Source organism: Carboxylicivirga fragile, assembly GCF_050589805.1.
Lineage (GTDB): Bacteria > Bacteroidota > Bacteroidia > Bacteroidales > Marinilabiliaceae > Carboxylicivirga > Carboxylicivirga fragile.
In genome coordinates this window covers 115,343-173,013 of record NZ_JBNGOY010000002.1, presented here as the reverse complement: position 1 = coordinate 173,013, position 57,671 = coordinate 115,343, and the positions used below count along the sequence as shown (strand labels likewise).

57 protein-coding genes and 1 riboswitch (1 of these 58 cut by a window edge) are annotated in these 57,671 nt (G+C 38.1%); of the genes, 32 read left to right on the top strand and 25 right to left on the bottom strand.

The features are described 5' to 3' along the window. The 6 genes from ACRD7B_RS01750 to ACRD7B_RS01725 form a co-directional block, all read left to right on the top strand. Positions 1 to 652, top strand: partial view of a cytochrome c3 family protein gene (locus tag ACRD7B_RS01750; protein ID WP_430822730.1) — the 3' portion only. Its footprint begins 425 nt before the window's first position; the window shows 652 of its 1,077 coding nt (coding positions 426-1,077); the start codon falls outside the window, past its left edge; it ends in the stop codon at positions 650 to 652. A 66-nt stretch (positions 653 to 718) separates the two neighbouring features. After that, entirely contained in the window at positions 719 to 3,685 is a 2,967-nt protein-coding gene (locus tag ACRD7B_RS01745; protein WP_430822728.1) for a TAT-variant-translocated molybdopterin oxidoreductase, read from the top strand. Then, entirely contained in the window at positions 3,685 to 5,052 is a 1,368-nt protein-coding gene (nrfD, locus tag ACRD7B_RS01740) for an NrfD/PsrC family molybdoenzyme membrane anchor subunit (RefSeq protein ID WP_430822727.1), read from the top strand. Before ACRD7B_RS01745 ends, nrfD (ACRD7B_RS01740) begins: the two co-directional genes overlap by 1 nt. Positions 5,053 to 5,058: 6 nt before the next feature. Beyond that, positions 5,059 to 5,580: a DUF3341 domain-containing protein gene (locus tag ACRD7B_RS01735; RefSeq protein WP_430822725.1), complete on the top strand. Its 522-nt coding sequence runs from the start codon at positions 5,059 to 5,061 to the stop codon at positions 5,578 to 5,580. A gap of 9 nt (positions 5,581 to 5,589) precedes the next feature. Next, the gene (locus ACRD7B_RS01730) at positions 5,590 to 6,759 is read left to right on the top strand and encodes a hypothetical protein (RefSeq protein WP_430822724.1); all 1,170 of its coding nucleotides are present in this window, start codon (positions 5,590 to 5,592) and stop codon (positions 6,757 to 6,759) included. Positions 6,760 to 6,769: 10 nt separating this feature from the next. Beyond that, positions 6,770 to 7,324 (top strand): c-type cytochrome, encoded by a 555-nt coding sequence (locus ACRD7B_RS01725; RefSeq protein WP_430822723.1) that lies wholly within the window; start codon positions 6,770 to 6,772, stop codon positions 7,322 to 7,324. Positions 7,325 to 7,412: 88 nt separating this feature from the next. Here ACRD7B_RS01725 and ACRD7B_RS01720 read toward each other — a convergent pair whose 3' ends face one another. The 3 genes from ACRD7B_RS01720 to ACRD7B_RS01710 all read right to left on the bottom strand — a co-directional run bounded on the left by ACRD7B_RS01720 (position 7,413) and on the right by ACRD7B_RS01710 (position 9,382). Continuing rightward, positions 7,413 to 7,841: a hypothetical protein gene (locus ACRD7B_RS01720; RefSeq protein ID WP_430822722.1), complete on the bottom strand. Its 429-nt coding sequence runs from the start codon at positions 7,839 to 7,841 to the stop codon at positions 7,413 to 7,415. Positions 7,842 to 7,891: 50 nt separating this feature from the next. Beyond that, positions 7,892 to 8,632, bottom strand: a complete 741-nt coding sequence (locus tag ACRD7B_RS01715; protein ID WP_430822721.1) for a hypothetical protein — start codon at positions 8,630 to 8,632, stop codon at positions 7,892 to 7,894. Positions 8,633 to 8,764: 132 nt separating this feature from the next. Continuing rightward, the gene (locus ACRD7B_RS01710) at positions 8,765 to 9,382 is read right to left on the bottom strand and encodes an NUDIX hydrolase (RefSeq protein WP_430822720.1); all 618 of its coding nucleotides are present in this window, start codon (positions 9,380 to 9,382) and stop codon (positions 8,765 to 8,767) included. Between the two features lie 7 nt (positions 9,383 to 9,389). On the opposite strand from ACRD7B_RS01710, the gene pyrE reads away from it, so the two are divergent. Further along, complete coding sequence (gene pyrE / locus ACRD7B_RS01705) at positions 9,390 to 10,022, top strand: orotate phosphoribosyltransferase (protein WP_430822719.1); 633 nt, start codon at positions 9,390 to 9,392, stop codon at positions 10,020 to 10,022. A gap of 188 nt (positions 10,023 to 10,210) precedes the next feature. After that, positions 10,211 to 10,615 (top strand): SRPBCC family protein, encoded by a 405-nt coding sequence (locus ACRD7B_RS01700; protein WP_430822718.1) that lies wholly within the window; start codon positions 10,211 to 10,213, stop codon positions 10,613 to 10,615. 100 nt (positions 10,616 to 10,715) lie between these two features. On the opposite strand, the gene ACRD7B_RS01695 is transcribed toward ACRD7B_RS01700, so the two are convergent. Then, positions 10,716 to 11,462, bottom strand: coding sequence for a biotin--[acetyl-CoA-carboxylase] ligase (locus ACRD7B_RS01695; protein ID WP_430822717.1), 747 nt, complete (start codon positions 11,460 to 11,462; stop codon positions 10,716 to 10,718). Positions 11,463 to 11,679: 217 nt separating this feature from the next. Between ACRD7B_RS01695 and rsfS the strand changes: the two genes are divergently transcribed. From rsfS to ACRD7B_RS01640, 11 genes are all read left to right on the top strand, one after another. Continuing rightward, positions 11,680 to 12,051, top strand: a complete 372-nt coding sequence (gene rsfS / locus ACRD7B_RS01690) for a ribosome silencing factor (protein ID WP_430822716.1) — start codon at positions 11,680 to 11,682, stop codon at positions 12,049 to 12,051. Between the two features lie 18 nt (positions 12,052 to 12,069). Next, entirely contained in the window at positions 12,070 to 14,124 is a 2,055-nt protein-coding gene (gene ftsH, locus ACRD7B_RS01685) for an ATP-dependent zinc metalloprotease FtsH (RefSeq protein ID WP_430822715.1), read from the top strand. Between the two features lie 177 nt (positions 14,125 to 14,301). Continuing rightward, entirely contained in the window at positions 14,302 to 15,111 is an 810-nt protein-coding gene (locus ACRD7B_RS01680) for a phosphatidate cytidylyltransferase (RefSeq protein WP_430822714.1), read from the top strand. A gap of 13 nt (positions 15,112 to 15,124) precedes the next feature. Next, the gene (locus tag ACRD7B_RS01675) at positions 15,125 to 15,778 is read left to right on the top strand and encodes a phosphatidylserine decarboxylase family protein (RefSeq protein WP_430822713.1); all 654 of its coding nucleotides are present in this window, start codon (positions 15,125 to 15,127) and stop codon (positions 15,776 to 15,778) included. Between the two features lie 237 nt (positions 15,779 to 16,015). Further along, entirely contained in the window at positions 16,016 to 16,774 is a 759-nt protein-coding gene (locus ACRD7B_RS01670) for an SCO family protein (RefSeq protein ID WP_430822712.1), read from the top strand. Between the two features lie 21 nt (positions 16,775 to 16,795). Beyond that, positions 16,796 to 18,409: a cytochrome c oxidase subunit I gene (locus tag ACRD7B_RS01665; protein WP_430822711.1), complete on the top strand. Its 1,614-nt coding sequence runs from the start codon at positions 16,796 to 16,798 to the stop codon at positions 18,407 to 18,409. Positions 18,410 to 18,421: 12 nt separating this feature from the next. Beyond that, positions 18,422 to 19,042, top strand: a complete 621-nt coding sequence (locus ACRD7B_RS01660; RefSeq protein WP_430822710.1) for a cytochrome c oxidase subunit 3 family protein — start codon at positions 18,422 to 18,424, stop codon at positions 19,040 to 19,042. Positions 19,043 to 19,056: 14 nt separating this feature from the next. Beyond that, entirely contained in the window at positions 19,057 to 19,344 is a 288-nt protein-coding gene (locus ACRD7B_RS01655; protein ID WP_430822709.1) for a cytochrome C oxidase subunit IV family protein, read from the top strand. A gap of 3 nt (positions 19,345 to 19,347) precedes the next feature. Beyond that, positions 19,348 to 20,292, top strand: a complete 945-nt coding sequence (coxB, locus tag ACRD7B_RS01650; RefSeq protein WP_430822708.1) for a cytochrome c oxidase subunit II — start codon at positions 19,348 to 19,350, stop codon at positions 20,290 to 20,292. Further along, positions 20,292 to 21,155, top strand: a complete 864-nt coding sequence (locus ACRD7B_RS01645; protein WP_430822707.1) for a protoheme IX farnesyltransferase — start codon at positions 20,292 to 20,294, stop codon at positions 21,153 to 21,155. The genes coxB and ACRD7B_RS01645 overlap by 1 nt, the downstream gene beginning before the upstream one ends. A gap of 18 nt (positions 21,156 to 21,173) precedes the next feature. Continuing rightward, positions 21,174 to 21,485: a cation transporter gene (locus tag ACRD7B_RS01640; RefSeq protein ID WP_430822706.1), complete on the top strand. Its 312-nt coding sequence runs from the start codon at positions 21,174 to 21,176 to the stop codon at positions 21,483 to 21,485. Between the two features lie 76 nt (positions 21,486 to 21,561). On the opposite strand, the gene ACRD7B_RS01635 is transcribed toward ACRD7B_RS01640, so the two are convergent. Then, positions 21,562 to 22,776 (bottom strand): uracil-xanthine permease family protein, encoded by a 1,215-nt coding sequence (locus tag ACRD7B_RS01635; RefSeq protein ID WP_430822705.1) that lies wholly within the window; start codon positions 22,774 to 22,776, stop codon positions 21,562 to 21,564. A gap of 149 nt (positions 22,777 to 22,925) precedes the next feature. On the opposite strand from ACRD7B_RS01635, the gene ACRD7B_RS01630 reads away from it, so the two are divergent. The 7 genes from ACRD7B_RS01630 (at position 22,926) to ACRD7B_RS01600 (ending at position 31,510) form a co-directional block, all read left to right on the top strand. Then, positions 22,926 to 25,148: an amino acid permease gene (locus ACRD7B_RS01630; protein WP_430822704.1), complete on the top strand. Its 2,223-nt coding sequence runs from the start codon at positions 22,926 to 22,928 to the stop codon at positions 25,146 to 25,148. 136 nt (positions 25,149 to 25,284) lie between these two features. Continuing rightward, complete coding sequence (gene coaD / locus ACRD7B_RS01625) at positions 25,285 to 25,758, top strand: pantetheine-phosphate adenylyltransferase (RefSeq protein WP_430822703.1); 474 nt, start codon at positions 25,285 to 25,287, stop codon at positions 25,756 to 25,758. A 1-nt stretch (position 25,759) separates the two neighbouring features. Beyond that, entirely contained in the window at positions 25,760 to 27,220 is a 1,461-nt protein-coding gene (locus tag ACRD7B_RS01620; RefSeq protein ID WP_430822702.1) for a TlpA family protein disulfide reductase, read from the top strand. Beyond that, complete coding sequence (locus ACRD7B_RS01615) at positions 27,210 to 27,962, top strand: L,D-transpeptidase family protein (RefSeq protein ID WP_430822701.1); 753 nt, start codon at positions 27,210 to 27,212, stop codon at positions 27,960 to 27,962. Before ACRD7B_RS01620 ends, ACRD7B_RS01615 begins: the two co-directional genes overlap by 11 nt. Before the next feature lie 24 nt (positions 27,963 to 27,986). Next, positions 27,987 to 28,730, top strand: coding sequence for an ion transporter (locus ACRD7B_RS01610; protein WP_430822700.1), 744 nt, complete (start codon positions 27,987 to 27,989; stop codon positions 28,728 to 28,730). A gap of 81 nt (positions 28,731 to 28,811) precedes the next feature. Beyond that, the gene (locus tag ACRD7B_RS01605; protein WP_430822699.1) at positions 28,812 to 29,600 is read left to right on the top strand and encodes an HAEPLYID family protein; all 789 of its coding nucleotides are present in this window, start codon (positions 28,812 to 28,814) and stop codon (positions 29,598 to 29,600) included. 275 nt (positions 29,601 to 29,875) lie between these two features. Beyond that, the gene (locus ACRD7B_RS01600; protein ID WP_430822698.1) at positions 29,876 to 31,510 is read left to right on the top strand and encodes an ABC-F family ATP-binding cassette domain-containing protein; all 1,635 of its coding nucleotides are present in this window, start codon (positions 29,876 to 29,878) and stop codon (positions 31,508 to 31,510) included. An 89-nt stretch (positions 31,511 to 31,599) separates the two neighbouring features. Here ACRD7B_RS01600 and ACRD7B_RS01595 read toward each other — a convergent pair whose 3' ends face one another. Next, a complete protein-coding gene (locus tag ACRD7B_RS01595; RefSeq protein WP_430822697.1) occupies positions 31,600 to 33,735 on the bottom strand; it encodes a glycoside hydrolase family 97 protein in 2,136 nt (711 codons plus the stop codon). A gap of 386 nt (positions 33,736 to 34,121) precedes the next feature. Between ACRD7B_RS01595 and ACRD7B_RS01590 the strand changes: the two genes are divergently transcribed. Genes ACRD7B_RS01590 through ACRD7B_RS01575 form a run of 4 tightly spaced genes read left to right on the top strand, consistent with a single transcriptional unit; the run spans position 34,122 to position 37,653 of the window. Continuing rightward, entirely contained in the window at positions 34,122 to 34,874 is a 753-nt protein-coding gene (locus tag ACRD7B_RS01590; protein ID WP_430822696.1) for a polyphosphate polymerase domain-containing protein, read from the top strand. Between the two features lie 5 nt (positions 34,875 to 34,879). After that, positions 34,880 to 35,584 (top strand): DUF4956 domain-containing protein, encoded by a 705-nt coding sequence (locus ACRD7B_RS01585; RefSeq protein ID WP_430822695.1) that lies wholly within the window; start codon positions 34,880 to 34,882, stop codon positions 35,582 to 35,584. 7 nt (positions 35,585 to 35,591) lie between these two features. After that, the gene (locus ACRD7B_RS01580) at positions 35,592 to 36,242 is read left to right on the top strand and encodes a DUF2490 domain-containing protein (protein WP_430822694.1); all 651 of its coding nucleotides are present in this window, start codon (positions 35,592 to 35,594) and stop codon (positions 36,240 to 36,242) included. Between the two features lie 4 nt (positions 36,243 to 36,246). Beyond that, on the top strand, positions 36,247 to 37,653 hold the full coding sequence (locus ACRD7B_RS01575; protein ID WP_430822693.1) for a CotH kinase family protein: 1,407 nt from the start codon (positions 36,247 to 36,249) through the stop codon (positions 37,651 to 37,653). 122 nt (positions 37,654 to 37,775) lie between these two features. Here ACRD7B_RS01575 and ACRD7B_RS01570 read toward each other — a convergent pair whose 3' ends face one another. The 8 genes from ACRD7B_RS01570 to ACRD7B_RS01535 form a co-directional block, all read right to left on the bottom strand. Beyond that, complete coding sequence (locus ACRD7B_RS01570; protein ID WP_430822692.1) at positions 37,776 to 38,321, bottom strand: hypothetical protein; 546 nt, start codon at positions 38,319 to 38,321, stop codon at positions 37,776 to 37,778. Between the two features lie 331 nt (positions 38,322 to 38,652). Next, the gene (locus tag ACRD7B_RS01565; protein ID WP_430822691.1) at positions 38,653 to 39,708 is read right to left on the bottom strand and encodes a PorV/PorQ family protein; all 1,056 of its coding nucleotides are present in this window, start codon (positions 39,706 to 39,708) and stop codon (positions 38,653 to 38,655) included. A gap of 25 nt (positions 39,709 to 39,733) precedes the next feature. Beyond that, positions 39,734 to 40,492, bottom strand: coding sequence for a putative signal transducing protein (locus ACRD7B_RS01560; protein WP_430822690.1), 759 nt, complete (start codon positions 40,490 to 40,492; stop codon positions 39,734 to 39,736). Between the two features lie 28 nt (positions 40,493 to 40,520). Then, entirely contained in the window at positions 40,521 to 40,886 is a 366-nt protein-coding gene (locus tag ACRD7B_RS01555) for a PKD domain-containing protein (RefSeq protein WP_430822689.1), read from the bottom strand. Positions 40,887 to 40,978: 92 nt separating this feature from the next. After that, positions 40,979 to 41,344 (bottom strand): cupin domain-containing protein, encoded by a 366-nt coding sequence (locus ACRD7B_RS01550; RefSeq protein ID WP_430822688.1) that lies wholly within the window; start codon positions 41,342 to 41,344, stop codon positions 40,979 to 40,981. A gap of 5 nt (positions 41,345 to 41,349) precedes the next feature. Further along, positions 41,350 to 41,835 carry a Pycsar system effector family protein gene (locus ACRD7B_RS01545; RefSeq protein ID WP_489685653.1) on the bottom strand — a complete coding sequence of 162 codons (486 nt, stop codon included), beginning with the start codon at positions 41,833 to 41,835 and terminating at the stop codon, positions 41,350 to 41,352. Positions 41,836 to 42,251: 416 nt separating this feature from the next. Continuing rightward, positions 42,252 to 44,312, bottom strand: coding sequence for a TonB-dependent receptor (locus tag ACRD7B_RS01540; protein WP_430822686.1), 2,061 nt, complete (start codon positions 44,310 to 44,312; stop codon positions 42,252 to 42,254). 25 nt (positions 44,313 to 44,337) lie between these two features. Then, the gene (locus ACRD7B_RS01535) at positions 44,338 to 45,732 is read right to left on the bottom strand and encodes a PQQ-dependent sugar dehydrogenase (protein WP_430822685.1); all 1,395 of its coding nucleotides are present in this window, start codon (positions 45,730 to 45,732) and stop codon (positions 44,338 to 44,340) included. A gap of 301 nt (positions 45,733 to 46,033) precedes the next feature. On the opposite strand from ACRD7B_RS01535, the gene ACRD7B_RS01530 reads away from it, so the two are divergent. Next, positions 46,034 to 46,549: a tetratricopeptide repeat protein gene (locus tag ACRD7B_RS01530; RefSeq protein ID WP_430822684.1), complete on the top strand. Its 516-nt coding sequence runs from the start codon at positions 46,034 to 46,036 to the stop codon at positions 46,547 to 46,549. Positions 46,550 to 46,594: 45 nt separating this feature from the next. Here the strand turns inward: ACRD7B_RS01530 and ACRD7B_RS01525 are convergent, their stop codons facing one another. The 11 genes from ACRD7B_RS01525 to ACRD7B_RS01475 form a co-directional block, all read right to left on the bottom strand. Continuing rightward, entirely contained in the window at positions 46,595 to 47,524 is a 930-nt protein-coding gene (locus ACRD7B_RS01525; protein WP_430822683.1) for a molybdenum cofactor synthesis domain-containing protein, read from the bottom strand. 37 nt (positions 47,525 to 47,561) lie between these two features. Next, positions 47,562 to 48,011, bottom strand: a complete 450-nt coding sequence (gene moaC, locus ACRD7B_RS01520) for a cyclic pyranopterin monophosphate synthase MoaC (RefSeq protein ID WP_430822682.1) — start codon at positions 48,009 to 48,011, stop codon at positions 47,562 to 47,564. Between the two features lie 143 nt (positions 48,012 to 48,154). Next, positions 48,155 to 48,955 (bottom strand): GTP 3',8-cyclase MoaA, encoded by an 801-nt coding sequence (locus tag ACRD7B_RS01515; protein WP_430822681.1) that lies wholly within the window; start codon positions 48,953 to 48,955, stop codon positions 48,155 to 48,157. After that, positions 48,939 to 50,141: a molybdopterin molybdotransferase MoeA gene (locus tag ACRD7B_RS01510; RefSeq protein WP_430822680.1), complete on the bottom strand. Its 1,203-nt coding sequence runs from the start codon at positions 50,139 to 50,141 to the stop codon at positions 48,939 to 48,941. The genes ACRD7B_RS01515 and ACRD7B_RS01510 overlap by 17 nt, the downstream gene beginning before the upstream one ends. Further along, positions 50,111 to 50,641 (bottom strand): hypothetical protein, encoded by a 531-nt coding sequence (locus ACRD7B_RS01505; RefSeq protein ID WP_430822679.1) that lies wholly within the window; start codon positions 50,639 to 50,641, stop codon positions 50,111 to 50,113. Before ACRD7B_RS01505 ends, ACRD7B_RS01510 begins: the two co-directional genes overlap by 31 nt. 61 nt (positions 50,642 to 50,702) lie before the next feature. Continuing rightward, positions 50,703 to 50,832, bottom strand: a riboswitch (molybdenum cofactor riboswitch). A gap of 176 nt (positions 50,833 to 51,008) precedes the next feature. Next, a complete protein-coding gene (locus ACRD7B_RS01500; protein WP_430822678.1) occupies positions 51,009 to 51,629 on the bottom strand; it encodes a rhodanese-like domain-containing protein in 621 nt (206 codons plus the stop codon). Positions 51,630 to 51,705: 76 nt separating this feature from the next. Continuing rightward, positions 51,706 to 52,296 (bottom strand): YeeE/YedE thiosulfate transporter family protein, encoded by a 591-nt coding sequence (locus ACRD7B_RS01495; protein WP_430822677.1) that lies wholly within the window; start codon positions 52,294 to 52,296, stop codon positions 51,706 to 51,708. A 13-nt stretch (positions 52,297 to 52,309) separates the two neighbouring features. Then, on the bottom strand, positions 52,310 to 52,834 hold the full coding sequence (locus tag ACRD7B_RS01490) for a YeeE/YedE thiosulfate transporter family protein (RefSeq protein WP_430822676.1): 525 nt from the start codon (positions 52,832 to 52,834) through the stop codon (positions 52,310 to 52,312). A 114-nt stretch (positions 52,835 to 52,948) separates the two neighbouring features. Further along, a complete protein-coding gene (nrfD, locus tag ACRD7B_RS01485) occupies positions 52,949 to 53,890 on the bottom strand; it encodes an NrfD/PsrC family molybdoenzyme membrane anchor subunit (RefSeq protein WP_430822675.1) in 942 nt (313 codons plus the stop codon). 18 nt (positions 53,891 to 53,908) lie between these two features. Beyond that, positions 53,909 to 54,442, bottom strand: coding sequence for a 4Fe-4S dicluster domain-containing protein (locus tag ACRD7B_RS01480; protein ID WP_430822673.1), 534 nt, complete (start codon positions 54,440 to 54,442; stop codon positions 53,909 to 53,911). An 11-nt stretch (positions 54,443 to 54,453) separates the two neighbouring features. Continuing rightward, positions 54,454 to 56,688: a molybdopterin-containing oxidoreductase family protein gene (locus tag ACRD7B_RS01475; RefSeq protein ID WP_430822672.1), complete on the bottom strand. Its 2,235-nt coding sequence runs from the start codon at positions 56,686 to 56,688 to the stop codon at positions 54,454 to 54,456. A 188-nt stretch (positions 56,689 to 56,876) separates the two neighbouring features. Here ACRD7B_RS01475 and mobA point away from each other — a divergent pair, with 188 nt between their 5' ends. Beyond that, positions 56,877 to 57,440: a molybdenum cofactor guanylyltransferase gene (gene mobA, locus ACRD7B_RS01470; protein ID WP_430822671.1), complete on the top strand. Its 564-nt coding sequence runs from the start codon at positions 56,877 to 56,879 to the stop codon at positions 57,438 to 57,440. The last annotated feature ends 231 nt before the right edge of the window (positions 57,441 to 57,671 follow it).

Genomic DNA, 57,671 nt, shown 5'->3' with positions numbered 1-57,671 from the left:
TGATCTGTTCTTCACCAAAAAGATTCCTTATAAGGTGATTCATATCCTTATAATATTATTTGGTTTAAGTTATCAAGGAAAGGTAGTGGCACATCAAATGATTGATTTAGGTAGAAGTCATGAGTACATGCCTGATCAACCAATAAAATTCTCTCACCAAGTACATGCGGGTGACAACAAAATTGATTGCATGTACTGCCACTCTAATGCTGAGCATGGTAAGTCGGCTGGGATACCAAGTGCTGGTTTATGTATGAATTGCCACATGGTGGTGCGTAACGGTACAAATTCTGGGCAGTTCGAGATAGCCAAGGTGGTTGATGCCTATGAAAACAATAAGGACATTGAGTGGGTACGTATTCACAACTTGCCTGATCATGTTTACTTCAATCACTCGCAACATGTTAACGCCGGGCAATTGGATTGTGCAGAGTGCCATGGTAAGGTGGAAGAAATGCATATTCTTAAACAAGAAAATGACTTATCGATGGGTTGGTGCTTGGATTGTCATAAAACCACGAATGTTAATTTCTTGGGTAATGATTATTACAAAGTCTACGAGCAATTACACAAAGATATTGAAGCGGGTGTTCGTGACTCAATCAAAGCAGCTGACATTGGAGCCAATGATTGTATGAAATGCCACCACTAGAAGTGAATAATTTACATTGAATATATAAGAAGTAGTGAGAACTGCTTTTAAAAAAAATATAAACACATGAAACAATACTGGAAAAGCATTGAAGATCTAGTTCCTGCGGAAGAAATCGAGCAAGAGAAGAAGTCTTCTATGGTGCTTTCGGAAGGAAAGGAATCGTCGGGTAATTCGCGTCGTGATTTTCTGAAGTATTTCGGATTTGGTATCGCATCGGCCGCTGTTTTGGCAGGATGTGAACGTCCTGTAAAGAAAGCAATACCATTACTTATACAGCCAGAGGAAATTAAACCTGGCACAGCTAATTATTATGCATCTGCCTTTTACGATGGAACCGAAATGGTTCCGATCTTAGTGAAAGTGCGTGATGGTCGACCTATCAAGATTGAGGGAAATGATTTGTGTGAATTAACTGGAGGATCTACTTCTGCACGTATTCAAGCATCACTTCTTAATCTGTATGATGAGTCGAGGCCAGCACAACCAATGCATAATGATACTGCAATTACTTGGGAACAAGTAGATGCTGATATGCTGAAATTAATGGCAGAATGGGATGTAAGTAAAGAATTTGTTATTCTTACACCAACAGTTCTTAGTCCATCAACGCAAAAGTTAATTGCTGATTTTAAAGCGAAGTATTCTTTCGTGGTGCATGAAACTTTTGATGCGATATCTTATTCAGCAATTCGAGAAGCGTTCGAGAAATCATACGGAGAAGCGTTGATTCCATCATATCGCTTCGATAAGGCAAAACTAGTTATTGGTTTCAATGCCGATTTCTTAGGGACTTGGTTACAGCCAGTAGCTTTTAGTCGTCAGTATGCAATGGCACGTAAGTTAACAGGTGGACAACGCGAAATGATGCGCCATTTGCAGTTTGAGACAACTATGTCGCTTACTGGTTCAAATGCCGATGAACGTGTTCCTATAGCAGCTGCTGATGAGGCACATTATGTATCTGCCCTTTATGCAGCGTTGGCTAGTAAAGCGGGAGTGTCAGTACCTGTAGTTACCATTCCAGATGTCGTTAACAAAATAGCTGAAGAACTTTGGTCAAACAAAGGTGCTTCTTTGGTAGTTTCAGGAACCAATGATGTTGATATTCAATCTTTGATATGTGGTATCAATGAGTTGTTGCAAAATACTGGAACAACAGTCGTTGTGGATACACCAGTTCATTTGTTTAAAGGTGACGATAAGGCATATTCAGCATTGTTATCACGCATGGAAAAGGGTAAAGTAGGAGCTGCTATGTTCTGGAATACTAATCCACTGTATCATGCGCCAATGGGTGGACAAACAGAAAAAGCATTGGCTAGCGTTCCTGTTAAAATTGCGGTAAACTCGCAGCAGACCGAAACAGCACAGCTTTGTGATTATAGTCTACCAACTCCTCATTTTCTTGAGAGCTGGGATGATGCTGTTTTAATTGATGGTGTATATTCATTAACACAGCCTGCTATTCGTCCAATATTTAAAACACGACAAGCACAAGAGAATCTAATGGCTTGGGCAGGCTTTGATGGAAAATATTACGATTACATAAAATTATATTGGAAAGAGAATGTGTATAATATGTCTCTTTCGCAAGGCAAGCAATTCGAAACCTTCTGGAAAACGTCACTTCGCGATGGTTTAGTGGTTGATGAAAATATTCAGAAATCGAAAGTTGCTTTCTCAGGATCAGATTTCGGATCAATTGCTTCAGCTTATTCTGCTCCTAAATCGGGGAATGAATTAGAGTTACTGATGTATCAGAACGTGCCAATTGGCGATGGGACCTTAGCCAACAACCCTTGGTTGCAAGAATTACCAGATCCTGTGAGCCGTATTTGTTGGGATAACTATGTTGCTGTTTCCCCTGCATTGGCTGCACTTCGCGGTTGGACGCAAGGAGATTTACTTTCCATAAATGATGTTGAATTGCCTGTAGTGGTTCAACCAGGACAAGCTCGTAACTCATTGGCAATTGCTCTTGGTTATGGTCGTACAAATGCAGGTAGAGTTGCTACCGATTTGGGTAAAGATGTTTATCCTTTTGTAGCAATGAATAATGGCCATCGTCAATATTATCTCGAAGAGGTGAAGGCGGTAGCAACGGGAGGAACTTACGAACTCGCTGCAACTCAATCACACCATTCGATGGAAGGTAGAGCATTAGTGCGTGAGACCACTATTGCAGAATACCTTAAAAATCCGGCATCTGGTAATGAGATGCACGAGAAGTTTAACGAAATCAATACCAGTTTATATAGCGAGCACGAATACAATGGTCACCATTGGGGAATGGTAATTGACTTAAACTCATGTATTGGTTGTAATGCTTGTGTGGTAGCTTGTTCGGCAGAGAATAATGTGCCTGTTGTAGGACGAAACGAAGTACGTCGTTCGCACGAAATGCATTGGTTACGATTAGACCGTTACTATGCCGGTGATACAGATAATCCAGAGGTTGTTCGTCAACCGGTGATGTGTCAGCATTGCGACAGTGCACCTTGTGAAAATGTGTGTCCTGTAGCGGCAACAAACCACAGTTCGGAGGGAATCAACCAAATGGCTTATAACCGTTGTATTGGAACACGTTATTGCAATAATAACTGTCCGTACAAAGTGCGTCGTTTCAATTGGTACGATTACACAGGAGCAGATACAATTCCTAATAATACGGTTGATCCGGCAGGAATGACATTAGATTTAAAACGCATGGTTCTGAATCCAGATGTAACTGTTCGTGCAAAAGGAGTTATTGAGAAATGCTCAATGTGTGTTCAACGAATTCAAGATAAGAAGTTAACAGCTAAGCGCGATGGACGGGAGTTGGAAGATGGCGAAATCAAGACAGCCTGTCAGCAGACTTGCCCTGCCGATGCCATAACATTTGGTGATACAAACGATCCAAATAGCAAGGTATCAAAATTAATGGCAGATGCACGTCAGTATGGTTTGCTCGAAGAGTTACATACGTTGCCATCAGTTGTTTACTTGTCGAAAGTTAGAAATAAGGATAAAAATAAAACGCTAAGCTAATGTACGTATCGCCAGTAAGAGAGCCGCTCATTAGCGGAGAAAAAAGTTATAGTAAAGTTACCAAGGACATTTATGCGCCAATGGAAGGTAAGCCAGGTAAACTCTGGTATGCGGGATTAACTGCAGCACTAATTGCACTGATGTTTGGTGGTTATTCCATTTTCGTAACCGTATGGGATGGAATTGGTACCTGGGGACTAAACAGAACCATTGGATGGGGTTGGGGCATTACCAACTTTGTATGGTGGGTAGGTATCGGTCATGCTGGTACATTTATATCGGCTATTTTATTGTTGTTCCGTCAGAAGTGGCGTACATCAATTAACCGTAGTGCCGAGGCAATGACCATAATTGCAGTAATGTGTGCTGGTTTATTCCCGCTTATTCACATGGGGCGTTTGCCTTTGGGATTTTTCATTTTCCCTTATCCAAATACACGTGACGTATGGGTGAATTTTAACTCACCATTGCTTTGGGATGTATTTGCGATTTCAACGTACCTCACTGTTTCGGTATTATTCTGGTACATGGGATTGATTCCTGATATTGGTACCATACGTGATAAGCTGGTTCCAGGTATTAAAAAGAAGATTTATTCAGCCTTAAGTTTTGGTTGGACAGGTTCTGCTCGTCATTGGGCGCGCCACGAATCAATGAGTTTGATATTAGCCGGATTAGCTGCACCCTTAGTACTGTCGGTGCATACCATTGTAAGTTTTGACTTTGCCACCTCGGTGATACCCGGATGGCATACCACCATCTTTCCACCCTATTTTGTGTCGGGTGCGGTGTTCTCAGGCTTTGCCATGGTATTAACATTGATGATCATCACGCGTAAGGCCATTAATCTTGAAAGTTATATCACAAAAGCACACCTGGAGTCGATGAATAAAATTATCATTGCTACAGGTTCTATTGTAGGTATTGCCTATATCACCGAGTTATTCATTGCTTGGTATTCAGGTGTTGTTTACGAACAATATGCTTTTGTAAATAGAGCTTTTGGTCCGTATTGGTGGGCCTATTGGATTATGATGACTTGTAATGTGATTACGCCTCAGTTATTCTGGTTCAAGAAAATACGACGTAGTTTCGCTGCCACTTTCGTTATTTCCATTTTTGTGAATATTGGTATGTGGTTCGAACGTTTTGTAATTATTGTTACCTCTCTGCACCGCGACTTCTTACCATCAAGTTGGAGTATGTATACACCAACATGGGTTGAGGTTGGAATATACGTTGGAACATTTGGTTTATTCTTCACGCTATTCTTCTTATTTATTCGCTTTTTCCCGGTAATAGCTATTGCTGAGGTGAAAAGTGTATTGAAGACATCTGCAGAGAAATTTATTAAAAAAGGAAAATAAAGAGATATGGAAGAAAAAACATACGTTTCAGGATATTTTCCAGATGATAAGGATTTAATTGTGGCCATTAAGGAGCTGCAAGAAAAGAATGTTGATATCGCCGATGTGCGAACACCATTCCCCGTTCACGGTTTGGATAAAGTGCTTAAATACCGCCGTTCACGATTGCCACGTGCTGGCTTCGTAGCCGGAGTTATTGGTTGTGCTATCGGGTTTGGTTTTCAGGCATGGGTGTTTACTCAGGCATGGCCATTAAATTTTGGTGGTAAACCATTTATGTCAGTACCTTCATTTATCCCGGTTACTTTTGAATTAACGGTTCTATTTGCGGCTTTCGCATTGGTGTTCGGTTTTCTTATTAGTAGTAAGCTTGGGCCTGGTTCTGATAATATTATATACGATGAGGGAGTGACCGATGATCGTTTTCAGATTCTTTTGGAAGTGAAAAATGCTAATGGTGATGCTTTGCAGGAATCATTGCAGTCGGTAGGTGCTTTGGGAGTTCAATTACACGAAGTTAAATCATAATAGATAATCATGTATAAGTCTTTTGAATTTACTCAAAATATTAAAAAATTCTTAATAGCGCTCATGGTTATCGGTGCGTTATTAACGGTGGTTGGTGTGTTTATGAACCTTGATCATATGCACCGCATAATGGCCAATGTATTATTAAACGGATTTTATTTCACCGCCATAGCCATGGGAGCTGCTTTCTTTGTGGTTGTTCATATACTTGGTGAGTCGGGATGGCATACAGCTATTCAGAGAATCCCTGAGGCACTTGGGCAATATATACCGGTTGGAGGTGTAATTATGCTTTTGGTATTGCTTGGCATGGGTGATCTTTACCACTGGACACATCCTGACCCTGATGATACTATACTTTTAGGTAAGGTGCCATTCTTAAACCCTGTATTTTTCAGCATCAGAACGGTAGTTTACATCGTAGTCTGGACTTTATTAGTTAGAAAGTTGCGTAAAATGTCGTTGGCATCAGATAGTTCACCTGATGATATTAAATTATTTACACGTACACGTAATTGGTCAGGTATATTCATCGTTATTTTTGCAATTACTAGCTCTACTTCAGCCTGGGATTGGATTATGTCAATTGATTCGCACTGGTTCAGTACCTTATTTGGTTGGTATATTTTCGTTAGTTCGTTTGTAGCGGCTGTTGCGATGGTAATTATTTTATTATTCGTACTTCGTCGTATGGGTTACATGGATCATGTTAACGAAGAGCACATGCACGATTTAGGTAAGTATCTATTTGGCTTTAGTGTTTTTTGGGCTTACTTATGGGTTTCGCAATATTTGTTAATTTGGTATAGTAATATCCCTGAGGAGACCATTTATTTTGTGAAGCGACAAGAGGATTTCGGAATGATTTTCTGGGCTAATGTTATCATTAACTTCTTGGCACCCTTCTTAATTTTAATGGCACGAGGAACGAAGCGTAAGATGAATTGGTTGTTAGTGTCGGCTATTATTGTGTTCGTAGGTCACTGGATAGATATGTACGTTGCTATTTGGCCGGGAAGTGTTGGTCACGCAGATTTTGGTTTATTAGAAATTGGGATGACGCTTCTTGTATTGGGAGTTTTCTTATTCTCTTTCTTCCGCCATTTTGCTAAAGCGCCTGTAGTGCCTGAAAATCACCCTTATTTTAAAGAAAGTTTTGATTATGACAACATACGCTAAATCGATGAAGATGCAGATAAAAGTTATTGCCTTTGGCCTTGCCATGGTTGCGCTGTTGGCATCTTGTGATAAAAACAGAAATCATCCAGGATATAGCTATTTTCCTGATATGGAACAGTCACAAGCATATGAAACATATACAGATAATCCTGTTTTAGCTGAAGGTAGAACAAATCAGTTGCCTCCGGAAGGAACGGTTCCTCGTGAGATGATTCCTTTTGATTTTGAAAAAACGGATGTAAACCGCACATGGGCTGGTCAGGAATTGGATAATCCTTATGCCAATGATGCTTCTGAATTAGAGGAAGGAAAACGTTTGTATGATATTTATTGTATGAATTGTCATGGTGATTTGGGCGATGGAAAAGGATTTCTTTATACCTCAGGTAAATACCCTTATCCTCCAGCTACTTTATTATCGGACAAGATCAAGGATAATCCGGATGGTGAGATGTTCCACGTTATAAGTACAGGTTACGGGATGATGGGCTCGCATGCAGCTCAAATAATACCTGATGATCGTTGGAAGATTATAACATACATTCGTCATGAATTGCATAAGTAAAGTTGATAAAACAGTATAAAATAAAAGCCATCATTTCAACAGAAATGATGGCTTTTGTTATTTTAAAAATGGTATTTATTTTTTTAAGCTAAAAGGTTATCGATAAGGAAACGCCTTTCTGTTGACCGTGTTGGTAATAGCCCATGTTTACGTTTTCTAACTTTTTAGCGTATTCCTTCATTTTTTTATTTCCTACAGAACTCAAAATTATTCCAGTAACTGTTAATGGAATTCCTGTTGCTAATGCTACAACACCAAGAGCTCCAGAGCCATCGTTAGTGTTATATTGCGTTTGTCCATACGCATCGGTAGTTTCTTCCCAATCGGCACTCGAAACAAGAACTGCTCCAACAACTGTTAATCCACCGCCAACAATAGCAAGTGTTGAGCCAGTTTTCTTCATTTTAGTATAACTCGTTACTTTGTTTTCGAATTTTACGCGATCCTCATTACTTAATTGTGCCATTACTGATGTGGAAACTAGTAACAACAATGCAATGTTCAGTAGTGCTTTCATAAAAGTAGGTTTAGGTAGGGTAAATATTAATTGTGATATTGTAAATGCTCTTATAATTGTATGCCGTCGTTGCTAACGGGTGTAGTAATCGACTCTTTTTGAGTAAGATTATTAACCAAGTCATCATTAATAGGTTCCAATTCTTCTTCTTTTTTCTCTTCAGTTACTTGGGCTTTGTTTTTTTGATGCATGGCTATTGCATTCTGAATTTGAATACGACGGCCATTCTTAAAGGACATAATGAACGCATCTTTAAAGCCCATTTGTTTGATTTGATCTAGAAATGATTCAGCCTCCGTGTAGTCAATAAATTCACCTAGGGTAAATTGATTGATCCCTTCATAAGAATCTTGTTTTATGCCCAATAGATTATCTTCATATGGTTCAAGGTCAATGCCTGTATAGGCGCCTATTTGTATGGCAAAAATAATTCCATCGTAACCTTCTTTAGGTAATGCCCCTTTGTGTGTATTGTATACAATGTGACTAAGCGTGTCGTAAGGTGTCGTTTCAACTTTTGTAAGCGTATCCTTTTGTACAGTATTTTCCACTTCTGCCGAAGTCTTATCAATAGCTCCGTTTGAGTTTGGGAACTGTATTAGTCCCTTGAACATTAATATGGATAACAATGAAACAAAAAAGACAATTTGCAGATATAAACTTCGTCGTAAGGTCCCAATCTTTGCAGATTGCTTTTGAGATGAAGTACGCAGGCGTTGTACTTCTTTTTCCATGGCTTCTATTCTGAGCTGATTTTTTTGCTCATTAAATGAATTTTCTGAAAAGGACATTGTCAGGATCTTTTATGTTGCTATAAAAATAGCGGAAAAAACTATTGATTTAACGTCAATCATGGTTTTTTTACTGATAAATTGCAGTTTTTGTTCCACTAATTAACAATTTTTAGTGCTAAATAGTCTTTTTTAATGTGTATAACCTGCACTTTTAAATACTTCAATAATAGAAGGGTATGTGTTTTTGAAAATGGTATTTATTTGAGAGCGATCAAGCCATTTGGCTTCTGTAATTTGTTCTTCGACTTGGGGACTAAGTGTGTTTGATCCAGTATGACTCATTTTAAACCATACCGTTTCTTTCATGAAATGAATATTATTTTGTTGGTAAGTGTGAAAAGTAGAACAAATAGCTTGTTCTATTTTTAAGCCATCAATACCACATTCTTCTTCCACCTCTCGTAAAGCAGTTTCTTCGAATGACTCTCCTTTTTCAGTTTTACCTTTAGGTAAATCAAATACACCTAAGCGATGAATAATTAATAGCTCATTATGATTATTTTGCACCAAGCCTCCTGCTGCAGTAATAAATTTAAAGCATTTCTTAAGCGCTGCTAGTAACACATCTTTATTGCTGCCATAAATAAATCCTTTGTTTAAATATGGGTTGGATTCAAACTTGGTGATAAACTCATTAAGCTCATGATGCGATGTATATTTATGTATCGCATTAAAATCAATTGTAAGCTCTTGTTTTAGCGAGTCTGTTAAAAAAAGAATTCTATCCTTGAAAAAAACTTTATACATTTGCGGCATGGAAAAATTAGCGGAAATTGTAGCCAAACAGTTGTTGCAAATTAAGGCAATTAAATTGCAACCTGCAAACCCATTTACATGGGCTTCGGGATGGAAATCACCGATCTATTGTGATAACAGAAAGACACTTTCGTACCCGGAAGTACGTGATTTTATTAAATTGGAATTTGCACGAATTGTGCTTGAAAAATATCCTGATGTGGATGTTGTGGCAGGTGTTGCTACTGGTGCAATTGCGCAAGGTGCTTTAGTGGCCGATGCCATTAATAAACCAATGATTTATGTTCGTTCGGCCGCGAAAGGACATGGTTTAACAAATCTAATAGAAGGTGACCTAAAGCCTGGCCAGAAAGTAGTGGTTATTGAAGATTTAATTTCTACTGGTGGAAGCAGTTTGAAAGCTGTTGAGGCCATTCGAGAATCGGGTGCTGAAGTATTAGGCATGTTAGCCATTTTTACTTATGGATTTGGTGTGGCCAGTGAAGCGTTTGAAAAAGCAAATGTTGAATTAACAACTTTGAGTTCGTACCAGCAATTAATTCCATTTGCCAGCGAATCGGGTTATGTAACGGCTGAGGAAGTTGCAACGCTACAGGAGTGGAGAAAAGATCCTGCTTCTTGGAATAAGTAAAAAGCTACTCCGATTGCTATCGGTGGCTGTTAGTATCTAGCTGCCAGCTTAAAAATAAACTAAATCAGAGCAGGTTTTACTAATAGGCTTGCTCTTTTTTATAGCATTTTTGATTATAAACTAGTGTGAAAGTTTATAACAAATGATATCTAACCTCTAATAACTATTAGTCTAATCATCTATTATATATGACCAAATTTGAGAGCGATATAAAGAAAGCCAATTACTCGTCAGAGACTATTTTTAATTTTTTATCCGACTTCGATCATTTTGGCGAATTGATACCTAAGGATAAAATTAGCAATTGGGAATCAATGGGTGATAGCTGTCGGTTTACCATTGATCCTGTTGGGGAAGTTGGACTTCGAATTGTTGAGAAAGAAGCTAACTCAACCATTAAGTTAACTGGTGAAGGAAAAACACCTTTTAATTTCTTTTTGTGGATTCAATTGAAGGAAGTAGCAAGCGACGATACGCGTGTTAAGCTAACAATCAAAGCTGACATGAACCCAATGATTAAAATGATGGCAAGTAAGCCAATTAAAAAGTTTTTGGAAGTATTGGCAGATGGTATAGCGAACCATAAGTATTAAAAGTGAGCTGCCTGACTGTTACAGATGCTTAACTAAAGATTATAGTAATCCGGACTCTATTTTTTCTCGGACTCCGGACTTTATCTTCTCGGACTTCGAACTATATAATGAACTGAACCTCTTTAAACGCATACTCTCGCATCTGACCAGATGTGTCTTTTAAAGTAAGCAATCCCATTTCATCAACACCTTTGATGGATGCTTTAAATGTTTCTTGCTCGTCCTTAAAAAGATGCTTGCCTATGTTACGATAAAGAAGGGAGAAATAAGTGCTGTTTATGCTATCTAAATCTTCACTTTGCAGCTGCTTATATCTTATTTGAATGTGTTTTAGAATTGAATCCAGTACTTTATCTAAATCAAATTCGGTAAGGCTTATTGATTTTAATGAAACGGGGTTAGGCGCATCAGAGGTAAAGACAGTTTGATTCACATTTAGCCCAATACCTATTATGCAATAGTCTAATTGGGCACCCATAATTGAGTTTTCGATTAAAATACCAGCAATCTTTTTATCACCAATGTAAATGTCATTGGGCCATTTAACTGTTATTCCACAGATAAATTCAGAAAGAGCATCGATAATGGCAAGAGAGATTATTTTTGAGACATAGAATTGTTTGTGAGGCTCAAGAAAGTTTGGGCGTAATAATAAGCTAAAGGTTAAGTTTTTACCCTTTTCACTTTCCCACGAGTTATTGGCTTGTCCTTTCCCATCGTTTTGATTCCGACATATTACCACGGTTCCTTCACGAACATCTTTGGTGTCAATAAGTTTTTTTAATTCAGTATTTGTCGAAGGTAGTTCGTCGTAACGAATATAATTTGGCTCAAAGTATGATGTCATGTTTACAGTTTTTGTGCTAAAATGTCAGTATGCAAAAGTAAGATCTTTCAATTGACAAAAATAGATGATTATATCATTGTAAAAGTACTATCTTTGACTGAATAAAAATAGTGCCGACAATATAAGTGACTACCTCTGATGTTGTTGGAGATTAGTATTTCAAATTATATTCGAGTGGTTTAATTAAAAGTAAGTAAGCGAATTGAGTCAAAAAGGAATGAATAAGTTAAAATTAACTGCCAAACAATTAGTTGAAACCATTGTTGAAGGAATACAAGAGAAGAAAGGCACAGATATTGCTATATTGGATCTCACTGAATTAGATAATACCATTTGTCAGTATTTTGTTATTTGTAATGGCGACAGTAATACGCAAGTTGATGCAGTTGCCAATTCAGTTATTGATTACGTAAATAAAAACATTGGGGATAAGCCAAATCATTCGGAAGGTTTTAGTAATGCCGAATGGATACTATTGGATTATTTCGATGTAGTAGTCCATGTTTTTCAACGAGAGCAAAGAAGTTTTTACAATCTTGAAGGTCTTTGGGCAGACGCTAAACGCACCGAAATTAAAAATTTGTTTTAAAATTGACATTATAATCATATGATAAACGATAAACCGAATAATCAGGGTAACGACAAGGAAAAGTCGAAAATGCCTAAGTTCAATATGTATTGGGCCTATGGCTTGATAGCACTTGCCTTGATACTGGTTAGTAAAATGGATTTCGGTCAAGGGCCTCATAAAATATCGTATAGCGAATTCAAGGAAGAAATTCTTGAGAATGGGGACATTGATAATATTGTTGTTATACGTAATGAGGGAGTTGCAGAAGTAACAATATTTGAGAATAAATTAGATAATTATAAAGAGCTTTTCAAAGAAAACTTGACTAACTCTGGCCCTCCTGCATCAGGTCCTCATTTTGTTTTTAGTATTCCTTCAATCGATATGTTTGAGGAAGCCAGAATGAAAGCAGAAGAAGGCTTGAAGCAAAATATTCCAATTGAATACGAAACTAGAACCGATTTCTTCGGTGACTTCTTAACATTTATGTGGCCTTTACTTTTACTAGTAGCACTTTGGGTGTTTATCTTCCGAAGAATGGGAGCTCAAGGTGGTGGCGGTGGAGCTGGTAATATTTTTAATGTTGGCAAATCACGAGCTAAGGTCTTTGATAAGGAAGCTGACATTAATGTTAACTTTAAAGATGTTGCAGGTCTGGTTGAAGCGAAGCAAGAGTTAGAAGAGATTGTTGAGTTTTTGAAAAGACCTGAAAAATACACTGAATTAGGAGGTAAGATTCCCAAAGGAGCTTTGTTAGTTGGCCCTCCAGGAACAGGTAAAACCTTATTAGCAAAAGCTGTGGCTGGAGAAGCGAATGTTCCTTTCTTCAGTATGTCGGGTTCCGATTTTGTGGAGATGTTCGTTGGTGTTGGAGCCAGTCGGGTACGCGATTTATTTAAGAAAGCCAAGGAAAAGTCGCCATGTATTGTATTTATCGATGAGATTGATGCCATTGGCCGTGCTCGTGGAAAAAGTCCTAATATGGGCGCTAATGATGAGCGTGAGAACACACTGAATCAGTTGTTAACTGAGATGGATGGTTTTGGTACCAATAGTGGTGTAATTATATTAGCTGCTACCAACCGTGCTGATATTCTGGATCGTGCCTTGATGCGTGCTGGTCGTTTTGATCGCCAGATACATGTTGAGCTTCCCGATTTAAAAGAGCGTAAAGCTATTTTTGAAGTGCACCTTCGCCCATTACGTTTAAGCGACGATGTAGAAAGTAAATTTTTAGCAAAACAAACACCTGGTTTTTCAGGTGCTGATATTGCCAATGTGTGTAACGAAGCTGCATTAATTGCGGCTCGTAATAATAAAAAAATTGTTGAGAAGGAAGATTTCTTAAGTGCTGTTGACCGTATAGTTGGTGGTCTTGAAAAGAAGAATAAAATAATTTCGAAAGACGAACGTAAAGCCGTTGCTTATCACGAAGCTGGCCATGCTACAATTAGCTGGTTGCTTGAACATGCTCATCCATTGGTAAAAGTAACTATTGTTCCCCGAGGAAAAGCCCTAGGTGCTGCCTGGTATCTGCCTGAGGAGCGACAGTTGACAACTACTGAGCAAATTTTGGATGAAATGTGTTCAACACTTGGAGGACGTGCGGCTGAAGAAATTATGTTTGGAAAAATAAGTACGGGTGCATTAAATGATCTTGAAAAAGTTACCAAGCAAGCCTATGCAATTGTTACCTATTATGGTATGAGTGAAAAAATAGGTCATAAAAGTTATTTTGATTCATCAGGACAATCTGAATATTCTTTTGGAAAGCCTTATAGCGAAAAAACAGCTGAAATAATTGATGAAGAAGTTAGTCGCATCATTGATGAGCAGTATAAGAGAGCAAGGAAGATATTAACTGAAAATCATGAAAAACATTCTGCTCTTGCCGAAAAGCTTCTGGATAAAGAAGTCATCTTTAGCGAAGACTTAGAAAAGCTTTTTGGTAAAAGAAAAATATCTGCCCACGTTATTGAAGAAGACGATGACGAGGTGGAAGAAGTAAAAGCTGAAGAAGTAGCTGATAATAAAGCTGAAGCATCTGTAGATTCAGAGAAAGATACTTCTGACAAAAAACAAGAAGACTAGTCGTTGAATACGATTTTAAATAATAAGCGGACTTATTTCCATGTGAGATAAGTCCGCTTTTTTTGATGTCGCTATACAACTTATTCCTTGTAAAAAAGCATTCAGGTTTTTAATGATAAATGCGGTAATTTTCTATTTTCACAGGATATGTTAACTTTGCGTAATTAATAAAAATCGATGAATAATTTTTTACAACGCAGCCTTACTGGAGTCATCTTTGTTGGATCGGTAGTAGGGACGATACTGTTTCACCCATTAGCCTTTTTTATATTGTGTTTATTGGTGTCGGTATTGGGTATGATTGAAATGAAGCGTTTGTTAGAGCGTCGATACGATCGGATTAATCTCTTTGCTTCTTTATTATTGGGACTGTCCTTTCAGGTTTTGGTGTTTTTAGATACTCAGGAAATAATCTCGAATAGCTGGTACATTATATTGATGCCTATGATATGGCTTCCTTTTGTACATGAGTTATTTAAGGGAGGTGAGCATCCGTTTCAAAGAATCGCACTTACCTTGTTATTGCCTGTTTACATAGCTATACCCTTATCATTCTTATACCTATCTGCATGGACGGATGGAACTTTCAATAATTATTTCTTGATCGCTTTCTTTGCTATGGTGTGGTGTAACGATACAGGTGCTTATTTAGTTGGTGTTTCTATCGGCAGACATAAATTATACGAGCGTATTTCACCTAAGAAGACTTGGGAAGGATTTATTGGAGGAGTGATTTTTACAGCACTTGCTGCCTTTGTCATATTTCGATTGACGGATATTGCAAGTCTTTGGGTTTGGATAGCTGCAGGATTAATCGTTTCTGTTTTTGGAACCTTAGGAGATTTAATTGAATCGATGTTGAAACGTAATGTTGACATTAAAGATTCAGGAGCTATATTGCCTGGGCATGGCGGCATACTCGATCGTTTTGATGCGGTACTTTTTGCAGCACCAATGGTGTTTGCATTATTTATTTTATTTGGATAAAATTTAATTTAAAATGACAATTCATAAAGAAGGATTTTCAACACTATTTGTTGTATTGGTGGTGTTGCTGGCATTAAATGCAGGAGTATATTTTTTAGGCGGCGTTGGCGTTGTCAATTATACCGTTTTAGTTTCGGTAATCATTTATTTTTTAGTGCTGAATTTTTTTCGCAATCCCCGACGCGAAGCAATAACACAAGATGGTGCAATCATAGCCCCTGCCGATGGTAAAATAGTGGTTGTGGAAGAAGTTGAGGAGGATGAATACCTAAAGACGAAATGCATGAAAGTATCCATTTTTATGTCAGTATTCAATGTGCATATAAACTGGTTTCCGATAAAAGGTGTTGTTAAATTCTTCAAACACCATAATGGTGATTTTATGGCTGCCTATCTGCCAAAGTCATCAACTGAGAATGAAAGAACGACGGTTGTTCTTGAGAATTCAAAGGGTACTCAGATTTTGGTAAGACAAATTGCGGGCGCTATGGCGCGTCGTATTGTATGTTATGCTGATAAGATTGAGAAAGCGAGTCAAGGTCAACAAATGGGTTTTATTAAATTCGGATCGAGAGTGGATTTGTATTTGCCTTTAGGATCTCAAATTGATGTTAAATTAGATCAAAAGGTAACTGGTCGCCAAACGATAATTGGCTGGTTGAAATAGAAATTACTTTAAAGGATATATTGAAAAGAGTTGCTCGTTGAGTGACTCTTTTTTTTGTGCCTAATGATGGCATGTAAATTTTACTTGAAACTATAAAGGTGTTTTTTTGTTATAAAAATGCTTGGGCTGGAAATGGCTTTAAGATAGAATTGGGGAATAAGTAAAATTATTAGATAAAGAATAAAGGGTATTTTAATATTTTTTATATTTTTAGCGTCGCCAAACACCTTTTAGTTTATGAAAAAACTTGTTGGTTTAATAATATTCAGTTTTGTTCTAGTAGCTGCATGGTCGCAGGATACAAAGAAGATTGGTGTGATTGAACACTTAGATGAGCATTTACCTATCGATATTTACTTGGTGAATATCGATGGAGATACGGTTCAGATGAGCAGTTTAATTGATAAGCCAACGGTACTCAACTTTGTTTATTACCGTTGTCCTGGAATTTGCACCCCTTTAATGGACGGTTTAACCGAAGTGGTTAATATGTCGGAGATGGCTTTAGGTGAAGACTATCAAATATTGACAGTAAGTTTTGATTATTCTGAGGGACATGACTTGGCACTTAAGAAGCGCAACAACTATTCAATGCTTGTTGAAAAGGAAGGCATGGAGGATGGCTGGCTTTTTTTTACGGGTGACAGCTCGAACATTACAAAATTGACAGAGGCTGCTGGCTTTAGCTATAAAAAGACTGGTAATGATTTTATACATACGGCCGGTTTAATTTTGATTAGTCCCGAAGGGAAGATTACGCGCTATTTAAATGGGACTTATTTTCTGCCTTTTGAGTTTAAGTTAGCCGTAATTGAAGCTTCAAAGGGAATACCTGGGCCAACGGTTAATCGCATTTTACAATTTTGTTACAGCTACGATCCTGTTGGACAATCGTATGTTTTAAATATTACAAAAGTAGCGGGTATTCTAATACTCGTTTTAGCGGGTTTAATTTTATTGGTACTAACTGTGAAACCTAAGAGGAAACAATCTTAAATAAAAATCAATCGTTATCATATGTCAAATCAAGAAACAGAAACTACACATGTGAGCTTTAGAGATGTGAAAAGCAAGTACAAAGGTATATTTGCCTGGATTTTCTCGACGGATCATAAACGAGTGGGCTTATTATATCTTTATTCGATTGTTAGCTTTTTTGTGGTTGGTGTATTATTAGGTGCTGCCATGAAGCTGGAATTGATGTCGCCTGGTAAAACCATAATGGATCCACAAGCTTATAACGCCATCTTTACTTTACATGGTGTTATCATGATCTTTTTAGTTGTTGTACCTGGCTTACCGGCCGTTTTTGGCAACTTCTTTTTACCGATCATGATTGGTGCTAAAGATGTTGCTTTTCCAAAACTAAATCTCTTGTCGTGGTGGGTATATGTTGTAGGTGCATTGGTTGCTTTGTCGGCATTATTTGCCGGAGGTGGACCGCCAGATACTGGATGGACATTTTACGCACCTTATAGTTTCAAGACTAATACCAATATGCTTCCGGCTGTTTTGGGTGCATTTATCTTAGGTTTCTCATCTATTTTAACCGGTATTAACTTTATTGTTACGATTCATCGCTTACGTGCTCCTGGTATGTCTTGGTTTCGTTTACCATTATTCCCATGGACCTTGTATGGAACGGCTTGGATTCAAATATTAGCAACACCTATTGTTGGTATTACCCTATTAATGATTGTTGGGGAACGTTTGTTTAATATTGGATTTTTCGATCCGGCATTAGGCGGCGATCCAATCTTATATCAACACCTATTCTGGATTTATTCTCATCCGGCGGTATATATTATGATTCTGCCTGCCATGGGTGTAATATCTGAGATTATCCCAACTTTTGCTAATAAATCAATTTTTGGCTATAAAGCCATTGTAATATCAACACTTGCCATTGCCTTTGTGGGTTATTTTGTGTGGGGACATCACATGTTTACTTCAGGTATGAGTGGCACAGCCCTTTATACCTTCTCATTTTTAACATTTCTAGTAGCTATACCAAGTGCCATTAAAGTTTTTAACTGGGTAGGTACCTTACACAAAGCATCTATACAATTGGAGGCACCATTCTTTTGGGCAGCGTCTTTTCTATTTGTATTTATGATAGGTGGTTTATCTGGCCTAGCTCTTGGCGCATTGGCTACAAATGTTCACTTGCACGATACGGCTTTTGTTGTGGCACACTTCCACTTTATCGTATTTGGTGGTGTTGGCTTTGCCTTCATGGGAGCCATTCATTATTGGTTTCCTAAAATGTGGGGGCGAATGTATAATACACGTGTGGCCACTACAGGATGGATATTCTTTTTTATAGGATTTAATACCTTATATCTGCCAATGTTCTTTTTAGGAATAGATGGCATGCCGCGAAGATATTACGACTACGTGGAGCGTTTTCACGGCCCAAACATTGTATCTACAATTGGTTCATGGGTAATGATTGCAGGTATAATCATTATATTAGTGAATCTGATACGAGGAGCTAAGTATGGCCCAATAACAACAAATAAAAACCCTTGGGGTGGAAAAACATTGGAGTGGGAAGTTGATTCTCCTCCTACATTAGAAAATTTTGAAGAAATACCGGTAATTGACCGTAGTCCGTATGACTACAGATAAATCCCTTTCATTATGAATCAAACAATGACGTTATCACATGATCTTCATCGCGATGATGAAGCCTCAAAAATTGGCATGTGGTTATTTATTTTTACTGAATTACTCCTTTTTGCAGGCTTATTTATTGTGTATGGAGTATATCGTTACCTTAATCCAGTAGCCTTTCATTTGGCTGCGGAAGAACTAAGTGTAACAGTGGGAACCTACAATACCATTATTCTTTTGGTAAGTAGTGCAACCATGGCTATGGCTAGTACAGCCATCCGTTTAAAAAACAAAGGCATGACCTTATTATTATTGGGAATAACTTTATTTATTGCCTTTATGTTTATGGTCAATAAGTTTTTTGAATGGAAAGGAAAATTTGGCCACGGCATATTCCCAGGTAGCGATGATCTGCTGCGCTTAGGTCATGGCGATACCTTGTTTTTTGGCTTATACTTTTTTATGACAGGCTTGCATGCCCTGCATATAATCGTAGGTTTTGTTCTTATAACCATTGTAGCTGTTCGGGTCAACAACAATACCTTAACCGCCGACAACCCGGTATTATTAGATAATTCAGGTTTATATTGGCATTTGGTTGACCTTATCTGGATATTCTTATTCCCATTATTCTATTTGATTACTTAAAAACGTTTTTGACTATGGAAAATAATAACGAATCACATATTGTACCATATAAAACCTATGGAATAATTCTTTCGGTACTTATTGTGCTGACTTTGATTTCGGTTGCTGTAACTCGTATCGAATTAGCGAGCTTAACAGTGTTTGTAGCCATATTACTGGCTGCAGTAAAATCTAGTTTTGTGCTGATTTATTTCATGCACCTTAAATTTGACAATAAACTTTTAAAAGCTCTGGTAGCAGCGGTATTTATATTAATAGCGCTGGTGATGGTGGTAACGTTTTTAGATTATAATTATCGTTAGACTATGATAGATAAAGCTCAGAATGCGTCAACATTTGTGTCGGAGGTCGATTCGGCCTTCTTATTCATTTTTGGCGTAGCCTTGTTTTTTCTTTTCGCCATTACTGCGGTACTAATTTATTACATCATTCGCTACAGGCAATCGAAAAATCCAAAGGCAACGCATATTGAAGGAAGTACCAAGTTGGAGATTATATGGACGGTTGTCCCTACCATTTTGGTACTAGTTATGTTCTCCTATGGTTGGTCAGGCTGGAAATCACAGACCGAAATACCTGATGATGCCATGCCTGTTAAAGCAATTGCTCGAATGTGGAGTTTTGCCTTTGAGTACGAAAATGGATTGGTTACTGATACTTTAATCGTTCCTAAAGGCAGAGCTGTAAAACTCGATTTGGTGGCCCAGGATGTGATTCATAGTATGTATATCCCCGCTTTTAGAGTGAAGCAAGACATGGTGCCTGGTAAGAAATCAAATATTTGGTTTGAATCAGAACGGATTGGTACCTACGAAATATTTTGTGCCGAATACTGTGGTTTGCGTCATTCCTATATGATGTCGGGCGTTAAGGTGATTGAAGGAGCTAAGTTTGATAAATGGATGGAAGAAAATAAATCCATTGAAGAAGCAAATAAAGGAACAAATAAGCGGCTTGCTGGTGTTAGTGTGTTGCGTAAATATGGCTGTAATGCTTGTCATACCATTGATGGAAGCAAATTGGTTGGGCCTTCCTATAAAGGTGTATTGGGAAGCACTCGTACAGTAATTACTGATGGAAAAGAGCGTGAGGTGTTTGGCGATGAAGCATATATACGTCGTTCGATTTACGAGCCTAATGCCGATGTTGTTAAAGGTTATGATCAGGGATTAATGTTATCCTATAAGGATCAAGTGACTGAAGAGGAATTACAACATTTAATTGAGTACTTTAAATCTTTATCCGAATAGTGAAAGCCGTTTTTAAGCATATCAGAACGTTTGGAAAATTTTCAATTTCTTTACCTGTTGCTTTAACGGCATACACTGGATATGTTTTATTTGATCAGAGTTTATCGCTAGAAGGTTTATTGGTGGCAGTAGGCATCTTTTTCTTATCGGCTGGAGCTTCGGCTTTAAATCAGTTGCAGGAGCGAAAATTGGATGCCTTAATGAAACGAACATCTGATCGTCCGCTCCCCAGTGGATTAATTGATGTAAAGATAGCTCTATTGGTTATTATTGCCTTTTTAGCTGTTGGTACACTCGCTTTATTGCCCTTTGGATGGCAAGCTGTTTTTTGGGGATGGATGGGCGTTTTCTGGTATAACGTTATTTATACCCCAATGAAACGTTGGAGTGCTTTCTCTGTATTTCCTGGAGCAGTAGTAGGTGCGATTCCACCCATAGCAGGATGGATGGCTGCAGGTGGATCTATCCTTGATCCTCGAATTCATTTTTTGGCCTTGTTCTTTTTTCTTGGACAGATGCCTCATTTCTGGCTATTGGTATTGAAATATGGAGATCAATATCGAAAAGCAGGTTTCCCTGTGATTACCGATGTATTATCAAAGGAGCAAATAAATCGAATAAACTTGGTGTGGTTTTTAGCCACATTTATTTCGGCCTTGTTCTTGCCTGTATTTCATGTTATAAACAATAAACCTGTCGTTTGGCTAATAGCTATTTCAACAATTGTAATGATGGCATGGTCGGTTCGTATAACCTTGCAAGTACATAAAGATGGTCAGGCAATACATCTGCGAAAGATGTTTGTGTACTTTAATTCCTTTTACCTTTGGGTAATGATATTGATTTATGCTGATCAATTTTAACAAACTAAAATAAACAAAATGCGAATCCTAAACTTACTTTTTGTGTTAGCAACTGTGGCTGTATCGTGCCAATCAAAAAAGGCTGACAGTAGTTCTGAGGTGAAAGAGGCGGTTGTTGTCAATGCCGTAGAAGTTGTTTTAAATGTGGAAGGTATGACTTGCGAAGGCTGTGAAAATACAGTTGAAGTTGGCCTGACAAAATTGGAGGGGGTTGCTTCAGTTGAGGCTGATCATACAACCGGCTTAACCAAAATTCAGGTAGATACCGCTATGGTGTCTAAAACTAAATTGGCTGAAACAGTTAAGAAGTTTGGCTACGCGGTAAAATAAACTGTAAAATATTAAAAAGCCAATAGCCATCAGCTGATAGCTGATAGCTGATAGCTGATAGCTATTAGCTTTTTTTCTAGTTTTTCTTCATCTTAACAGGTTTTGAGCTGTCAGGTAATATCAAATTCAAAATTACTCCAACCAATGACGCTAAACCAATGCCACCCAAAGAAAACGTGCCAACATTAAAAACAGCACCACCAATACCAATGGTTAAAATTAAGGACACAATAACTTGATTACGTGTTGCATTAAGTTTGGCTTTCGAATCCACAAGTGTTCTGATTCCCACACTTGCTATCATTCCAAATAATAGTAGCATTATACCGCCCAACACGGCACTAGGTATAGATTCAAGGAAACCACTTACTTTTCCGATTAATGAGAAGGCAATGGCTGTAATGGCAGATATACGCAGAACTTTAGGGTCGGTAATTTTGGTTAATGAAATAGCTCCGGTTACTTCCGAATAGGTTGTGTTCGGAACACTTCCGATTAAAGCAGCAAAAGATGTAGCCACACCATCGCCTAGCATGGTTCGATGTAAACCTGGTTTCTTCACAAAGTTCTTCTCAGCTACGGCACCGATTGCATACATATCACCAACATGTTCAATCAATGGAGCAACGGCAACAGGTATCATATAAATAATGGCTTTCCAGCTCCACTCAGGCATTGTGAATGGTGGTAAGGCAAACCATGCAGCATCTTTAATGGGCGTAAAATCCACTTTGCCCATGAATAGTGCTAGTACATAACCAGCAACAATGCCCAGGAATATCGGAATCAGTTTAATCATTCCCTTGGTGTAAATAACCACTACTATTGCTGTGAGTAGCGAAACAATAGCAATCAACCAATCAGTTTTGGCCATGTCCACACCTACCGATGCAAGAGACAAACCTATTACCATTATTACCGGGCCTACAACTACCGAAGGGAAAATACGTTCAATAAAACCAAGTCCCCAGGCTTTAATTAAACCTGACATAAGCATGTACACAAGGCCGACAGCAATAAGTCCTGATAATGTTCCTGCTAAGCCGAACATCTTTGTAGCTTCAATTATTGGAGCAATAAAGGCAAAACTACTTCCTAGAAAAACAGGTACTTTACCTTTGGTTATTAAATGAAAGATAAGTGTGCCTACTCCGGCAGAAAATAGGGCGATGGAAGGGCTAATGCCAACGAGTAATGGCACTAGCACAGTCGCTCCGAAAGCAACAAACAAAAATTGTATCCCAATTATTACCTGCTTGGATAAATGCATTTTTTCCGATTTCTTATTCATAACGGCGATTAAGTGTTAATAAAAATTCGGTCTTAAAGATAATAATATCTGTGATTAACAGTGCTTAAGTAGAAGTACTAATATCTGACTGTGTTTTGAGTTTGGCTTTGGCAAAGAAAAATATTAGGTTTGTTATAAACGATAGATGCATGCAAAATTCAATATCAAATCCTAAGGCTGGTTTTGGCACTTTGGCTGTTTTTATGACGGCCATATCAACCATACTAGGGGCTATATTATTTCTACGCTTTGGATATGCCATTGCTAATGTTGGACTGGGCGGTGTATTGGCTATTATTGTAATCGGGCATATTGTAACTATACCTACAGCCTTAGCCGTGGCAGAAATTGCAACAAATCAGCGAGTACAAGGTGGAGGGGCTTACTACATTATATCCCGGTCATTCGGATTAAACATTGGTGGAGCCATTGGATTAGCCTTGTATTTATCGCAAGCCGTCAGTGTAGCCTTTTATATTATTGCCTTTGGCGAAGCCTTTGATCCCTTGATGCAATATTTGCCAGCCAGTGTAAATCCTGCAATATTTAAGAAAGTGGTTATTCTGGTTTTAATGACCATTTTATCCTTGATAGTCGTTTTTAGAGGGGCTAATATTGGAATGAAAGCCTTGTATGGAGTTGTTGCTTTATTGCTATTATCCATCGCTTTTTTATTTATGGGAAAACCAGTGGACGATCACTCTGAATTATCATTTACTGCAAAGGTGGCGAATAGTGATAGTTTCTTCTTTGTGTTCACCATCATTTTTCCGGCATTTACGGGTATGGCAGCTGGACTTGGTTTGTCTGGTGATTTAAAGGATCCTAAAAAATCTATTCCGCGAGGAACTATATTGGCAACTGTTGTGGGTATGATTATATACATCGCCATTGCTTTTAAGTTAGCAGCATCGGCTTCACCTGAAGCAATGGCAAACGATCAATTAATCATGTCAAAAATTGCTGTTTGGGGACCTATCATACCAATAGGTTTAGCAGCAGCATGTTTGTCATCAGCCATTGGTTCCTTGTTGGTGGCACCACGTGTATTACAAGCCATTGGTTACGATGCGATTCTGCCCTCAGGTGGATTAAATTCGTGGTTGTCGAAAGGCCGAAAAGGCGATAACGAGCCTATTAATGGAAGTATCGTAACTATTGCCATTGCCTTTTTCTTTATCGTCATTGGCGATATCAATTTTGTGGCTCAAATCATTTCCATGTTCTTCATGGCAACCTATGGTGCCATCTGTCTGATTTCATTTTTAGAGCATTTTGCTTCCGACCCTTCATATCGTCCTACCTTTAAATATAACCGATGGTATTTTTCTTTGATTGGAGCTGTTCTGTCGTTTTGGCTGATGTTTAAAATGAATTGGGGTTATGCTTTGATTTCAGGCCTGATAATGGCTGTGACTTATCATTTTATAACCATTGCACGACCTGAGCGACAAGGTTTGGAAAAGCTTTTTAAAGGCGTTGTTTTTCAGATAAGTCGCCAGATTCAGATATTTGTTCAACGTGCTAATAAGGATGATAAAGCCAGTCACTGGCGCCCATTTGCCATATGTGTTTCCGAAGATTCATTTAAGCGGCAAGCAGCTTTTGATATGTTGCGATGGATATGCTACAATCATGGTTTTGGAACCTATATTCATTTCCTGAAAGGGTTCCTGACCAAGGAAAGCCATCGGGAATCGAAGCAAGTATTATCACGATTAATCAATCAATCAGAAGGAAGTAAAAGTCGCCTATACATTGATACAATCATAAGTCCATCGTATACATCTGCCATTGCGCAAGTGATACAATTATCTGGCATAAGTGGTAAGGGCAATAACCTTATTTTATTTGAGTTTTCGCGCACCAATCCTGAATCATTAACCGACGCAATGGACAATTATCCTTTGTTCGAAGCAACGGGTTTTGATGTCTGCGTATTGAACTCTTCGTATAAGGGATTTGGTTATAAACGCGAGATTCATGTTTGGATTAGTGCCAGTGACTTTCGAAATGCCAATCTAATGATATTGTTGGCCTACATTGTTTCTGGTCATCCCGAATGGCAAAATGCGGTGATTAAAATATTTGCCATATTCCCTGAGAATCAAATCGAGAAACAACGGCAACGCTTAATGGAGCTCATCCAAGGTGGACGTCTGCCAATATCGCAGGGTAATGTTAGCTTTTTGCCCGTAAGCGAAGGACGAACAGCACGCTCGGTTATTACCAAACACAGTTCTGATGCTGATTTAACCATTGTTGGTTTCACGCCTAGCCAAGTGAAGGAGGATAAAGATGTGTTAATCGATTATGGCGATATGGGCAATGTATTATTTGTAAATACCTTCATTAAGAAAGACATCGAATAGCGTTTAAAGAATAATACTTAATGTGAATGTGAAAACATGTTGAAATAGATATGTTAATGTGTTTGCTTTATTTGCAGGGGTGCTGTATTTTTTCAACTTTTGTATGATTCAAAGGTTTAAGCTTAAAAATTAAAACATGATAAGAACTGCAATATTTCCAGGTTCGTTTGATCCATTTACCGTAGGGCATGAAGATGTGGTACGACGTGGTTTAAGCCTTTTTGAGAAGATTGTAATAGCAGTTGGTTATAACTCCAATAAAAAAGATTTCTTTCCATTGGAAGATCGTATGCAATGGATACGTGATGTATTTGTTGATGATGATCGTGTTGTGGTGGAAAAATACGAAGGCTTAACCGTTGAATTTGCACGTGAGATAAAATGTACACACATCCTACGTGGCATACGTACCGCAGCCGATTTTGAGTACGAAAGAGCCATCGCACAGGTTAATAAAGCCATGAGTGGTATCGATTCCGTATTCTTATTAACTACGCCAGAGCATACGCCAGTTAATAGTGGTATTGTTCGTGATATTGTGAAACATGGTGGCGACGCCGGGCAATTTTTGCCGGAGGCGATAAAAATCAACATCCAAAAATACTTATAAGGTGAGCGTGAGGAGCATTGTGTTTTTGTTGCTCGGATTTTTGCTATTGCAGCAAGTTTCGGCACAAAGTGTAACGACTATAGAGGGAGAAGCTCCGGAATATGCTGGTTTGAATCTTGTTTTTCAGGCACTTGTTAATCCCATTTCCATGGAGAAGGGAGACTTATTTACCGTTCAGGTAGATGAGAAGGGACACTTTGAGCAAAGTGTTGAATTATCAGTAATCACCAATGTTAGTGTCGATTTAGGTAAGTTCAGAGGTAATATTTATCTGGAGCCAGGCATGCATTACCAGTTTGTGCTGCCGCCTTATAAACCTAGGAGTGATGCCGAACGTTTCAATCCTTACTTTGTTCCCGAAGATGTGGTGATTGGGATAACTAATGAAAAGGCTCAAACCCTAAATTCAACCATTATAAAATTTGATAGGCAACTGGATGACCTATACAGTGCCGATGCTGTTCAGATTTTTTCTCGTGGTGATAAAAATAAAGTTAAGACCATTGTCAATGAGCTGGATAGTTTATATCCGGCAGTTGAGAATAGTTATTTCGCACAGTATAAAAAATATGCCTACGGCGAGTTGAAGTCTTTGGCCTATAAACGACAGAAAAGGACGCTAATTAAGGAGGTGTTTGATGCCGATACTGTGGATTTAAATATGCCATCTTTTAAAGTGGCTTTTAATACTATTTTTAAAAGTTTTTTCAGTAGTTATTTATCGTCCAAGCAAGGTAAAGATTTAAAGGATGCATTTGTTAAGGTTGCAACCTTCGATAGTTTGTCGGTGGTGATGTCGAGCGATGATTTATTTCGGAATCAGGAAATGACTGAAATAGTACTGCTGAAGAGTTTGTATGATGCATTTTATTCTGGTCGTTATAACCAACAACAAATCATCAATCTGTTTAAACAGGCAGAATCAACTGCTTGTAATAAAAAGGTAAAAGATTTGGCAGGTCAGTTACATCGTAAAGTTAACTGGTTACGTGCTGGGTCTAAAGCTCCAGGTTTTACACTTTATCGCTTAGATGGGAAAGAACGCTCCCTCGACTCGTACGACGGCAAGTTTGTTTACTTAAACTTTATGCACACCGAAAACCATGCGTGCAAACAGGATTTACAGTTGTTAAATGTGATTTCGAAACGCATGAAACGTGATGTTACTTTGGTGACCATTATTTTGGATGAGGATCCAACTAATGCAAAGAAAATGATCAAAGAAAATAAGTACCGATGGGATTTTCTTCACTATGGTCGTCAGCCAAAAGTTGCCTTGGATTATGGGATAAGAGCATTACCGGTGTACTATGTTATCGATCCGGATGGGAAGTTGCAATTAACACCTGCGCCTGCACCAGGCGAAAGTTTTGGCCCAATATTCATGGAAGCTGTTCGTCAATACAATTATGAGAAACTTCGGAAGGATAAGCCAAAGGAGAAGTCTATTTATGATTTTTAGATTTGTTATAAGTCTTACGCTGCTAATGTTGCTGAGTGAAATACAAGCTCAATCCTTTAAAAAAGACCAGTTAAGGTATAGTCGTGTAAGAACAGCATATGCCGAGAAAGAAAGTTCAGTACTTCTATTATTGTCTGACGCCGGCCTTGAGAAATCTTCATTCAACATTTACCTAAGAGCCTTTAAGCAGGAGAAAGAGATAGAGTTATGGGCAAAAGATGTCAATTCTACGAAATTTTCCTTGCTTAAAACATATAAGGTTTGTGCCACTTGCGGAGAGCTTGGACCTAAACGACAACAAGGCGATTTACAAATACCGGAAGGTTATTACCACATTGATCGATTTAATCCAGCCAGTAATTTTTACCTGTCACTTGGTATTAATTATCCCAATGCATCAGATAAGATATTGGGAACGAAAGGAAAGTTAGGGGGCGACATTTTCATACATGGTGCTTGCGTTACCATTGGTTGTTTACCCATTACCGATGATCAAATAAAGGAACTATATGTGTTTTGCATTGAAGCGCGCAATCATGGACAAACGACCATTCCAGTAAGTATTTTTCCAACTAAATTAACAGATAAGAATTATCAGGCCTTGATTAATGAGAACAGCTCTTCTGTTGATTGCCTTAATTTATGGAAGGATCTGAAAAAGGGATTTGATATTTTTGATAAAACCAAGCTACCGCCAAATGTATCATTTCTGAGAAATGGGAGGCATCATATTGGTGATTAGCAGTATGATTTAAATGAGAGAAGTATGAAATTTAAATTAAAGACAATAATTGAGGATAATACAACAACCTATGGTCGAGTATTTGATTACTTCATTCAAGTACTTATTTTAATTTCTCTTTTATCATTTGCCATTGAAACCTTGCCAAACATATCGAATAACTTAAGAGGCATACTTTCGGTTATTGAAATTCTATGTGTAGTTATTTTTTCTCTTGAATATTTGCTGCGTCTAATTGTGGCAGATAAACCATTAAGCTATGTCTTTAGTTTTTATGGCATTGTCGACTTGTTGGCTATTATTCCATTCTACCTCCGGTTTGCATTGGATCTAAGAATGTTAAGAGCATTTCGCGTATTCAGAGTTTTTAGGGCATTAAAGCTCATTAGGTACAGTCGAGCATTGAATCGTTTTCATATTGCCTTTAAGATTATTAAGGAAGAATTGGTTCTTTTTTTTATTACCACTGCAATATTATTGTTTTTGACGGCTTCAGGTATTTATTATTTTGAAAATAAGGCACAGCCTGAATTATTTAGTTCAGTATTTCATAGCTTTTGGTGGTCAATTGTAACACTTACTACAGTGGGATATGGAGATGTTTATCCAATAACCATGGGTGGAAAAATATTCACTTTTTTTGTCTTGATAATTGGTGTTGGAGTGGTAACTGTTCCTGCCGGATTGGTTGCATCTGCTTTGTCAAAAGCAAGAGAAATACAGAATAAAGAGTTAAAGGAGCAAGGATTAGTTGATGCTGAAGAATAGCTATTCTTCACTTATTTGAAATTAAACCTAAGTATCTAATTGATTGTTGTTAAGATTGAATAATAAGGAAATACTCATTCCATGAAAATTATCTGTCTTTCATTTCTATTGGCAAGCTTTGTTAGCTTGAATGCTCAGGACACTATTAAGGTGGATCATGCAGAACCATTGTATATCGATTTAATCAGAGACTTGGGGGCGCACCAAGGCGAAAAGGAATGGAATGTTGGGTTTGGCTTAAGTGACAAATTAGATTTTGATGAGTACGAAGCTTTGGTTGAATATGAATTTGCACCCATCAATCGCCTGGGCATTGAGTTTGAGTTGCCTTTTTTGTTTTACTCTCCCATGAATGGGGTGCCTTCTGATTCAGTTCCAAGTAACCGCATCGAAAGTTTGAAAATGGGTTTGCAATGGTCGTTTTATGTGTCGGGTGCCAAACGCATGTCGATGGCCTTGGCTTATATCAATGAGTTAGAAGTGGGCGAGTTTGAAAATTTTGGCAATCCCCTTTTTACAGGTAATGTTTATAATCCTATTTTTATTATTGCAAAACGATGGTGGCAAAATTGGCATACACTTATTTACACGGGACCAGTTTTTGAACAGCATTTTAAGTCAGGTGACTGGCACAGTCAATTCGATATGCATACTAGTATACATTACACCATACCCGAAACTGATAATTTTGTAGGTGTAGAGTTCAATAAGTTTTTTGAATCTGATGGATTTAACATGGTGATACGTCCGCAAATGCGACTTGGCATATTCGAAGGTTTAATGTTAGGTATTGTTACTGGCATTCCTATTAATCGCGATTCGGATCGCTTTAGTACTTTTCTCCGACTTATTTGGGAACCTGAACATTAGGTATTTTACCTTGAATTGTCTTTCAGGGGTATCGCCTTTAAAAACATTAATAAATAATACATTCTATTTTTAACCACAGATTTAGCTTCGCTGATTTTCAATTCTATGATTAAACAGATTTTTAGTTCCGCAAAGCGGAACAATTTGTGATAATTAGTGAAATTCGTGGTCTTTTTTATTTTATTGTTTAATAGCAATTTCCCTGAATCAAACGTGTTAAAGTCTTAATCTATTGATTGATTCTTTTATCTTTGCGCCGCAAAATAAATATTCAGATGATTTCAGTTGACGGATTAACGGTAGAGTTTGGAGCAAGCACACTATTTAAAAACATTTCGTTTGTTATAAACGAAAAGGATAGAATTGCTCTGATGGGGAAGAATGGTGCGGGTAAATCAACCTTGCTTAAAATATTGGCAGGAGCACGCGAAGCCAATAAAGGCAATGTTTCTGTGCCAAAGGATAAGGTGGTGGCCTATTTGCCACAGCATCTGATGACTGAAGATACGCGCACCGTATTTGAGGAAGCTTCTCAGGCATTTGCGCACATTCATGCCATGGAGAAGGAAATAGCAGACTTAAATACACAACTAGAGTCGCGGACTGATTATGAGTCCGAAGAATATTATAAATTGATCGAAGATGTTTCGACCTTAAGTGAGAAGTTTTATTCCATTGAAGAAACCAATTTTGATGCCGAGGTTGAGAAAGTTTTGCTGGGTCTAGGTTTTTTACGAAGCGATTTTACTCAAGCAACCAACACCTTTAGTGGAGGTTGGCGTATGCGAATTGAGCTGGCTAAGATATTACTTCAAAATCCAGATTTGATATTACTGGATGAGCCAACTAATCACCTTGATATCGAATCGATACAATGGTTGGAAGAGTTTCTGATTAACTGTGGTAAGGCAGTTATTGTTATTTCGCACGATAGGGCATTTGTTGATAACATCACCACGCGTACCATCGAAGTAACCATGGGACGTATCTACGATTATAAAGTCAATTATTCAAAATATTTAGAGTTACGATTAGAACGTCGTGTACATCAGCAAAAGGCCTTTGAAGAACAACAGAAGATGATTGCCGATAATCAAGCTTTTATTGAGCGCTTTAAAGGTACCTACTCAAAAACGCTGCAAGTGCAATCGCGTGTGAAGATGCTTGAGAAGCTGCAAATAGTTGAGGTGGATGAGGAAGATACATCGGCTTTACGATTAAAGTTTCCACCAGCTCCGCGTTCGGGTAGTTATCCTTTGATTCTATCGGAAGTTGAAAAGTCCTACGATGATCACTTGGTTTTTTCTGAGGCTTCACTAACGCTTGAACGGGGCGAAAAAGTAGCTTTTGTTGGTAAGAATGGTGAGGGTAAATCCACCTTGGTGAAAGCCATTATGGATGAGATTGACTATAAAGGAGATTTGCAGTTAGGGCACAATACCATGATTGGTTATTTTGCACAGAACCAGGCTTCATTACTTGATGAAGATTTAACCGTATTTCAAACTATCGATGATGTGGCAAAAGGAGATATTCGTACCAAGGTAAAGGATATGTTGGGCGCATTTATGTTTGGAGGCGATAACTCTACCAAAAAGGTGAAAGTGCTTTCGGGTGGTGAACGCACCCGTTTAGCCATGATAAAACTTTTGCTCGAACCGGTTAACTTGTTGATTCTGGATGAGCCAACCAATCACCTTGATATGAAAACCAAGGATATATTAAAAGCTGCGCTCAAAGCCTATGATGGTACTTTGATTCTGGTATCGCATGATCGTGACTTTCTGGATGGTCTGGTTGATAAAGTATATGAATTCGGCAATAAAAGAGTTAAAGCTCACCTAGGTGGCATTCAAAGTTTCTTGCACATGAAAAAGATGCAGCATTTGAATGAGTTAGAAGCGAAATAGCTTAAAGTTGCTATATATGGCGAACTTGATAAAATAAAAGCCGCACCCTTTAAGAGATGCGGCTTTCTTGTAGAATATATTCCTTGAATCTATAATTTCTTCAATCCCTTGGTTTCGGACTTATCTTGCACTTGCGTGATACTAATGGCATAACCGCCACCAGCAGCACAATATTGACTTAATTTACTTTTGCTGCTAACCACATATTTTTTTATAACATATGCCTTTGGATTATCCTTGTAATGGGCATCCTTGGCATCAGCATATATGGTGGCGATATACTTTTCTCCTGCCGTCAGGAAATCAAATTTGAGATTGGAGTTTCGGCTGGTATCACCATTAGTTGAGCCTACATACCAATCGTTACTTCCTTTTTCTTTACGCGCATAGGTAATGTAATCGCCAGGTTCGGCTTCCAATACTTTGGTGTCGTCCCAATCGGCTGGTACATCTTTTATAAATTGGAAAGCATCCATGTATTGTTCGTAAGTATCTGGTATGTCCGCAGCCATCTGTAAAGGACTGTACATGGTAACATACAATGCCAATTGACGAGCCAGTGTACTTCTTACATATGATGTATTGTCTGGATTGTACTGACTAATATCCGTTTCGAAAATACCAGGTGTGTAATCCATTGGGCCACCAATGAGGCGTGTAAATGGCAGTATAGTGGTATGGTTTGGCGCATTTCCACCAAATGATTCGTACTCGGTACCACGTGCACTTTCGTTGCCAATCAGATTAGGATAAGTACGACACAAACCTGTTGGACGAACGGCCTCGTGAGCATTCACCATAATTTTGTATTCGGCAGCTTTAGTTACTGCGTATAGATAATGGTTCACCATCCATTGGCCATAATGTGTTTCGCCACGTGGAATAATGTCACCTACATAACCGCTCTTTACCGAGTTGTAATTGTTATCAGCCATAAACTGGTAAGCTTGATCTAAATGGCGCTCGTAGTTACGAACCGAACCAGATGTTTCGTGGTGCATCATCAAACGAACCCCTTTGCTCTTGGCATAATCACGTAATTCTTCTACATCGAAATCAGGATAAGGCGTCACAAAATCGAAAACATAATCCTTCGATTTTCCAAACCAATCTTCCCAGCCTTCGTTCCAACCTTCAACCAATACAGCATCTAAACCATGTTCAGAAGCAAAGTCGATGTGACGCTTCACATAGGCTGTGTTGGCCGCATGTTTGCCATTGGGAACTGTTTTAGAATAATCCGTTTCTCCCAGTTTTACACTAGGTAAATCGGTATATGCCCACGAGCTTTTACCTGTTATCATTTCCCACCAAACACCAATGTATTTAACAGGTGTAATCCATGAGGTATCTTCGTATTTACAAGGCTCGTTCAAATTAAGCGTTAAAGTTGATGTTAATATGTTAGCAGCATTATCACTCGCAATGACCGTACGCCATGGTGTGTTAAAAGGTGCCTGGATATACCCTTTGTTACCTTGTGCATCAGGTGTAAGGAATGATTCAAATACCAAGTTTTTGTCATCTAACTCAAGGTGCATACACGAATAATCGATCAAGGCTGCCTCGTGTAAGTTGATATATAGGCCATCGTCACTTTTCATCATAAGAGCGGTTTGCACACCTGTTTCAGAAAATTGCCTTTGTGACGCATTGGGCGTAATAGCACCTTCCATCTTAGCCCTAATTTCCGAAAGCTTTGATTTGGTATAATCGTACTCCTGTGTGTCAAAATCACCAGGAATCCAAAATGCAGTATGATCGCCTGCCATAGCAAACTGGCTGTGTTCTTCCTTAATCACAAAATATGTCAGTTTCTCTTGCTCAGGAAACTCATAGCGAAAACCAAGTCCATCGTTGAACAAGCGAAAACGGATGAGTACCTTTCTCTCCGTGTCTTTCTGCTCAAGTGTAAGCGCCAATTCGTTATAGTTGTTACGTATTTCCTTATACTCGCCCCACACCGGTTGCCAAGTTTCATCAAAACTATCGCGTTGGGTATTTACCAAAGTAAAACCATCCATTAAGTCTTCAGCATCTACTAATTCAAGTCCTAATGTGCTGGGTTTGATAATGGTTTTTCCTTTGTAGGAAAGTTGATAAACCGCTTTCCCGTCTTTAACTTCTGCTTTAAGGCTAAAGTTGTTGTCAGGCGAATTTAGTTCTTCGGCATATGTCATTGTTCCGATCATCGCAGCTAAGAAAATAAATACAAATTTCTTCATGAGCTTATATTTTAGTTTTTTGATTGATTCCTTTTTATGGCTCTAAACTACTTATTAAGTTGTTTTTATCCTTTTTAAAAGGACAAATGACCAATTTGAAAGGGCGAGCTACCTAAATTACTAAAGCTTACTGCTAAAATCAAATAAACTCAAAGTTAAACGATTGCCATAAATCTAATCCGCTAATTACGCCAATTAAACGAATTTAATTGCTTTCTGTTTTATTCCATTTTAAGTACGAAGGTGGGATTATCTTAATGAAATCGTTTTCAGGTTTAAGTCATCAACATTCATTTCGTTGATAAAATCACCGAGTCCGTAGATTCTTTTTTCTAAGATCGTGCTTCAGCCTTAGTTTTACTTCTGAAATGATTGAGGTAATGCTTATGAAACTAGACTTTGAGACCATACAATTAAAAGAAATGGATAAGGTGAAGTTGATGAATAGAACTGATCGCAAATATTGGTTCCATCGAAGCCAGTTGCCAGATCTATTGGAATCCATCAAGCATGATTATTACATTTTAAATATTGATGGAGAAAGTCAATTGCCCTATAAAACGACTTATTACGATACAGGTTCGGATAAAATGTTTGTTGATCATCACAAGGGTAAGTTGAATCGATTTAAAATTCGCAGGCGCACCTATGTTAATTCTGGTATCAGCTTTTTAGAGGTTAAATTCAAGAGTAATATCGGAAGAACCATTAAGACACGAATTACTGCAGAGCCTGAATCTTCAGACTTTACTGAGGCTGAAAATCAATTCTTAACTGAACAAACGCCTTTTGAAGTGGAAGAATTAAAAGCATCACTTTTAAACCAGTTCACTCGCCTGACGATGGTTCATAAGGGATTTAAGGAACGTTGTACCATCGATTTAAATATTCGCTTTAAAAACGGAATAAAGGAAATGCGTTTTGATGATCTGGTGATTGTAGAAATAAAAGCTGAGGCTAACTCAGGCATCTCTCCATTGGCTTTGATTCTTCGTAATCAGCGCATCAAGTCTTCTGGTTTCAGTAAATATTGTGTAGGCCGATCGGTGCTTGATACCTACTTAAAACGAAATGCCTTCAAAAATAAGATACGTCGCATTGAGAAAGTAATGCGGTCGAACGAGTTAATTAAAAACTAAGACGAATGATATTAGATATTTTGAATACTGTAGTGGCGAGCGATGTGCCCATTGAAGAAGTTGCAAGTTGGGAGGATCAGTTAAGGTTTCTTGGGATAAAATTAATAAATGTGGGTGATTTTTCGGAATTACTTGTCCGCTTTATTCTCAGTACAGGACTGATATTTTCCATTGTTCACTTTATGTATGCCAAACATAGTAAGCGCAAGGATTATTATTTCAGTTATTTGGCCATAGGTGTAATGGTATTTCTTATGTGTTTTTTGTTGAATAATGTAAAGTTAGAATTAGGATTTGCCTTAGGTCTATTCGCCATTTTTGGAATCATCAGGTATCGAACCGATGCCATCCCAATTAAAGAAATGACATATCTCTTTATTATCATCGGTGTTGCTGTTGTTAACGCTTTAGCAAGCAAAAAAGTGAGTTATGCAGAGTTACTCTTTACCAATATGGCTATCCTTTTTGGTCTATGGATTCTTGAAAAACGCTTGATGTTAAAGCAGGAACTATCGGTAAAATTGATTTATGAAAAGATTGAGAATATCCATTCGCTCAAGCACGATGAGCTATTGAATGACTTAAAAAATCGTACGGGCATCAACATCAATCGCTATGAGGTTGAGAAAATTGATTTTTTGAGAGATGTGGCTGAGTTTACACTCTATTACAATGCCAACGGGAATGATGAACAGGGTAAATTTAAATAGATTTGGCATGAAGGTAAATATAAAAACAGGTTTGATTCTTGGCTTAATATTCCTATCAGGAGGTTTAAGGGCTCAAAGTGTAGAGAACGATTTAGAGACTCGTACTTCGGTTCAAGCCAATATTAAGTTGGTGAAGAACCTGAAGTTGAAGGTGAGCCCTGAGATACGTTTTGATGAAAACTTCTCAATAAAGAAATATAATATTGAGAGTGAGTTGGTTTATAAACCATATAAGTTTCTTTTGTTGGGAGCAACATATCGTTTTATTGGTGATCCTAAAGATAACAAACCAACAGAATATCTACATCGATATGCCTTGACCGCTAAACTTAAAAAGGACTTTGGTCGATTCGAGACAGCCTTTCGCCTGCGTTATACCGATTTTGCGGATGATGATTATGAAGACGGTAGTGAGATGATGCGATACAAGGCATCTGTTGATTACGATATTGCCAAATGCAAGTTAACGCCCTACGTTGGAATTGAGGCATTTCAACAGCTTGACGGTGGTGACTTGTACAAAATGCGTTATTCCTTGGGCATGGATTACAAACTCTTTAAGAAAAATTACCTAGGAGTGAGTTATAAATTGGATTATTACATGGAATCGTTACGTAACAAGCACATTGTTAGCTTGGGATATAAAATAAAATTTTAGAATTATGAAAGAAAAAATTGTTTTAAGCTTGATGATATTCAGTCTGGCATTTATAGCTTGTCGTGATGAGGATGTTGTTAACGACCTAACAGACGAAATAGTATTCGAAGAATTAGGCGAATTATCCGATTGGACAGATGCAACACACAGTAAAGATGCAGACCTTGATTATCAAGTCGTTTTTAATCAGGATGAAGTTTTGCGTTTCGATATCTCCATTAACGCTGAAAACTGGTCATTAATGCAAAGCGATTTGGCAACTAACCTCGGTTCAACCGGGGGTGGTCCTGGAAACGGAGGAGGGCCAGGTGGCAGTGCGCCAGGCGATGTCGACTTTGACCCTATCTGGGTGCCTTGTGATTTTTATTTTGGTGATAAACAATGGTATAAGGTAGGTGTTCGTTTTAAAGGTAATTCCAGCTTGAAGAGCGCTTATCAGTCGGGTAATAATAAGTTATCGTTTAAATTAGATTTTGATGAGTTTGAAGATGATTATCCACAAATAAAGAACCAACGTTTTTATGGTTTTAAGCAGTTGAATTTAAATAACAACTACGACGATGCTTCGCTTATGCGCGAAAAAGTAGTGGCTGATTTGTTTCGCGATTTTGGCTTAATATCATCTCAAACCACTTTTTGTGCTGTGTATGTAAATCATGGTAGTGGGTCGCAATATTATGGCGTATATGCATTGGTGGAAGAAATGGACGATACGGTTATTGAAACTCAAGTTGGTGATGATTCGGGGAATCTATATAAGCCCGATGGAACAGCAGCCAGCTTTGAACAGGGAAGCTATAATGACTCTGAGATGGAGAAGAAGAGCAATGAAGATGAGGGTGATTATTCGGATGTTAAAGCACTTTGCGAGGTATTGAATAGCAGTGTAAGAACAAGTAATGCTACACAATGGAAATCTGATTTATCAGCTGTGTTAGATGTGGATGGTTTCTTGAAATGGTTGGCTGCCAATACGGTTATTCAAAATTGGGATACTTATGGGCGGATGACACATAATTATTACCTCTACAACATGCCGGAAACTGGGTTGTTAACATGGATTCCATGGGATAATAACGAGGCCTTACAAGAAGGAAAACAAGGCGGAGCATTAAGTTTAGATTTGAATGATGTGGGTAGTTCGTGGCCACTTATCTCATACTTAATCGCCGACGACGAATATGAGGCGATTTATCAGGCTTATATACGTCAGTTTGTAGACGAAGTGTTTGTGCCTGAACAATTAAATGCACTTTACGAAGCGCATTATAACTTAATAAAGGACTATGCTTATGAGGAGCAGCCTGGGTATACTTTCTTGCAGTCGAGTACTAGTTTTGATAATGCAATAAATGAACTTAAAACACACGCACAGCAGCGCAATAATGCTGTTGATGCATATTTAAATTAATAGGATTGGGTTAGGTTAGGAACAGCCACATGCCTGTGATGGGCAGTGGCTGTTTTTTCTGAGAAATGGTGATACAAACTAAAAAAAAACTAAATGGTCAACATTTAGTATGTTCAGAGTTACTATTTTTTTTGACCTGCTTTAATTGATTTATCTGGGATTAAACAGAATCCCATATTTTTTATTACACAATGGCTTAATTGAAACCAACCGTAATAAATTTGCTTGTTTTGTTCTATTTTTAATCCAAAATAAACTTCTGATGAATAAAACTCATCACCATCTGTGTAGTTTTTTAAAATCCATTTAGTTTCCATTTGATTCTGCCACTCAAAAATATCCGATTTATCAATTATGTCATTGAAATATATAAAGTCGATTTCCGGTGAAGTTTTAATGTAAGCTAATTTTATATTATCAGTCGATGGGGTTATTGATATTAGGCACTCAAGATCCAATTCGTTCATATCAAATTCTTTGGTTAGCTGAATGTCATCCACCTTGTCCCCATTAATGTCGTAGGTTAAGATTTCATTATTGAAATTTGAAACATCAATTTCAAATTCTTGATAAAGGATTTGAGATTGTGGAGATTCTTCATTTTTCTCACAATTTGTTAGAGTGAAGATTGATGCAAATACAAGAAGGTTTAGAGTAAAAGACTTCATAATTAATTGGTTTTATTACGCCAGTAGGTTATATTAATTTTAATTATTACAAGCAAAAAATGTGCCGCTTTTAATATTTATTAAGGGGTGTTGAGTCATTTTTTTTCAATACCACTAGAGCATTGTGCCTCGTACGCTTTTTTGCTAAAACTTATTTTTGATCCAGGAACTAGAATTATTAATTTCAAACTATCTCATGGGTTCAATTGATTTGTTCTAAAATAATTGTATTTGTGTTATCATTATCAATTTATGCTAAATAATTGATTGTGTAATATTAAGGCCTTTGTATTTTTCTTTTAATGTTATGGCTTCAGCTGTTTATTTTTACTTAAAATCTAAATAACTTCTCCAAATTTGTGCGGTAAGCAAAGGTAAAAGCTGTAGTACCATCTATGCTATTCGAATCTGACTTAATTTTCTTGTAGTCAATAACAAAACCATAGACCCCAATGCCGAACCCTGATGTGTTAAAACCACTGCCTCTTGATTCGGGTTCCATTAAGGTTCCTAATCGCAATGCAACATATAAGATGTCTTCGTAATTTAGTCTGAGTTCTGAACCAAGTTTATGAATTAGTTCTTTTGATTCACTAGATACTAAGGTCTTATCTGCCTGATAAGCCAGATCTGCGTTTAGCCTAAGTTTCTCAGATAAATAAAAATCGGGATTCAAAAGAATACCAATTCCGAATAAGCTGGGGATTGACGTTTTTTCCATTTCTGGCTCATCTGAATATTTAATCTTAGGCCCTATGTTTGAAAAGGCCATACCAACATGAGCGTTCAGTTTTGAGTTATTTGAAATAGAATATGATCTGTCATACTCGGCCCCTATGTTAATAGCGAAAGTATTAACGTTTTTGAAATTCATGTAAGTAGCCATGTTGTCTAAATCGCTCTTAATATATTTTATCCCAGCGCCAAAAGAAAAGTGCTCGTTTACAGTATGCGCATAGCTAAATTGATGGTAAAAGTCTCTTGGTTCAGCTGAAAAAAGAATTTGCCCTTGTTCATCCTCCATAAATATCTTACCCATATCTAATTGTTTGTAGCTATAGCCAATGGTGTTTTTAGCATTGATTGAGTAATAAGCGTTAAAGTTAGTAAGTGCTATGTCATCGCTCATATTTTCTAACCAAGGCACATTTGTGAAGCTAGCGCCTGCGTATCTGCCTTTTTTAGCCAAAAGAGCAGGATTATGAAACAGGCCAGCATCTTTATAAAAGGATGAGGATACAACAGAAATATCACCCATTGCACTCATTCTTGAATTGGTATTAATGTTTAAGAATGGTAAGGCAGTTGTTGTAACTGGATTGCTTGTATCTTGTGCAAATAAAGTGGTATTAAGTAATACCATAAATAGAATTAAAAGTTTCTTCATCGTTAGAGTTGTTATTTAAATTAGTTTAGGGTGTACTATTAATGTTCTTAAAGTTTGAGCCACAAGCAAAACAATGGTTCTTTTTTCGTATTAAAGGAAATGGAATAATAACTAAGAATGATAGTATCAGATATGGAATGTCCCATTTGTAGTCGATCGCATAGCCATAACTGACATTATCTGATTGGCAACGAGGACAGAACTTTGTCGCTGTTTCATTTCCTATTTTGTGAAACTTATCAACTAAATCTTTATCCAGAAAGTAAGTTGTTGGTCTTGGACGTAGATATTTAAAGAAATTTCTTTCAAAGTCGAATAGCTCGAAAAAAAACTGTTCCCATTCAAACTTGAAAGCTTTCTTGGTTAAAGCGGCAAACTCCTTTTCGTCAGTTATAGTATCGGCAATATCTTGAGGCGATAAACTATCCCATTTAATTGATTTTTCTTGATCAAGAAAATTAGCATCTTGTCTAAACTTGTATTTCAGCTCTAATATTTTGTTTTGACGAGCAGCTACCGAATCAAGAGCGGTTTTGATATCATATTGACCTTGCTCATCAGCAAGGTGACCATCTTTAATTGCGCTCATGATATTGATGGCTTTCTCAACTTGATCGAATGGGACCTTTAGTTTAACGCCACCAATTGCAACTGCTTTAAAAGGATCAACCCACACAATGTTTTCATCATAGATGAATGCATCCAGTCCATCACTCTCTAATCGCCCTCTTAAAATGTGGCAATCAATTGGGCTATTTGATACGAATACTGTCTTTAATTCCATTTGGTTTATAGGGCTCTCGGGTTTATTCTCACTCTGAGGCGATAGTAATTAGCATACTCGAAATATCAGAACCTCTTCTTACTATATCATCAGTATTAATCAGTCCATCACCATTTAAATCTTCAAACACAGTGTTTTGAACAGCTAACTCAATAATATATGTATCAGCTTCCAGATAAATATGACTTGGGACCTTTAATGTTGATACATTACCATCTCCAAAATTCCACATGTAAAAGCTTGCGTTTTCCGAGCAATTTGTAAAAATAACTTCTTCATTTATTTTTATTTCACCTTCGTTAGTGATTCCTTGACATGCTTTTATGGTTAGGTTATCTTCCAGTTCACAGCCTAGAATGATAAGGCTTAATATTGTAATTAATATTTGTTTCATTTATGATTTAAGGTTTCGATTATCAATTACCTTTATTACTTCTTCAATTTCATTAATTGGCATTTTTGTAACACTTCTTTTATTTTCTGATCTTAAATCTCATCAAGCTTTTTTACAGTGAATTCATTCTCTGTGTTTCCCGTATTTACAGTAGTATCTGGTTCAAATAAAAGCACCTTTACTTCGCCAAGAGCCATTGGTTTATGATTGGTGCCTTTTGGAATAATCACAAATTCACCTGCGTTTATTTGCAGTGTTTTATCATCTAATTCCATCATTAGCTTACCTTCAATCACTAGAAACATTTCGTCTTCGTGCTCGTGTTGATGAAGCATAAACTCGCCTTTGAACTTAGCCAACTTAACCAGTTGTCCATTTAGCTCTCCCACAATTTTCGGATTCCAATAATCAGAAAATGCATCAAATTTGTCTTTTAGATTAACTGTTTTAATAGTCAAAGTCCTTATCCTTTAAAGATCATATGGCCTGCATAATAAAACAAATAGCCAATAAAAACTATAATACTTGTTCTAAGAAACCACATTGATCGCCTGTAATGTGCATATTTAAGAATACGCCTTTTACACAACTCCTTGAACAATATCAAATAACTCTCATTGTAATTGAATATATGATCAAAATTGAATTGATCAACTTGACTCTCAGACATCAGCCAGAAACTATTATTTGTAGCTCTTTCTTTTTTGCCACTTTTTTTAAAATCCCATAATAATTGCCATCCTTTAACCGGTCGGATGGTTAAAATAAGAAAGATAAAAGATAATAGTAGAAGAATACCAAGTATAACATTTATAAGCGTTGGTACACTAAAGAATGATATTAATGATTTTATTAATTCATTACTGCCAAATAGAATTGCAAAAAAGGCAATTAAGATTGATGCTTTCGTATCGACCATTTTGATTCTTTCTTCTGTTTGTTGAATCAAAAACTTTATATGCTCCAAGTCCTTCGCTTTTTCATTTTTTTTCTTCCGTTTTTTTTTATTTATTCGATTGATTATTATACTTCATTCATTTGATAGTATTTATATAAAAAGCATTACCCTACTGTACCGTTTTAATATGCTCTTCAATGAAATTCTCATAGACTTGTACCAACTGATTCTCATTTGCAATAACATTACGTATATATAGCATACATAACTGTTTGCTTTCTTCGGTCTAAACAAAAAGGTTTGGATACAAGTAATTACTAAGTTTATCCATGTTAGTATCAATGAGCTGAGATAAAATATTCATTTGGATGAGTGTTGACATCATTTTTTTCATAATGTTAGGTTGGTTTAATGGGTTAGCAAGATACTAATTATTTCAAGCTATAATTAATAATATAAGAACGTAATTAATATAGCTTAATGCTAATTCCACCATACATATTAAATGGTAAAGCCGGGTAGTAATATCGAGGCTGCTTATTGCCAAAAGAAGGTGCATTGATGAGCACCATAGAGGCATAGTGCTTGTTTAGAATATTATTGGCACCAATGTAGAGTTGACCTGTAAATGCTCCCAAAGTAAAGGCCTGACTGATTTTACCAACAAGTACTCCAAAACCCACGTAGCGTTTACTATTATCATCTCTTAGGTATTGCTCTCCCCAATGTTGATAGTTAAGATGGATGTTCGTTCTATTGATCCTATAGTTGACACCTAAATAGGCCGAAAATTTTGGAATGCCTGGTAAGTCATTGCCCTTATAATTATTGCCCTTGTCAATAAATTCTTCAAAGGTATTTATAGATTGCGAGTAGGATGAACTGAGCAAAAGCTCAGAAGAATTGCCAAACATGATGCTCTGTTTAAACTGCGCTTCAATACCTCGATGAATCGTTTTACCTGCATTAATTCCATAAAATTGCTCTTCACTTTCCCGTTTAGTAACCAGCAGATTCGACATATGCATCCAGTAGGCCGTCAATTCAGCATTGGTTTTATCATTTTCAGAATTGAAGCGATAACCCAGATCAAAATGTAAACCTTCCTCGGGCTTTATTGCTTCATTAAACGATCCGTCCGGCATTTGAGCTTCTTCAACCGAAGGGGTAGAGAAGCCATGGCCTGCGGCCGCATATAAATGAGAAGATAAACTGAGTTGGTAATTCAGGCCCATACGTGGAGAGAACACAAAAGGGTAATAATGATTAAGCTTAGTATTTGTTTTAAGATCTTGATGTTGGTATCGGGTTTGGTTGATGTTGAGAGCGGTCTGTACCAGTAGTTTATCCTGCACGGTATATTCAGCCAGGCCAAATATGTTAACGTATTGCCGTTTTATTTTTGCCTCACTTAATAGTTGGCCATCATTTGACTCTTTTACACCATACAGGTTCACGTTATTATTTTCGATCATGAGTTCAAAGCCGGCTTCCAAACGAAGTGAATGGTGAGAATAGGACAATTGGTCTCTTAAGCCAATTGACTTTTTTGATTCATCAAGTTGGTTAAAGGGGCGTAATTCATCCAGATTTGAAAAAGTACTGAATAAAGCAACAGAATGATAGAATTTGGAATTAATTTGTGTAGCTAATTCAAGGCTGGCAATATGTCGATTGGCCTCTTCATATCCACGTATTGCTGCCCACGACGCAGCTGCTTTTTCAGGCGTATTATAAAAATCAGTACTGTCCAAGGAGCTAGGTATTTGTCCGTTTAGATAGCGATAGTTATACAAATAATGCAGGGTGTTTTTGCCCAGAAAATACTTTCCTTTCAAACTTATATTATAGCGTTTGTATTTGCTATTGTTTCGATAGCCATTGCTCGATAAGTGACTAGTCGAAATGGTAGTGAATCCTTTTTGATGTTTTAAATTGGCCGATAGTTGATTTGAGAAAGTGGTGTAATTGGCTACCTCACTTTGAAAATTGATTTGGTTTTTACTTGGAGTAGATATCCAGGGATCGATTAAAATGACACCGCCTAAGCCCGCTCCGTATAAAGCTGATGAAGGTCCTTTTAGTACTTGAAGAGCAGGAATGTCATTGAAGCTAATATCTTCTATTGAGGTCACTCCATCACCATCGGTTAAAGGGATATTCCCCCAGTAGGCTTTTATCCGATTACTATTATAAGGCGTGCGCGAACCAATACCACGAATGGTGATACGGTTGGTACTTAAGGTGCCTTGCTGCATTAAAACACCCGGTACCTTGTTGAGTTGTTGTGCCAGTATATAAGAGTTTCCCCTTGTTAACTCCAATGAATCTATTCCAGCCACACTTCCCGGCCATTGTTTGATAGATAACACATTAATGGGTGCATTAACTGTTATTTCATCAAGCTTGTAACGATGAGCTAAGGTGTCTGTTTGTGAAATTGAACTTATCTGTGCCTGGCTAATAAATGCCAGCAGTAATAAGCAGCAAGTAATAAGTAATCGATAGGCTTTCAGTATTATACCCATTTATTGAGCTTAGAATTAGATGGCATTATTGCGGAATGAGTTTTAAAATTTTACCGGGCTTTTCAACAGCCACATAAATGTATCCATCAGGACTCATTTCTACATTCCTAACCCGACCGATATCTTCAAGTAGCTTTTCTTCATGTATTACTTTGTCTCCATCCAATACAACCCGATGCAGATACTTAAAGCGAAGTGAGCCAGTGAGAATATTGTTTTTCCAGTTAGGATAGCGGTCGCCTTTAACAAAGGTCATGCCGCATGGCGCGATGCTTGGAACCCAATAGTGTAAAGGTTGTTCCATGCCCACTTTGGCTGTATCGTTGGTAAAAGTGGTACCATTGTAGTTGATGCCAAATGAGATGACAGGCCAACCATAGTTTTTACCTGCTTCAATACGATTTATCTCATCGCCACCTTTTGGCCCATGCTCATCGGTCCAAATTTGACCTGTTTCGGGGTGCATACATACGCCTTGCGGATTGCGGTGGCCATAGGAATAGATGGAAGCACGAGCATTTTTATTGCTTATAAAAGGATTATCAACTGGAACCGTTCCATCATCATGGATGCGATGAATCTTACCACAGTCGTTATCCAAACTCTGGGGGTTTCTATCACGATTACCTCTATCGCCAACAGAGAAATACAGGTAACCATCCTTGTCAAATTCTAATTTGCAGCCATAATGGTGGCGTTTATCTGTTTCGGGCGTAGCTTTAAAAATAACCTCATTGTCAATAAGTTGTTGGCCTTGTAAGCGAGCACGCATTATAGCAGTATTTGCTTTTTTGTCATCTGCGTCACTAGGTCTTGAATAAGCCAGGTAAATCCACCCATTATTATTGTAATCAGGGTGCAATTCTAAATCGAGTAAACCACCCTGACCTTTGGCTAGTACTTTTGGCACATTACCAACTTTAGTCAATTGGCCTTCCGGGGTAAGTATTAGTAAATCACCATTGCGTTCCGAAATCAATAAACTGCCATCTGGTAGAAACTCAAGTCCCCAGGGAATATCCAGTCCATCAACAATTGTTTCTATTTTAAAGTTTTGTTCTTCACTTTTAATAAGTTCGCTTTCCGACGCTATATCAGTATTCGTGTTATTCTTCTGTAAGCTGAGCGACAGGACGTATGAGCTCAATAGCTCAATTTGTTCATCACTTAAACCTTGACTAAAGGCAGGCATGCCGTAGGACACTCTACCATGTTTTATGCTATTGCTTATTTCATCTTTAGATGAACCAAATAGCCATTGTCTTTGGGTAAAAGGAGACTTGTTCTCGTTGTGGCAACCAACACAGTAATTATTATAAAGAACTTGCCCTTCATCCTTAAGTTGTTCTTTTTTCTTTTTGGACGAGCAACTTATGTTAATGGCAAAAAGAGCAATGAGGATATAACTTATCTGTTTCATGTCATTAAAGTTTGATGGAAACCTCCTTTAATAACAAGCAGAAAAGTATTTTGTTATGAAACTGGTTCTTAATAACCTGAGTTCGACATAAAATTGTTAGCTCAGATCGCTTATAATTCTTCGACTACCATCACAACCTGGAAACCAACTCTTGGATCGGGTAGTTGAAATTTTCTAACGCCATGCTTTACCTACTTTTTAAATAATGAAAAAAGTTAATGCCATTCCACTTAAATGCACATTTTTTTTGACTGATTGTGCTATGTAATATTATCTTTACGACCCTAAAAAAATAAAAGAGATGATATCTAAAATATTACGATTTGTTATAGCGGCACTAGCAATGGCCGCAGCGGTTTGGCAGTTTATTGAGGGAAATATCGGAACGGGATTATTGTTGGTGTTTTTATCTGGCTTGGCAGTTTTAAGTTATTTCAAAAATGAGAAATTAGTAATGGCATTCTGGTTTGTACGCAAAGAGAAACTAGCCACGGCAGGGAAGTTTTTGGCAATGCTTAAAAAGCCTGAGGAAAGTTTAATTAAGCGACAACTGGCCTATTATTATTTCCTAAATGGTGTTGTGAATAGTCAGGTAAACCTAAACGAAGCAGAAAAATTCTTTAAAAAGGCCATTTCAACCGGATTAAAGATGGATCATGATGTAGCAATGGCCAAATTACAATTGGCAGCTGCAGCTATGCAAAAGCGTCAAAAAGGAGTTGCTAAGAAATACCTGGCCGATGTGAAGAAATTGGATAAGAGCAAGGCATTTCGTGAGCAAGTGAAGATGTTACAAGCTAACTTAAGTAGAATATAAAATAAAAAATGCTGCTGGCTGTTAGCTAGCAGCCAGCAGCTTTTTTCAATGACTATCAATCCCTTCAATCATTCTCACACAATGCATAAAGGTCTTGAATATTTCATCAGCATATTCTTTCGCTGCTTTGGGGCTTCCTGGAATGGCGTAGATTAATGTTTTGGACGCTAAGCCTGCAACACTTCTACTTAATAAAGCACCTGGTTTGCCTTGTCCATATTTCATGCGAATCATCTCCATGATACCTGGTATCTCCTTATCTATTATTTTACGAACTGTTTCAGGAGTAATGTCTTTGGGACCAATACCCGTACCTCCGGTAATAAATACAATGTCGATACTATCGCCAATGCTACTGTGAAGCGTGGTTTCCAACATGCGGCTATCGTCGGGTAAAATTAGGTTTGAAATCTCAACAGGATATTGTTGTTTCTCGAAATATTCGGCAGATAGTTTATTCAGCAAGGGGCCACTTTTGTCATGATACACGCCGGCGTAGGCTCTGTCGCTCATGGTAATAATCTGACATTTGAAGGTACGTGGAAAATACATAAAAGAATCATCGGCTTGTAAAGTACCACCTTTTAATACACGCGCAAAAATGCCCTCTTTGGGCATCACACAGTTACCAACCTCTTTAAAGATGTTGCAATTATCGCCATGGCATTTCTTACCAATTTGTGTTACCTCTAACTCTATGTTTTGCCCTATCAACTTATCAAAAGGACGAAGTTTATGCAACTCTATTCCACTGGTTGTGATGTTCTCGGCAAACTCGCCAGGCTTAATCTCTCGTTTGGCGTCCTTCTCAAACTTCTTCACGCTTTCGGTAGCCAATAAACTGACTTGACGGTGCCAGGGGCCACTGTGTGCATCACCTATAACACCATTGGCATCAAGCGTGATTTGATCTTGCGGTTTTTTAACAGTGCCTTTCTTTTCGGAAGTATTAACAGCTAAAACTTTTATTTGCATGATATAATTGTATTATTTTATCGCCAGAATTGGGTTACTATTTTTTCTTTTTCTCAAGTAGCTTGATGTCAGTGATCACCATGTTTTTATCCACTGCTTTACACATGTCGTAGACAGTAAGTAAAGCCACATTAACCGCAGTAAGAGCTTCCATCTCTACACCTGTTTCTCCTTTGCATTTTACTTCGGAATGAACATAAACGCCTTTGCTTTTAAGTTCGCATGTCACAGCTACTTTACTCAATAGAAGTGTATGACAAAGTGGAATTAAATCAGAACATCTTTTGGCGGCTTGTATGCCAGCTATTTCAGCTACCGTAAGCACATCGCCTTTTTTATTGTTGTTCTCCTTTATTTGCTCTAATGTTTCTTCGTTGAGTTGAATAAAACCACAGGCTTTGGCACTTCGTTTCTGAATGGCTTTATCGCCCACATCTACCATGTTGGCTTTTCCTTTTTTATCTATGTGTGATAGTTTATTTTTCATGTTTATTAAATAGTATCAAGATATAAGTATTAAGATAAAAGATAAATTAACGCAGAGGCGCAAAGACACAGAGGTTTTATATTTTTATTTCGCACCATATGTTTAGTTCTAATTTTGTTAATAGTGTCAAGTGTTTCATTTTTTTAACCACCTATTTGATTAAAGCGACCACTTTTATTTTTTGTTCCCGATTTAGGTTTGTTGGTTATGGCTTGATTAAATGCTTCATTATTTCCCAGCGTTTTGGTATTGTAGCCAGCCTCATTAAATAAGCAAGGCTTAAAGGTGCCATCGGCGGTCAGGCGTATTCGGTTGCAGGTATCGCATTTGCCACCTTCACCACCCTCAACCTTCGAAAAGGAACCATCTTCAAGATTCATCTGATGAATGTAACGGATGGATAAATTATTAGCCTTACAAAAAGCAGCTACTTCCTTGGCATCGGGTTCATCGCCCGAATTACGAACCACACAATTTATCTTTACTGGATTTAATCCTGCTGCCTGAGCAGCGCTAATGCCTGCAAATACTTTGTTGATATCGCCACCTCGTGTTATGTGTTTAAATTTCTTGGCATCCATAGTGTCGAGGCTGATATTAACGCGCTGTAAGCCGGCATCCTTTAGATCTGTTGCCATCGCCTCAAGTAAAATACCATTGGTGGTCATGGCCAAATCATCAACGCCTTCGATATTTGCAATCATTTGAACCAGGTTAACGATGCCTTTTCGCACTAAGGGTTCACCTCCTGTTAAGCGAATCTTTGTAACACCTTGTTCAACACTCAGTCGCACCAAATCTTCTATTTCTTCAAAGCTCAGAATATCTTCGTGCGCTATCATATCAATGCCTTCCTCGGGCATGCAATAGCGGCAACGAAGGTTACAACGATCGGTGACCGAGATACGTAAATAATTTATATGTCGCTTAAAAGGGTCTAACATACACGCTTTCTCCTTTTTTTAATGAGTTTATATTGATGGGTATCTCAAGCAAGGCATTGGCTTCAGTTATCGCTTGCATGTGGGCAGAACCGTGATATTCGATTGTTTTAACCTGTCCTTCTTCATTAATGATGACAGGCAATAGCTCGTAACGATCGCTTTTCTTACGCGAATAGTCACATGCCATCTGTGATTTAATGCGTAAGGCTTGATGTGTACTCCCTGCAAAAGCTTTTAATATCCACTGGCCGCATTCTTCAAATTGTATAAGTGTGGAAACAGGGTTGCCCGGAAGGCCCAGTATTACTTTATTCTCTTTGCTAGCAAAAAGGGTATGTTTGCCTGGTTTAGCATGCAGTTTTGAGAAATGAATATCAAAACCTAGTTCTTCAACAATGGCGGGAATATAATCGTAATCGCCAACCGACACGCCGCCCGTAATAAGCAATAAATCATTGGCAGTGATGGCTTCGCTTATGTTTGTTTTTAGTAAGTCATAGTCATCAACACTAACACCATAATTATTAGCTACTATGCCCAACTCGTTTAAACGTGATGTTAGTTGATGGCCATTGCTATTGTATATTTGCCCCTCTTGCAAAGCGTTACCAGGTTCAACCAATTCGCTGCCTGAAGAGATGATGCCGACCTTTGCCTGTTGGTAAACATTTACTTCACTTATGCCCGAGGAAGCCAGTAATGCTATTTGAGGTGATTTGATGATGCTACCAGCCTTCAGTAATACATCACCTGGCTTTAGGTCGTTGCCCTTGGGGCTGATGTTTGATTTTGTTTTATCCTTCGTGAAGCGAATTGTATTTTCATCTATGCTTTCGCTGTGTTCCACCATGATAACTGTATCTGCGCCTTTGGGCACAGGTGCGCCAGTCATGATACGCAAACATTCTCCCTTATTAAGTGTGATATTTGAGCTTTCGCCTGCAGCAATGGTGCCAAGTACTTTTAGTGGTTCAGATAAATCCTCTAAGCGGCATGCAAAACCATCCATGGCCGAACGGTTAAAGGGCGGGATAAACACCGTAGCTATGACCTCAGAACTTAAATTACGCCCTATGGCCAGATGGGGAGGTAGTTTTTCTGTACTTAGAGCTGTAACAACACTTTCAACAATGGCTTTGGCCTCATCGATGCTAATTATTTTATTTGCCAACTGTTCTTTTCCCATCTGATTGTACTTGGAGGGTTAATAATTCTATTTTGCTGCGATTGCTGTGTGCTAAAGGGAAAATCCCAGGCGCAAGTTTTGTCGCTATTGCTATGATCTTCCACATAAAAGGCCAGGCCGGGTTTAATAAATCGACCAATGGCGGATGATTCACAAATAACAGGCTGATCAGCTTTGATATTTTCTTTCAACCATTGAAGTAAATCAGGTAAAAAGGCATCATTATTTAATTGGGCATAATAGGCAAGGGCAGCACCGGCTTTCAGCATGCGTGCACTATCTTTCGATGAATTACGATTGGTTTCCAAGCCAATCATCCATTGTTTGTTTTTACCTGCAAGCTGTTCAATGTCTTCGTTAATTGCATGTGCATGCGATGCAATTTTAAGAGCGATGACATCATGCTGTTTGGCAAGCTCGCGTATACACAGTTCGCTTAGCCATGTTTTACCAACATTTCGACCATTTCCGGCAATGAGCAGATAATTATTTAATACCATGTTTATAAACTAAAAAATGCCTGACTCTTACGTATACGCAGAGATCAGGCATTTAATTAATGCTTTTATCCTAATCTCTCCTTTCCAAATTATTCCGATGTAACGGAATCGGGAGGCTAAACTGTTTCCGGTTTAACCCATCGGCTAGCAAACCATTTTAAAGGTTTAAGAGCTCGGAGATTTATATTTAACAACTTATTGCTAAGTTATGTTTTTAAGCTTGATTAGCCCAAATATTTTTTTAAAAAAACACAAGTTGCATGCCGACTAAGTTTTACTAATAATTTTGATGCTCAAAATTAAGTGCAATTATGTCGGGGTTAACCCGCATTGACGACGCAATTCAGAAAAAAAGATGATTAGCGGGTTAGCAACCACCAGCAACTCTTTTCTTTTTCTTACGCTTTTTAATTACTGGCTTAGCTGCAGCTGGAGCACTTTCAGTGGCCGCATTTAAATTACCACCACCTAAAGCCGCACTAGCTCCTTGTCGGAAATCGTAACGTGCAAACTCATCATCAGGGCTCGTTGATTTGGGCTTCTGCGGATTCATGATGGTTTCGGCATAATAGTTTAATCCACCCTGAAGCACATAGTTGTTGATGTATCCAAGCTGACGCGTTATCATCCATGCCTCATTGGCCGATGTTGCTCCATTTGAATAGAATACATTCATCGTTACATCCTGATTCAGATAGTCTTCGTTTTCCGTCGATAGAATATCTGCTAAAGGAATATTGATGGCTCCAGGTAAATGGAATTTGTCGTAACTATCCTTGTCGCGCACATCAATTAGTTGCAATGAAGGATCCTTCTGAACCAACATGTGAGCAACTTCATCTGGCGAAACAAATTGCATGCCTTCCTTCACCTCCTCAAGCATCTGCTCAGCATTCAACTTATAAGGTCGGGTAGTATTTTCGGGTACGGCAGCAATGATTATTCCCAGGGGGATTATGGCCATTGCTAATTTTAATCGCATGTTCATGATTATCGCTTTTAGCTGCTAGCGATTAGCTAGTAGTTTGTTGTTAATGTAATTGTCAATCAATCTAAAACTCTATTTAGTATTCTTCTCTTGGGAATTTCTTCTCGGCCCATTCAGCGACAAAGAACATACCAAGTGCAATAAGGATTAATATTAAACCAAAGGTGCCACGCGACATGTTTAAAAATTCATTGATGGTTGGGGTTCCCATGTTTTCGGCATAAAATAACTCTTCAACCAAAGGAAATGCTTCGGTGAAAAGCAATACACCAATTACTAAACCTCCAATAAAGCTCAAAGCATCAAGTTTGCCAATTGATAAGGCACAAAATGCTGTTCCAGGGCAGAATCCACCCAATATAAATCCAACACCCATAACGGCACCACCAACCATGGCCGAATATAAAAAGGTAGGATTAATGTATATAAGGCTTAAATCGATCCATCCAAATAGGCTGAAAAATAATAAACCTAACATGGCCACAACGGCGGCCGTAAAAAATACTTTAAGCACAGTAGAATCGTAACCGTAAAACTGGCCTGCAAGTTTGCGCGATGATGAAAAGCCACTGCTTTCAAGTACAAAGCCAAATCCAATACCTATGATGAAAGCCATCACAAGATTAGTGTTTGCTGATATTATTTCGTATACAACTAAAGGTCCCATATCTGTTTCTTAATTAAATCCATAATTTACGTGCAATATAAGCTAAGGCGAAAGCCGTTCCGAAGATGAAGGCCATGGTAATAAATCCGCCAAGCGAAAGTACAGCCATGCCACTCAATGCAGAACCACTTGTACAGCCACGACCCAATTGCGAGCCAAAGCCAAATAAGATGCCGCCAATGGCAGCAAAAATCAATCTAACCTTACTGGTGATTTTGGGACTATGCTCCACTTTTAATTTTAAGCGACCCGCAAAGGCACCTGAGATGAAACCACCCACAAGCACACCCAACATTTCCCATACTAACCAATCTTTTAATGGTCCTCCGGGATGCGATTCCTTATAGTTGCTATAAAAATCAGTTGTTTCAACATGTGTTGGTGCAACTATTTCAACACTCGCAACTACGGCACTCTTTACGGCTCCACTGGCACCCAAACCTCTACCCGAGAAGTAAAAGGCAGTGAGTAATACTAAGCCGAGTAAGGTACCACCCAAATATGGGTTGAGGTATTTTTTACTACGATCTTCGTTCATATTTCTATATTTTAATCTTTATTTTCTATTTAAATCGTCCTGGTCATAAAGTCCCCGAATTAACGGACTTCGGACTGCAAGCCCCGAACTGTCTGCTTCGAGCTCAGGACTCTGTTAATATAACCAACGGCTCATTTGACCTGCATAGGCCATAATAAAACGGAATAATAATCCACCAAATAATACCAAGGCAGGTGCTAACATGTAAGGAATTTTAATTTTGCGCATTTCCATTACTTCCAGTCCGGCCGGAATAACTAAACCTAAGCCTACAACAAAAATCCAGAATGGAGCAGTAAACTCTCCGCCCAAAAACATAGCTGCCGCATCTATTTGTACCTGCGTACTTGCATTGAATCCCATGAACATATGTACGATCAAGAATAATTCGATGGCAATCAGTACCAGGTCGATGCGAGCAAAGGCATGTCGTTCAGCTTTTGATTTGGATAAGATGATAATGGCTGCTGCGCCTGTTGACATACCAGAGATTAAAAACAATGGCCCAAGTATGGAAGTGTTCCATAGTGGACGTGCATTAAAGGCTGACAACAATATGCCTGTATATATACCTAGAATAACCGAAAGAATCATGATGGTCCAGGCAATGGCTGTTTTGTAATTTTCCAACCATCTTAGAGCATCTTTGATAATATTGAATTTCCAGTCCCATTTAGGGAAAAGGCTTTTTATATTGAAGGCTGCCCAAATTGCAGATAATGGCATGATGGCCATTAAAGTCCATGCGCCCCAACTCATAGGTGATTCAATCTTAAAAGCGGTATAGAGTCTCCAAAAGTAGAGCTTGTGTTTTAAGTCAAGCATCAGGAATAACAGTCCTAATCCAATTAAGATAGGAGTGATAATCGGTGCTAACTTTACGGCAGTTGGATATTCCTCGCTCTTACCTTTGATGTAGAAGTAAGATGCAAAAAATAAAATACCAGCGGCTAAACCACCCAAGAAAAGGTAGGCAGGTATGTGCCATTCCCATATTTGTAATTGTGGATCGATATGTGGATTCATTCGACCACTTACGATTAATTCTTCTCTCATTTTTTTATCTTGAATGGTTTATATCAAAAAGTATAATTGAGGTTTTGTACCTGCTTCAGGAATCAAAGTTTTGTATTTACGCTTCTTAATCACTTTGCTAACATCTGAATTTGGATCGTCTAAATCACCAAAATACATACATTTAGTTGGGCAAACGGCGACACAAGCTGGTGATTGTCCTTTTTTAGTGCGATGCTCGCAGAAAGTACACTTGTCAACATAGCCTTTGGGGTGTGTATATCTTGCATCGTAAGGGCACGAGGCTATACAAGCTCCACATCCAATGCATTTATTTTTAGTTACCATCACAATTCCACCATCGCTGTAATGACTAGCTCCTGTTGGGCAGCAACGTACGCATGGCGAATTTTCGCAGTGGTTACACCTTTCTGATCGATGTTCCAACTCTAGTTGTGGATAGGTACCATCTGTTACTTCCACGATCCAGTCGCGGCAGTAACCAATGGGTACATCATTTTCCGTTTGACAAGCTACAACACAGTCGCTGCAGCCTACACATTTCTTTGTATCAACGGCCATTGCATATCTCATAGTTGTCTATTTTAAGCTTTTGAATATTTAAATGTTACAAAATTACCTCTCATGCCTGTTCCTCCCATAATCGGATCCATCATCACATTGGTGATTAATTCAGTATCGCTGGCACCTTTACCAAAGGCTCTGCTCAATTGTTTTTTGGAGTGACCAAAACCATGTACCATGTATACAGAGTCCCATCTGATGCGTTCAGTAATCCTTACTTTAATTGGGAAGCTGGAGGTTACATTGTCTTGATTTTGCAAGTATATTTCTTGTCCATTTTTCAGATCCCACTCTTTGGCAACTTTTGGGTTGACCCATACCGTGTTTTCATCCATTAAATCCGTTAAGTTCGGATTATTAGCCGTACGTGAGAAGGTATGCATTGGAGCTCTACCATATATCAGACGATAATAACCTTGAGGTGGTTCAGGGTGTTGAGTGAATTTTGGCATCGGATCAAAGCCGTATTCTTCAAGAGAAGTAGAGTAGAGTTCAATCTTACCTGTATTGGTGTTAAATTCTATTTCCTCTCCATCTGTATAATATAGATCATCATACGGGCGATCCATTTTTTTAACACCTATGCGTTGCATTTCTTCCAAGGAAGTGCCTACTTTTTTAAGTTGATAATCCAGTTCTTCCTCAATGGAATCAAATGGAAAATAGTCACCTTTACCCAAGCGTTCAGCTAGATTCTTAGCCATCCACCAAGCTGGTTTGGTGTTGTATTTTGGTTTCATGGCCGGCATGCGCAGGGCAATCGTCGGTTCGCGATGTTGTGTAACGCGCAACGAGTCGTATCTTTCTAAATAGGTACACTCAGGCAGAATAACATCAGCAAAACCTGTTATCTCCATTGGCATTGTATCAACTACTACCATCAAATCTAAGGCATTAATAGCCTCCAAGGTATTAGGCCGATTGGGTAAGGTCTCGATGAGGTTGGTGCCATTTACAATCCATGCTTTAATACTACAATCCATGGTAGCACTTGGAACCGTTGCATCACATACACCATTTGCCAAAGCTAAATCTGCCAATTCGTATTTGCCACCCATGGCATCGCGCCAGGTACGTCGTGGCTTTGGGTATGGAGGATGAGGTACGCCCGGCACTTTCGCTTTGTCTGGTATATAAAAACCACCACGTCGGCCCCATGAGCCTAATAATGCATTCAACATAGCCACCGCGCGCAGGCGCTGAGTATCATCACCATACCAGGTTACATGTCGGCCGGGGTGAATAATAACCGCTGGAGAGGCATTACCCATTTCACGCGCCGTTTCACGTATTACCTGAGGCTTAATAGTTGTGATACCATAGGCCCATTCAGGTGTCATGTGTTTCACATGTTCTTTTAGTTGCTCAAAACCAAAGGTATATTGTTCTACATATTTCTTATCATAGCGCTCTTCATAAATTAGGACGTGCATCCACGCCAATAACAGAGCCAAATCGGTACTTGGTTTTATAGGTAGCCAGAATTTTGATTTGCCCGCAGCGGTTGAGAAGCGTGGATCAACCGTAATAATAGTTGCTCCCTTGTCAATTGCGTCAGACATCTCCTGCACATGGCCGTTATGCATGTTCTCACCAATGTGAGAGCCAATAAGCACCATGCAGCGTGTGTCACGTATATCGGTAGGTTCCGGAGAGCTTAGTCCATCGCCAAAGGTAGCAATGAAGCCAACCTCACGTGGGCCGCGACATTGCGCATAGGAAGGAGCAGTTATGTTTTGCGATCCCAAGGCTTTTAGCAGGTTACCAAAATAATTACCTCCTGAGCCATGAGTAAATAAAGCAATGCATTCCGGACCGTGTTCTTCAATTACTTTTTCGAGCTTAACACTGATGTAATCAAATGCTTCATCCCAACTAACTTCCTTAAAAGTTTGTGAGCCATCGGCAGCATTAACCCTGATCATCGGATTTTTCAATCGATCTTCGTCATAGTACATGCCTACACCACCGGTTCCGCGCGGACAAAAGCGGCCATTGCTATTAGGATCATCTTCATGACCTATTATTTTCTGGATTTTACCATCGTCATTCTTGTAAGTCCAGCCAGCACATTTCCAGAAACAAACCTCGCAATAGGTTGGCGTTCGCTCAAGGTCATGTGGCATTTTCCAAGGGCCTTTACTATTTTCGGGAACCACTTTATTATTCTTGGCCATCAATAATTGTGAGCCCACAATTGCACCTGTTGTACCAAGTGCCGAAATCTTAATAAATTCACGTCTGCTATTCCTCATCAATGTAAAGATTTATGAGTTCTACGTACAAAATAAGGAAAATATACAGATAATTAGATGTGTGAATCTATTGATATTTAGACTTAATATTAATAAGGCATTTGTTTTTGCTATAATCGTTTGTAATATAGTGTGTTTTGAATATTCTATTCCGATTCGTAGCTTTATGAGCTAACAAAAATCATGTAATGAAAATTAGTGGTGTCGTATTAGCTGGCGGTAAAAGTTCTCGAATGGGAGCCGATAAGGGGATGCTTGATTACAAGGGAAAAAAACTTGTTAGTTACGCTATTGAATTATTAGAAGCTTATTGTGATGAGATAATTATTAGTACTAATTCGCCCCTATATGGTCAGTTTGGATTTAAGGTTATTGCAGATTCGTTTTTGTCTAAAGGACCATTGTCTGGTATTTACGAAGGATTAAAATTTGCGACCAATGATAAGGTATTAGTTTTGTCATGTGATATGCCCAATTTAAACAAGGAAGCTATTGAAGTCTTGATTGCTGAAATTGATGAAAAGCATGATTGTTTTATTCCATCCGTAAATTCAAAATTTCAACCTTTATTTGCTGTTTATAATCGACGCTTGTTATCTGCAATGGAGCAACACTTATTAGCTGATAAGCTCAAGATGATGACTTTTATAGAAGGTGTTTCTTCCAAGATTGTTTCTTTCGATAGTTTGCTTGAGAGCTATCCATTACTATTTCAAAACTGTAACAGACCAGAGGATTTATCCTTATCATAAATTGTAGCACTTCTAAAGTGCTATTACCGCTTTTTTGGCCTTTCATTTTTTATCATAAGATAGCCAGTAAATGACGTTTATGTTGATGGATGATTCATTTTATTTGATGAATGCATTTAATTCATTTATAAATTGGCTGAGAGTAAGGGTTAAAAAGAGTTAATTTTTATTTTTTATGTATAAGTTTGTAAGTATTAAGGACGAGAGCGTATTTGTGGTAATTATTTCATG

What these genes read in the sequence shown, in the direction of transcription:
- ACRD7B_RS01745 (WP_430822728.1), top strand. Translation starts at nt 719, where the DNA reads ATGAAACAATACTGGAAAAGCATTGAAGATCTAGTTCCTGCGGAAGAA.
- nrfD (WP_430822727.1), top strand. Translation starts at nt 3,685, where the DNA reads ATGTACGTATCGCCAGTAAGAGAGCCGCTCATTAGCGGAGAAAAAAGT.
- ACRD7B_RS01735 (WP_430822725.1), top strand. Translation starts at nt 5,059, where the DNA reads ATGGAAGAAAAAACATACGTTTCAGGATATTTTCCAGATGATAAGGAT.
- ACRD7B_RS01730 (WP_430822724.1), top strand. Translation starts at nt 5,590, where the DNA reads ATGTATAAGTCTTTTGAATTTACTCAAAATATTAAAAAATTCTTAATA.
- ACRD7B_RS01725 (WP_430822723.1), top strand. Translation starts at nt 6,770, where the DNA reads ATGCAGATAAAAGTTATTGCCTTTGGCCTTGCCATGGTTGCGCTGTTG.
- ACRD7B_RS01720 (WP_430822722.1), bottom strand. Translation starts at nt 7,841, where the DNA reads ATGAAAGCACTACTGAACATTGCATTGTTGTTACTAGTTTCCACATCA.
- ACRD7B_RS01715 (WP_430822721.1), bottom strand. Translation starts at nt 8,632, where the DNA reads ATGTCCTTTTCAGAAAATTCATTTAATGAGCAAAAAAATCAGCTCAGA.
- ACRD7B_RS01710 (WP_430822720.1), bottom strand. Translation starts at nt 9,382, where the DNA reads ATGTATAAAGTTTTTTTCAAGGATAGAATTCTTTTTTTAACAGACTCG.
- pyrE (WP_430822719.1), top strand. Translation starts at nt 9,390, where the DNA reads ATGGAAAAATTAGCGGAAATTGTAGCCAAACAGTTGTTGCAAATTAAG.
- ACRD7B_RS01700 (WP_430822718.1), top strand. Translation starts at nt 10,211, where the DNA reads ATGACCAAATTTGAGAGCGATATAAAGAAAGCCAATTACTCGTCAGAG.
- ACRD7B_RS01695 (WP_430822717.1), bottom strand. Translation starts at nt 11,462, where the DNA reads ATGACATCATACTTTGAGCCAAATTATATTCGTTACGACGAACTACCT.
- rsfS (WP_430822716.1), top strand. Translation starts at nt 11,680, where the DNA reads ATGAATAAGTTAAAATTAACTGCCAAACAATTAGTTGAAACCATTGTT.
- ftsH (WP_430822715.1), top strand. Translation starts at nt 12,070, where the DNA reads ATGATAAACGATAAACCGAATAATCAGGGTAACGACAAGGAAAAGTCG.
- ACRD7B_RS01680 (WP_430822714.1), top strand. Translation starts at nt 14,302, where the DNA reads ATGAATAATTTTTTACAACGCAGCCTTACTGGAGTCATCTTTGTTGGA.
- ACRD7B_RS01675 (WP_430822713.1), top strand. Translation starts at nt 15,125, where the DNA reads ATGACAATTCATAAAGAAGGATTTTCAACACTATTTGTTGTATTGGTG.
- ACRD7B_RS01670 (WP_430822712.1), top strand. Translation starts at nt 16,016, where the DNA reads ATGAAAAAACTTGTTGGTTTAATAATATTCAGTTTTGTTCTAGTAGCT.
- ACRD7B_RS01665 (WP_430822711.1), top strand. Translation starts at nt 16,796, where the DNA reads ATGTCAAATCAAGAAACAGAAACTACACATGTGAGCTTTAGAGATGTG.
- ACRD7B_RS01660 (WP_430822710.1), top strand. Translation starts at nt 18,422, where the DNA reads ATGAATCAAACAATGACGTTATCACATGATCTTCATCGCGATGATGAA.
- ACRD7B_RS01655 (WP_430822709.1), top strand. Translation starts at nt 19,057, where the DNA reads ATGGAAAATAATAACGAATCACATATTGTACCATATAAAACCTATGGA.
- coxB (WP_430822708.1), top strand. Translation starts at nt 19,348, where the DNA reads ATGATAGATAAAGCTCAGAATGCGTCAACATTTGTGTCGGAGGTCGAT.
- ACRD7B_RS01640 (WP_430822706.1), top strand. Translation starts at nt 21,174, where the DNA reads ATGCGAATCCTAAACTTACTTTTTGTGTTAGCAACTGTGGCTGTATCG.
- ACRD7B_RS01635 (WP_430822705.1), bottom strand. Translation starts at nt 22,776, where the DNA reads ATGAATAAGAAATCGGAAAAAATGCATTTATCCAAGCAGGTAATAATT.
- ACRD7B_RS01630 (WP_430822704.1), top strand. Translation starts at nt 22,926, where the DNA reads ATGCAAAATTCAATATCAAATCCTAAGGCTGGTTTTGGCACTTTGGCT.
- coaD (WP_430822703.1), top strand. Translation starts at nt 25,285, where the DNA reads ATGATAAGAACTGCAATATTTCCAGGTTCGTTTGATCCATTTACCGTA.
- ACRD7B_RS01615 (WP_430822701.1), top strand. Translation starts at nt 27,210, where the DNA reads ATGATTTTTAGATTTGTTATAAGTCTTACGCTGCTAATGTTGCTGAGT.
- ACRD7B_RS01610 (WP_430822700.1), top strand. Translation starts at nt 27,987, where the DNA reads ATGAAATTTAAATTAAAGACAATAATTGAGGATAATACAACAACCTAT.
- ACRD7B_RS01605 (WP_430822699.1), top strand. Translation starts at nt 28,812, where the DNA reads ATGAAAATTATCTGTCTTTCATTTCTATTGGCAAGCTTTGTTAGCTTG.
- ACRD7B_RS01600 (WP_430822698.1), top strand. Translation starts at nt 29,876, where the DNA reads ATGATTTCAGTTGACGGATTAACGGTAGAGTTTGGAGCAAGCACACTA.
- ACRD7B_RS01595 (WP_430822697.1), bottom strand. Translation starts at nt 33,735, where the DNA reads ATGAAGAAATTTGTATTTATTTTCTTAGCTGCGATGATCGGAACAATG.
- ACRD7B_RS01590 (WP_430822696.1), top strand. Translation starts at nt 34,122, where the DNA reads ATGAAACTAGACTTTGAGACCATACAATTAAAAGAAATGGATAAGGTG.
- ACRD7B_RS01585 (WP_430822695.1), top strand. Translation starts at nt 34,880, where the DNA reads ATGATATTAGATATTTTGAATACTGTAGTGGCGAGCGATGTGCCCATT.
- ACRD7B_RS01580 (WP_430822694.1), top strand. Translation starts at nt 35,592, where the DNA reads ATGAAGGTAAATATAAAAACAGGTTTGATTCTTGGCTTAATATTCCTA.
- ACRD7B_RS01575 (WP_430822693.1), top strand. Translation starts at nt 36,247, where the DNA reads ATGAAAGAAAAAATTGTTTTAAGCTTGATGATATTCAGTCTGGCATTT.
- ACRD7B_RS01570 (WP_430822692.1), bottom strand. Translation starts at nt 38,321, where the DNA reads ATGAAGTCTTTTACTCTAAACCTTCTTGTATTTGCATCAATCTTCACT.
- ACRD7B_RS01565 (WP_430822691.1), bottom strand. Translation starts at nt 39,708, where the DNA reads ATGAAGAAACTTTTAATTCTATTTATGGTATTACTTAATACCACTTTA.
- ACRD7B_RS01560 (WP_430822690.1), bottom strand. Translation starts at nt 40,492, where the DNA reads ATGGAATTAAAGACAGTATTCGTATCAAATAGCCCAATTGATTGCCAC.
- ACRD7B_RS01555 (WP_430822689.1), bottom strand. Translation starts at nt 40,886, where the DNA reads ATGAAACAAATATTAATTACAATATTAAGCCTTATCATTCTAGGCTGT.
- ACRD7B_RS01540 (WP_430822686.1), bottom strand. Translation starts at nt 44,312, where the DNA reads ATGGGTATAATACTGAAAGCCTATCGATTACTTATTACTTGCTGCTTA.
- ACRD7B_RS01535 (WP_430822685.1), bottom strand. Translation starts at nt 45,732, where the DNA reads ATGAAACAGATAAGTTATATCCTCATTGCTCTTTTTGCCATTAACATA.
- ACRD7B_RS01530 (WP_430822684.1), top strand. Translation starts at nt 46,034, where the DNA reads ATGATATCTAAAATATTACGATTTGTTATAGCGGCACTAGCAATGGCC.
- ACRD7B_RS01525 (WP_430822683.1), bottom strand. Translation starts at nt 47,524, where the DNA reads ATGCAAATAAAAGTTTTAGCTGTTAATACTTCCGAAAAGAAAGGCACT.
- moaC (WP_430822682.1), bottom strand. Translation starts at nt 48,011, where the DNA reads ATGAAAAATAAACTATCACACATAGATAAAAAAGGAAAAGCCAACATG.
- ACRD7B_RS01515 (WP_430822681.1), bottom strand. Translation starts at nt 48,955, where the DNA reads ATGTTAGACCCTTTTAAGCGACATATAAATTATTTACGTATCTCGGTC.
- ACRD7B_RS01510 (WP_430822680.1), bottom strand. Translation starts at nt 50,141, where the DNA reads ATGGGAAAAGAACAGTTGGCAAATAAAATAATTAGCATCGATGAGGCC.
- ACRD7B_RS01505 (WP_430822679.1), bottom strand. Translation starts at nt 50,641, where the DNA reads ATGGTATTAAATAATTATCTGCTCATTGCCGGAAATGGTCGAAATGTT.
- ACRD7B_RS01500 (WP_430822678.1), bottom strand. Translation starts at nt 51,629, where the DNA reads ATGAACATGCGATTAAAATTAGCAATGGCCATAATCCCCCTGGGAATA.
- ACRD7B_RS01495 (WP_430822677.1), bottom strand. Translation starts at nt 52,296, where the DNA reads ATGGGACCTTTAGTTGTATACGAAATAATATCAGCAAACACTAATCTT.
- ACRD7B_RS01490 (WP_430822676.1), bottom strand. Translation starts at nt 52,834, where the DNA reads ATGAACGAAGATCGTAGTAAAAAATACCTCAACCCATATTTGGGTGGT.
- nrfD (WP_430822675.1), bottom strand. Translation starts at nt 53,890, where the DNA reads ATGAGAGAAGAATTAATCGTAAGTGGTCGAATGAATCCACATATCGAT.
- ACRD7B_RS01480 (WP_430822673.1), bottom strand. Translation starts at nt 54,442, where the DNA reads ATGAGATATGCAATGGCCGTTGATACAAAGAAATGTGTAGGCTGCAGC.
- ACRD7B_RS01475 (WP_430822672.1), bottom strand. Translation starts at nt 56,688, where the DNA reads ATGAGGAATAGCAGACGTGAATTTATTAAGATTTCGGCACTTGGTACA.
- mobA (WP_430822671.1), top strand. Translation starts at nt 56,877, where the DNA reads ATGAAAATTAGTGGTGTCGTATTAGCTGGCGGTAAAAGTTCTCGAATG.